This window comes from Methyloceanibacter sp., from assembly GCF_058506495.1.
This window is the reverse complement of sequence record NZ_JBZMXT010000004.1, coordinates 1-56,117: the sequence shown is the minus strand read 5'-3', so window position 1 is coordinate 56,117 and position 56,117 is coordinate 1. Positions and strand designations below refer to the sequence as shown.

The window sequence follows — 56,117 nt, the reverse complement described above, 5'->3', positions numbered from 1 at the left end:
TCTCGGCTCGTAGTTTGTTGTCGCCCAAATATCGTAGGGCTCAAGCGGCGTATGCCCCAGCAATCTTCTCCAGGATAGAGCGATAGTTGTCGACACCTTGCGCGCCGACGACGAGATACTCTTCATCGAATATCATGGCCGGTACGCCCTCGATACCTCGGCTGATCCAAAACTGTTCGTCTTGCCGCACGGCCTGGGCATAACGACCATCAGCCAAGACCGCTAGCGCCTCGTCACCGTCCAAGCCGATACCTGCAGCCACCTCTGCGAGCACAGCAGGGTCATTCAAGTCGAGACGCTCGCCGAAAAATGTAGCGAAGAGTGCGATATGCAGGTCATGGCCGCGGCCGTGCTCTTCGGCCCATATCAACAGCTGATGCGCTCGGAACGTATTCACCATGCGCATATCGTCTGTGTAATTGAACGTGAATCCCAACTCGGCCCCCAGTTCGGTCAACCTCGCGCGAGCCTGCCGGCTGCCCTCGGGCGTCGTTCCGTACTTTGCGGCCAGGTGCTCGCGCAAATTCTCGCCTTCGTTCGCCATTTGAGGGTTGAGCTCAAAAGGATGCCAATGGATGTCTGCAGCGGTCTTTGTTTCTTGCAGCGCGCGCTCGAGCTGCTTGTAGCCGATTATGCACCAGGGGCAGACGACATCCGACACAATGTCGATGCGAATGGGGGTTGCTGCATTTGCCATCACATGTCCTTGGTCCAGAGACTGTCCTGATAGGCCTTCACATTCCCAACGAAATGCTCCGGAAACACGTTGCGGAACTTGTGGTTGTCCTGCGGAATGAGATCGACCATGAAGTCAATCATGGGCTGGGGATCGAGTTGCAACTCGTCTCCGGCAAACAGCTGCTGCACGTCGCGTATCGGACCTTCCGGTGTGAAGTGCTTTTCAGGGTCGTACCACTGGTCGAGCGTATCATACATGCGGTCATTGAAGCCGGTACGGAAGGGGCCGGGGTTGATCGTTGCGATCTGGACGCCGGTTCCCTCCATCTCATCGCGCATGAGCTGGACGATCGGCTCTAAGGCATGTTTCGAGGCTACGTAAGGCCCAAGGTACTTAAACGTTGAGAAGCCGGCGATTGATGAAGTGAAGACGATTTTGCCTCGGGCCTTCTGCGCGAAGAGTCTGGCAAAGGGTTGGGCGAACTCCAACGTGCTGAACACGTTCACCTCAAAAACGCGGCGAATTCGATCTACAGGCACCTCGGCGATGGGGCCGGTTTCGCCCGTCGCAGCGTTGTTGACCAGGATGTCGACGCTGTTGCCATATTTCCGAAAGACTGTTTCGCGATCGTCCTTGCTCAACAGGTCCAGTTTTGTGACCTCCAAGTCGACCCCGGCTTCCTTCGCAGTGGCAAGTAGCCCGCTCACTTGCGGCCAGTTCTCGACGGCGGCGATAACCTTATGCCCCTTTCGCGCGAGGCCGATCGCGGTCCCCTGACCAAGTCCGGATCCGGCGCCAGTAATAAGTATTGTCTTGCTCATGCCAAAGAGCTCCTAAGCTAGGGTTTGTTGGAGTGCGTCAGATAACCTTGTGACCCTTGTAGATGGTCGGTGCGCCATCAAGAATGTCGCGCATTTGCTCCAGCGCCTTCTTGAGGTGCGGCGTCTTCCAATGGGCTGCCTCTGCTTCGCCGCTTGTCCATCGCTCGTAGGATAGGACGGTCTCTGGCGTTTTGAGATCGCGAATGAAGCCGTACTCTTCTGCACCGTCCTCGTTGCGAGTCTCAGCGGCGAGTTCCTCAAGCGCCGAGATGAGCGCCTCTGCTTTACCCAGTTTCGCTTTAAGGACGGCAACGGTGTAGATTTTTTCAGTCATCTGTTCGTCTCCACGGTCACGCGGTCTTTACGTCCACTGCAAATCGCGCAGCATTCTCTTTGGAAAATGCATCCTCGCCACCACGGCCCCAGAACGCGGGCACGTGCTTCGGGATAGTGATCGCCCTTTGCACGGCGGGGCGCGCATCGATCCGATCGAACCAGGATTTGAGGTGATCAAGACCATCGATTGAGACCTTGGCCCAAGGGTAGGCGCGCGCCCAGGGGTAGGTGGCGATGTCCGCGATTGAGTAGTGGTCGCCAACAAGGAACTCTCGACCCTCGAGCCGGGAATCCAGGACCTCAAGAATGCGACGGCTCTCGTCGACATAGCGCCTTATGGAAAACGGTTCTTCGTGGCCGTTGGGCTTCGCGATGCGGTGGAAGTACATCGCCTGGCCCATCATGGGCCCGACGCCTGCCATCTGGAACATTAGCCACTGGAGTGTTTCCGATCTCAGATTGGGATCCGCTGGCAGGAACTGCCCATATCTTTCCGCCAGGTACCAAAGAATGGCGCCCGACTCGAAAATGGCAAAGTCATCATTGGACCGATCAACGATGGTCGGTATGCGCCCGTTCGGATTGAGCTTTACGTACTCCGGCTCTTTCTGTTCCCGCTTACCGAGATCGACATATGTCAAGTCATAGGGAACGCCTGCTTCCTCGAGAAAGATGACCGGCTTGTAGCCGTTCATTGTAGCGGCCGTATAAAGGTGGATATCGGGGCGGCTCATGATGCGGCTTCCTGGGGCACCGGAAAAACCTCGCGCAAATGATCGTCGAAACGCTTGAAGTCATTTTCGACATCGGGGTTCTTCATGACGTCGAACGCAGCGAAGGTTGGTAGCGGCGTCATGTCGAAGAATTTTGCGTTGAGATGAGCTGGGAGGAGTAGGTCGTCGACCGAGCGACCCTCGAAGAACTCTTGGTTCGGATCGTCGAACGCTTCGCGTGGGGCATTGAAAGTTACGGACAGCATGTACTTCTTGCCCGTGAGGCTACCGCCCGTACCGTAGTTTTCCTTCGGCGCTTCGGAGGTCCGTCCATCACCTTCCGTGAGCCGCCCATCCATACCGGCGGTATACACCTCGTCCATGTACTTCTTGAAAGACCAGGGCACGCCCATCCAGTTCACGGGGAACTGCATGATGACCACATCCGCCCATTGATGATTGCCGACCTCCTGCTCGACGTCATAGCCTTTCGCAACTTCCGTCGTCCGGATCTCGTGACCGGCAGCAACCAAATGCTCTCGTGCCCGCTGCGCCATTGCCGCGTTCAGCTCGCCCTTGGCAAATGGGTAAGGCTGATGACCGTTGATAATGAAAATCTTGCTCACTGAGTGCTCCCGCTGTCTGTTCCCGCCGCTTGTGTTGGCATGCATTTAGATGTTGCATAGGGAACGAAAGTCAACCAGTATACTTTCGGTAACCTAGAATTATGAGGAGCAGATGAAGGCGCGAGTTCGAAAGGATGAGCGGGGGCGGAAAGACGTCGTGGAGGCGTGCGAGGGACCGTGCCCGATTGAGCGCGGCATGCGAATCCTAGGCGGCAAGTGGACGGGCTCTATTCTCTGGCATCTCAAGGATGAGCCAGTGCGCTTCAACGACCTTGCGCGCATGGTCGGCGGTGCGAGCAAGAAAATGATCACTGAACGGCTGCGTCAGCTTGAGGCGCAAGGGCTCGTCCAACGTCGCGTGGTTGATACGGCCCCAATCGCCGTTGAGTACTCTCTAACGCCATTTGGCGTTACGGCACTCGACTGTCTCGACCAGCTGCGCCTTTGGTCTGAGACCTTGCCTCAAGCGCTGCAGTCGGAGGCCGCATAGCTGCGTGATGTCTCTTAAGGGTGCCGTGTTGTGCCGGTGCACTACCAAACGCGACTGCTCCATCGGGCTCAACTGCCATCACGTGTTCGACCCAAGCCTTCCCTTCGGGGGTTAAAAGCGTCTGGCTGGGGGTGCGAAACGGGGCAGAGGCTTCGTAGAACTACCCGGAGACCAAAGCGGTCACCATGGCTCTGTAGCCACTTAGAGCAAAATGCGGCGGACCAAAATTACCCGTCGGACCCCCTTCACGTGTAGGCTTTAGATAGCCTCTTCGGGGGTAAGCGATCTAATGGCCCCCCGCTCATAGAATCGGGTATCGCCCGAGCGTGATTTGTTGCAATGATGTGCTGGGGCTAGTGTCGAGAGCGGGGGTAAACGACCATCATGTTCGAATTGGCTTTGGCGAACTTGACGTCGCCGATGATCCTGTTCTTCGTGCTGGGGTTATTAGCAGCTTTGAGCCGGTCAGACTTGGCTATCCCTGAGGCTATCGCCAAGGGCCTCGCCATCTATCTCATGCTGGCGATCGGTTTCAAAGGCGGTGCCGGTGTAGCCGACCATGGCGTCGACACAACGCTTGTGATTGCGCTGCTGGCAGGCATCGTACTAAGTGCATTGCTTCCGCTTATCGCATTTCCGCTCTTAAGGTCGACGACAAAGTTGTCGCGAGTGGACGCGGCCGCAATCGCCGCGTGTTACGGCTCCATTTCGATTGTGACTTTCCTCGCCGCCGCCCAAGCCCTGGAGACCGCGGGCATCGCCTATGAGGGGTACATGGTCGCGATCGCCGCTGCCATGGAAACGCCGCCGATCATGGTCGCGCTGTGGCTTACCCGGGACTCGGCAAATGGATCGACACTTGATCGCACCGTTCTGCGCGAAGTCTTTCTCAATGGATCGATTGTCGTACTCGTCGGCTCTTTCGTCATCGGTTGGGTCACCGGCACCGATGGGCTTGAGTCAATCTCTGCGTTCGTAGTCGATCCCTTCAAGGGAATCTTGTGCTTATTTTTGTTGGACATGGGTTTGATCGCCGGACGCGGTATGCGCGAGGGTAAGAACCTGTCGACACCCGTAGTGCTCTTCGGGATCTACATGCCGCTGATCGGTGCAGCACTCGGATTCCTTGTCGCCCAATTGATCGGTCTCTCGCCGGGTGGCGTTGCTTTGATGACAACGCTAGCGGCAAGTGGATCCTATATCGCTGTGCCGGCTGCGATGCGCGTGGCGTTGCCCGATGCAAAACCGTCAATTTACCTACCACTTTCGCTAGGCGTGACCTTTCCGTTCAACCTCGCCGTCGGCATTCCCATTTATATTTATGCCGCGTCATCATTCCAGTAGGTCGCCATGGAAACCTTCCCGAAGAAACGCATCGAAATCATGGTTGAAACGCCGCTCATGGGTCGGGTCATCGACATTCTCGACGACCTTGGCGTATCTGGCTACACGGTGATGCCGGCGATTGCCGGTCGGGGGCAAGACGGACCGTGGCATCGGGACGGCCAGGTGGGCCGCGTCGGTTCTGTCGTCCAAATTTTGTGCATTGTGGACGAGAGCAAGGAAAACGACGTTTTGGATCCGCTCTTTCGCCTGGTGTCACGTCAGATTGGCATCGTGACCGTCAGCGATGTCCGCGTTGTTCGCGCGGAATATTTCTAGGGCGTCGGGCGCTTCAAGGCTGAGGTGATCGCCAAGGCCATCTGCGCGGAGCGCGGATCCACACTGCTGGGAAAAGAGCCGACAAGCTTTCCGTCGCGTCCAATAACGTATTTGTGGAAGTTCCATTTCGGCTGTGTGCCCGACTGCTCCGCGGCCCATTGGTAGAACGGGTGTGCGTTGGGGCCCACGACGGCTGTCCGCTCCGTCAGGGGGAAGGAAACGCCATACTTGCCTTTGCAGTGATTGAGCAGGGCTTTGCCCGTCCGAGGCTCCTGGCCGCCGAAGTCATTCGACGAGACGCCCACGATAACCAAGCCATCATTTTTGCGATCCCGCCAAACCTCTTCGAGGTGTTTGAACTGGTAGCTAAAACCGCAAGCGGTGGCGGTATTGACGACCAGAATTGCCTTACCGCGGTACTGATCGAGCGCCAACGGCTCGCCATCCACGCCTTTAAAGGAAAAACCGAACCCGGTGGCGGCATGTACAGATCCGGATATCCCAAAGACTGCAACAATCAGAAGGGCAAGAGTTTTGATCATGGCTTAGTTCCGCGAATTGAGTGACGTTCGTATCGTTTCAACCGATTGATCGGAGTGTCTGGACCGCTCGCGCGTCTAGCGGCTGAGCAGCTTCGCTGAGGCTCCGTCGGCGTAAGGTGTTGGACTCCAAATCCGCACCAGATCCTGCGCTTCACTGATCTCGTCGGGTGTCATCTTCGATGCAACGCCTTGCCGGTTCTGGCGGGCGCGCTCCAGGTTCATCTCTTCGAATTCGAGGTAGTACTTGGAAGCGAGGCTGAACCAGAAATATGCCTGTACGTTATCTTGCTTCACGCCTCGGCCGTGCTTGTACATGACGCCAAGATTGTTCTGCGCGAAAGGCTGACCCGCCTCGGCTGAACGCCGGTACCACTTCGCGGCCTCACCGTGATCCTTCTGAACGCCCTGTCCTTCCTGGTACATGCGACCCAGCTTAAACTGTGCTTCAGGGTCGCCGTCTTCCGCATACGGCCTTATCAACTCAACCGCCAGCTCATAGTCGCCACGCTCATAGGCGGCCCAACCTTGTTCCATTGGGCTTCGGGCGCCGGCCGCCGCTGCGGTTGCGATGAGCGCCACCGCAAAGAGCGACGCTAGTGTGTGTCTAACGATACTGCCCATCAACATTTTCCCTGTTACTACGCGGATGCCCAGCGGTCGCTTCGCGCTGGACTGGCCGCAAATAGGTCTACGCAGCATTCGGATGAATGGATCACGGCGGTATTTGACAGTAGGGTGCACCGTTTTTTCTGAGGTAGCGCCCCATGTTCGAGGTAGCGTAGTGAGTGACGAAGGCGACAAACAGCTTGTTTTGATCCTGGGCGATCAGCTTTCGCCCAAGTTGGCAGGGCTGCGCGCGGCCGATGCCCAAAAGGATGTGGTCCTGATCGCTGAAGTCAACCAGGAGGCCACTTACGTCAATCACCACAAAAAGAAGATCGCGTTCCTGTTCTCGGCCATGCGCCACTTCGCGGAGGAGCTTAAGGACGCGGGATGGAGCGTGGACTACGTAAAGCTCGACAGCGATGGCAACGCCGGCTCAATCCAAGGAGAGGTTGAGCGGGCGGTCGCAGAACATGATTGCGCGCGTGCGGTGGTCACCAAGCCGGGAGAGTGGCGGCTTTTTGATGCGCTCAAATCATTAGGAGAGGAACGGGGCATCCCAATCGACATCCTTGATGACGACCGCTTTCTGTGTTCCGGGCAGGACTTTAGGCAGTGGGCAAGCGGACGTAAACAACTCCGTATGGAGAATTTCTATCGCGAGATGCGGCGAAACACCGGCCTTCTTATGGAAGAGAGCGGCGAACCCGTTGGCGGTCGCTGGAACTTCGATGCGGAGAACAGAAAGCCACCGAAGAAGGGACTTACGCTGCCAACCCCCAAAGGCTATTCGCCTGACAAGACGACGCGGGAGATAATAGACCTGGTCGCCGACAAGTTCCCTGACAATTTCGGCGTGCTGGAACCGTTTTGGTTCGGCGTGACGCGCGCCCAGGCGGAGTCCGCGTTCGAACAGTTCGTGGAGACGTCGCTTCCAAGTTTTGGTGACTATCAGGACGCAATGCTGAAGGGTGAACCCTTCATGTACCATGCAGTTATTGCTTTGTATCTGAATGCGGGGCTGCTCGATCCGATGTCGGTGTGTCGCCGGGTCGATGCGGCGCACCGGGAAGGCACCGTGGGCATCAATGCGGCCGAAGGCTTTATACGCCAAGTCCTTGGTTGGCGCGAATACGTTCGGGGCATCTATTGGTTGCGCATGCCTGGGTATGAGACTGAAAACTTTTTCGGCCACAACGATCCGCTTCCAGCCTTCTATTGGACGGCCGAGACGGACATGGCTTGTGTGCGCGCTTGCGTCGAGCAGACTCGAGACGAGGCCTATGCGCATCACATTCAGCGGCTAATGGTCACCGGAAACTTTGCGATGCTAGCGGGTATCGATCCGCAGGAAGTGCATGAGTGGTATCTCGCCGTTTACGCCGATGCCTATGAGTGGGTCGAACTGCCGAACACACTTGGTATGAGCCAATTTGCGGATGGAGGGCTGCTCGCCTCGAAGCCGTATGCCGCCAGCGGCAATTACATCAATAAGATGTCGAACTACTGTTCGAGTTGCGGCTACGACGTCAAAGCAAGAGTGGGCGAGGGCGCGTGCCCCTTCAACTATTTGTATTGGGACTTTCTCGATCGCCACCGCGATAAGCTGGGCGAAAATCCACGGTTGGCCTTTCCCTATCGGAATCTCGATAAGATGAAGGACGCGCAGATCGACGCGTTTCGACGTGATGCCGCAGCCTTTAGACGGCAGCTCAAGGCGTAAGTCGTTTCAAATAGTCTCTCGAAGGTGATCGTCAGATCTCGCCCTTTGCAGAGGAAAACTTTGACGTACGCGTGACGTACAGCCCTCGTGCAGATTTCACGGACATGAGGCTCGCGGCTTCACAATGCGCGTGGCGGCGTTATATTTGCGGCAAATCGCGCCAAAATAGGCGCGAGCCGGAAACCTGGGAAACGCCGGGGCGGCGATCTAGGGCGGAAAAGATGTCATCACGCTATCATACGGTTGTGATCGGTGGCGGCTGTTTGGGCTGTGCGTCGGCGGTTTCCGTGCGACGCCGGCTGCAACGCAGCGGCGAGACCAATAATGCGGTCTGCGTCATTGAGAAGAGCCTCGTCGGATCTGGCTTGACCGCTCGGCACTCTGGTATCGTGCGTTCGGCAAACGCCGTTCCCATCGCTGCAGAGTTGGCCAAGATTGCTGCCGGTCAATGGCATTCGCTTGACGAGCTATGGGGGGTCCCCGCAGCCTTCGATGCGTGCGGCGCGATTTGGATCGCGCGCGACAATGGTTCCGGCGGCAACCCGAAGTGGGACTCCCTCGAGCAGCGCATGAAAGAAGTCGGCATCGACTTTCGGAAGGTGAACTCGCGCGAGGCGCGAGACATGCTTCCCGGCTTCGTCAAGCTCTATGACAATGAGGTCTACTACTTGGAACCGGGCGCACTACAGTTCGACCCCTCCGCCTTCCGAAATGTGCTGTACAAAGCTCTCGACAAAAATACAGTCGACGTACGTGAAAAGTCGGAGGTCGTTGGGTTCGAGCGTGCTGATGACGGCTCCATTGTTGCCGTGCGGACGGCCGATGGTGAGCGCTTAGAATGTGCACACGTCGTGAATGCCGCTGGACCTTGGAGTCCTGCCATCTTTGCTGCACTCGGAATTTCGGTTCCAGTGAGCGTCGAGCCGGTTAGTGTCGTCAATTGGCTCACAAGTTATAGTGAAATCGAGGGCTTCTTTCCGATCATCGCGGACTACATAAACCTCGCTTACTTCCGGCTTTGGCGGGACAATGAGATCCATATGCACCAGCCGCGGAAGCGCGTTGCCCGCGAAACCGCGCGAGCTTTCGCTGAAAGCCCATTGGGCGTAATCGGGGCCGACTTGGTAAGTGACCCAACAAACCAGGGGCTCGGTTATTCGCAAATCCGAATCTATGAAGAGATTGCGCGACATCGCTTCAAAAATATCGACCAATCGATCTATGGCTCGGGTTACAAGTCGTACTTCGATATCACGCCCGACCTGAAGTTCATCCTCGGTCCGGACTATCGCGTATCGAATTTGGTGCATTGCTTGGGGGCGGGGCAGGCCTTCAAGTACACCCCGGTGTTTGGCGAAATTATCGCCGACTTCGTCTGTGGCGGCAGCGACTATGCGCCGCTCGCAGCAGAGTTTTCGATTTCACGCTTCGATGAGCAGTACATGATCGATTTCTGGGGGCGTGTTTCCGGTATCGACAATTCTCTCGAAGCCGAGTCGAGCGCCCTTTAGGCAAGGCGTCAACGGTCTCTCACTTTTCCACAGTGGCAGCTAGCGTTTTTGTGATGGCGCGTCGCTTGACGGCAGCGGCTTACACCGGATCCTTAGCATCTGGGCGCCGAGGGCTAGTCATATCTCTGGCATCGGTTTCACGGATACTGAATCACCACCTCGGGCGACATCGCCCGTTTCTTTGCGAGTACTGCTCTAAATGGACACTTTGGATGCAATTTACGGTCGTCGGGCCGTCAAGCACTTCGATCCCGATCACGAGATGACCGACGAGGAGAAGACCAAGCTCCTCGAGGCCGCGATCCAGGCGCCCACCAGCTTTAACATCCAGCACTGGCGCTTTGTGGTGGTCGACGATCCCGAACTCCGCAAGCAGATCCGCGAAGTCGGTAACGATCAGGCGCAAATCACTGACGCGAGCATGCTCATCATCATGACGGCTGATGTCAGGGCTTGGCAGAAGGAGCCGGAGCGCTACTGGGCCAATGCGCCGGAGGAGGTCGCCGATTTGCTCGTCAATTGGATGGGTCCATTCCACGACGGACGCGAACAGCTACAGCGTGATGAGGCGATGCGCTCTATCGGCATGGCGATGCAAACGCTGATGCTGGCGGCTAAATCCATGGGCTACGAGTCTTGTCCCATGATTGGATATGACTTCGATAAAGTCGCGGAGATGATCAACCTGCCCGACGATCACTGTATCGGGCCGCTCGTGGTTGTCGGCAAGGGCGTCAAAGAGCCGTGGCCCAAGCCGGGGCAGCTTCCGCTCGACGAGGTCGTGATCCACAACAAGTATGCCTAGCCGATCGCGCCGCGGCATTGACCTGAGTAGCGGCCTACTTTCGTCGTGCTCCAGGTCGAGCGAAGGGCAATATTGATCCGGTTCCCTACCTCTGGAATGGAGCTTTGTAGGCAACGGCCGTTGGAAAAAGACAGACTGAGAAAGCACCGGGCCTCGCGGCCCCTTTGGTTGGTCCTTGGCACGGCGTCGCTTGGCTGCGGGATTGCCGGACTTGTGCTACCGCTCGTGCCGACAACACCATTCGTGTTGCTCTCGGCCTTCTCCTTCGCACGCTCTTCCCCTCGCCTGCACCGTTGGCTCGTCCGCCATCAAAAATTCGGTCCGCTCATCGAGAATTGGCGGCGTCACGGGGCCATTGATCGGCGGAGCAAGATTGTGGCCGTCACGGTGATGGTTCTGACACCCGTGATCACATGGATGATCGGCGTTCCGACCTGGGTGCTGCTCGTGCAGATCGTCGTACTCTCGGTCGGTCTCTTGTTTATCTTGTCACGGCCTGAGGGCGGCGGGAGCCTAACGTAGCAAGCTCGGCGATGTACGCTCGATCAGTGCATCCACGTCGAGGCCGGGAGCCACAACCCCATAATCGCCATCAATGAGCAGCGATGCGGCACCGTGGACAAATGTCCATAGGCGAACCGCGATTTCATCTGGGTTACCGGATACGCCATTCCGGTCGCAGTAGATGGCGACTTGCTCTATCACTTTTGAGAAACAGCCCAAGCCTTCGCCCATCACGACCTCATCAGTCTTCAGGACAGGGTGCTGCCCGAACATGAGGCGGAATAGGTTCTCGTTTTCGACAGCGAAACGCACATAGGCTTGGCCCATGGCGACAATCCCGGCCAACGTACCGACGCCGGCGGCCTCAACAGCCCGCATCGATTGTTCGGACATCTGATGGAAGCCGCGGGTCACAATGAGGCCGAGGACCTCGTCGCGGTCCCTGAAGTGCTTGTACGGCGCAGCAGTCGACACGCCTGACAGCCGGCAGGCCTGCGCAAGCGTAAAATTCTCGGCGCCATGCATAGCGACGAGATCGTGGGAGGCATGCAACAGCGCATCACGGAGGTCTCCGTGATGATATTTGGACTTGGCCCGGACAGGATCTGGTTTGAGTGCGTGTTCCATGGCGGTCTGGATTTGGTCTAACACATCTGCCTTCACAAAAGAGTTAGCAGCACTAACTTTTTGCTTGAAAGTTAGCTCAACTAACATAAGTTAGGGGCGCTAACTTATCAAGCGTCAGTGTTGGCGCGAAACCGGGAGTGGCCGCGATGCCCAGCCAAGATACTGAAGACAGTACGAAAAAATCCGCCTCTGGGTCGTCCTTGAAGCGTTTCATACGCTCAGCCGCCACAGCGGTTGTCGCTGCTGGCTTCCTGGGACTGGCCGTTGCCGGGGTCGCCGCGCTACATGCCCGCAGTGCCGCCGAGTCGCTTCCAGGCGCTCATCCACCGGTTGCGGTGAAAACTCTGCGACTCGAAATCCAGCCCAATTACAGCGAAACCGTTCGATATGTTGGCCGCTTGGAAGCCGCCCGTCAGACGGCGCTTGCCTTCGAGCGCCCGGGCCTTGTTACCAAGGTGCGCAAGGACGAGGGCGATCGGGTCGTGGCCGGAGACGTTGTTGCGACGCTCGACACGTCGCAGCTCGAAGCGAGCCGAAGGCAGCTTGAAGCACAGATCCGGGAGCTTGAGGCGCGCATGGAGCTAGCTCGGCTCACCCTCGAACGCCAATCGAAGCTGCGCAAAAACGGTTGGAGCCCCGAGCAGCGCCTGGATGAAGCGGCCGCCGCTCTCCATGAACTCAGCGCGGCAATTGATCGGGTCAAGGCGCAAATTGACGCCATCGATATCGACATTGAAAAGTCCCAGCTCAAGGCGCCCTTCGACGGTGTGATTGCGGCGCGGTCAATCGATGAAGGTGCGGTGATTGCGGCGGGCACGCCGATCCTGACCGTACTCGAAGCCGGTCACCGTCAACTCCGGGTTGGACTCCCGCCTTACGTGGCTGCCGCGCTGGAAAATACCGAGACCTATCAAGTCGAGACGCGGGCGGGACCGGTCGTGGCGCGTCTCTATGCCAGTAGGCCCGATCTGCAAAGTGCGACACGGACGGTTACGGCGTTGTTCGATGTGAAGACCGGAGACGCGACGCCGTTCGGGGAGATCGTCACGCTGATGATTGAGCGCAAGATCGACGAGCGGGGTGCATGGGTCCCGCTTGTCGCGCTTCAAGAAGGCGATCGCGGTCTGTGGAGTCTGCTGACTGTGGACGAGGAGGATGGGAAGCCGATCGTGCGGCGCGAAGCCGCCGAGGTTCTACACGTCGATGGCGCGCACGCATATGTGCGCGGCACTTTCAAACCCGGTGCGAGCGTGATTGCGAACGGCACAAACCGTGTCGTTCCAGGACAGCGCGTGGCGCTTTTAGGAAGCTAGTCGGAGCTTACACATGTACACGCTTTTTTATCGAGACGCGCGACTCTTTGCTCTGGCGATCCTTCTGATCGTTGCTGCCGGCGCCTCCGCTCTGATGACGATCGGACGTCAGGAAGATCCAACCATTACCAACCTCTTTGCAACGATCGTTACGCCGTTCCCTGGCGCGGACCCTGCGCGCGTGGAGGCACAGGTCACGGAGAAGATTGAAGAGGAACTCCGTGAGATCCCAGAGATCGATGAGATCACCTCCGTGTCGCGCTCGGGCATTTCCGTCATCACGGTAGAACTGTCCGAGTTCATTTCGGACACCGCAATCGAACAAGCCTGGTCGGAGATCCGCGATGCGTTGGACGACGCGGCAGTCAATCTACCACCCGGTGTACCGGCGCCTGATTTCGACGACGACAGAACGGGAGCGTTCACCGCGATTGTCGCGCTACAGCCACGTACCGATCTTGAGACGAACCCCGCAATACTCGCGCGCTACGCCGACATGCTGCAGGATCGCTTGCGCGCCGTCCCGGGCACCAAGCTTGTTGAGTTGTATGGCGCGCAGGAGGAGGAAGTCAGCGTCACGCTAGATCGGACGCAACTCGAGTCCCTGGGGCTCACGGCTGAGACTGTCTCACAAGCCATCGCAGGTGCGGACGCCAAGGTGCGGGCAGGGGTCGTGCGCGGCGACCAGACCGATTTGCTCATCGAGATCGAAGGAGAGATCAAAGCGCTCGACCGGTTGCGCGCGATACCCGTTCGCCAGGGTGCGGACGGACGGATCGTTCGTCTGGGCGATATTGCCACCGTGAAGCGCGACGTGCGCCAGCCACCCTCAAGTCTCGCTCTCATCGGTGGCGAGGAAGGCGTATTGATCGCAGCACGGATGGAGGACGATCTCCAAGTTGATGCGTGGGCTGCGCGCATCACCACGGCTCTGGATAGTTTCGAGGCGGACATGCCAGCGGGCATAGCGCTTCATCGACTTTTCGATCAGTCGACCTACACCAGTGAGCGGCTCTTCGGTGTGCTCTCCAATATGCTGATCGGCATGGGCCTGGTGGTCTCGGTTCTGCTTCTCACCCTAGGTTGGCGTTCGGCCCTAATCGTGGCGACGGTCATTCCTTTGGCGGGCCTTATGTCCATCTTCGGGTTGAAGTTCGTCGGTATCCCGATCCATCAGATGTCCGTGACCGGTCTCATCGTGGCGCTCGGCCTTCTCGTCGATGCCGCGATTGTTATGACCGACGAAATTCGCAAGAAGCTTGCCGCAGGGCTGTCGCGTCTGAACGCCGTCGACTATGCGGTCCGTCGCCTCTTCGCGCCCTTGATCGCATCAACCGTCACGACAGTCCTTGCCTTCATGCCCATGGTCTTGCTTCCGGGTCCCGCCGGAGACTTTGTAGGAGCGATCGCCATAGCTGTGATTATCATGCTGCTCTCATCTCTCTTGCTGGCGGTCACAATCACGCCGGCCCTAGCCGGTCTTATTCTCAAGATTCCTGAGAAGGACGCGAAGGCAGGCTGGCTGACGGGCGGCGTGTCGTTCGAGAGGCTCGGCTCGGCTTTTCATGGGAGCTTACGTCTTGCGCTGGCCCATCCCTGGCTCTCTATCCTGTTCGCGCTGATTCTACCGATCATAGGCTTTGGCGCATTCCCCACGCTCAAGCCGCAGTTCTTTCCCGGTGTCGACCGCAATCAGTTCTACGTACAGGTCAAGCTGCCGGACGGGACAGCAATTCGTGAATCCGAACGCGTTGCGCGTCGGGTCGACACCGTCCTCAAAGCCGAATCGGATGTAACGGATGTCAATTGGGTGATCGGCGAAAGCGCGCCGGCTTTCTACTACAACATGCTTGCGAACCAAGATGGTGAGCCAAGCTTTGCCGAGGCGCTCGTCACCACACGTTCCGCCCAAGCAACCGAAGCGCTGCTCGACCGGTTGCAGCGCTCGCTTGATAATTCGGTGCCGGAAGCGCGGGTTATTGTCAGAGGACTGGTTCAAGGACCCCCGGTTGATGCGCCTGTGGAGATTCGTGTCGTCGGCAGTAGCCTCGCAACCTTGCGCGAGATCGGCGATGAAATCCGGCAGCGCATGCTGGCTGTTCCTGGGGTCACGCTGGCTCGGACCGAGATTGCCTCCGGTGCGCCGAAGCTCAGCGTCGCGCTCTCCGAAGAGCGAGCGCGGCTAGCAGGCCTCAATCTGGGCAATATCGCGGGTCAGCTCGAAGGGCGGCTTGAGGGCGCGGTCGGAGGATCCTTGATTGAAGGCAGTGAAGAGCTGCCAGTCCGCGTTCGCTTGAGAGACGAAGCGCGCAGCACAGTGGACGCGGTGCTCGGCTTAGATCTTGTCGCGGCGTCAGCAGCAGGCGCAGACGGTTACCGCGGTGTGCCCCTCACGGCGCTCGGCGAGGTAAACGTCGTACCGGCGGAAACGCCAATTCATAGGCGCAATGGCGAACGCATCAATACGGTCCAGGGATTTGTTGAGCGCAATGTCTTGCCTGAGGTCGCCTTGGCGCAGGTTCAGCAACGCATTGCCGAGAGTGGATTAGAGCTGCCCCCGGGTTACCGGTTGGAAGTTGGCGGGGACGCCGACGCGCGGGACGAGGTTATTCGCAACCTGCTGGGAGCCATGGGTCTAATCGTAGTGCTGACGATCGCCAGTATCGTAATGACCTTCGGCTCCTATCGTCTCTCGGCGATCACGTTCGTCGTGGCCATTCTTTCCATGGGTCTAAGTCTCCTGGCCCTGGCGCTATTCCGCTATCCGTTCGGCATCCAGGCTGTGATTGGCGTGATCGGTTCCATTGGAGTATCTATCAACGCCGCGATCATAATCATTACAGCGCTCCAAGCTGACGCCCGCGCGCTTCGAGGCGACGCGGAGCGGATTGCCGAGCTTGTGATGGCTCAAGGCCGCCATATTGTCTCAACCACGATGACGACGTTTGGCGGTTTCGTCCCGTTGATCTTGGCCGGAGGCGGCTTTTGGCCACCCTTTGCGATGTCAATTGCGGGCGGCGTGTTGTTGTCGACTGTTGTGTCGTTCTATTTTGTGCCCCCGGCGTTCGCGCTTCTGGCGCGGCGGGGCACACTACCTGCGCGGGACGTTTCGACACCGGATGCTGATCCTGGCGCGATCAGCGCCACCGCTTCGTAAACGCCTTCGTTTGCTCTGCGACAACGGTCGCACTAGGGAAGTTCTGCATCGTCTCTGTCTGGATCCCAGTTGAAGGTGAACTCGCCTGAAGTGGTCTCGAATGCGACCTCAGTGAAATCGCACGGGCGCCCCTCGTCGCGGCAGAGCCACATAACTCGAGTTCCAAGCTTCATATTATCCAATGATCGGTAAGCCTTGCAGCGACACTTGCCCTGATTCACCACAACATTCGTCATGGTCAGGCCAGGAGTTTTGGTCACGCACATCAACACGTAGTCACGGCGTGCTGCCAAGCTCATTGGATTGGGGACTTCCTTCACACAAAACAGGTGTTCATTTTCGGATGACGCAAGCGCTTGCCCCGAGAAAGAACAGATGCCGCCCAGTAGTCCAACGATAATGGCTTTCTTCATTTCTGAGCTCCTGTCAGACGCGTTTCTGGGCCACCACGCTTAAATCGTGTTGCAATTGGGATTGAAGGCCGGCGGGCGATGATTCGTTGCTGTGCCACACTATACGTGAGCTCCGCCATTGCAGATCATGGTCAGTCGCAAGCGCGGAGCCTGATCTTGCAACGCCGGGATGGTCAAAACCGCCTGAAACCGTTACGATTCCTCGCAGAGGTCGGTTCAGCGATTGTGCTTAGTCCGAAGAGAGTGGAGCGCGCTGCTGCGATTTGGCGTGCCCGTAGATGCCAGTGGGGGTCCTGGTGCGAAAGGGTCATGACGTTGCGGTGATTGGCGCGGGGCCCGTAGGGTGCGCCGCAGCAATCGCGTTTGTGCAGCGTGGAGCCAGGGTATTGCTGCTGGAGGCCAACCCGCGAGCATCCGAGCGCTTTGCGGGCGAGTGGATTCATCCGTCCGGTGTCAAGGTTCTTGAGCAGTTGGGCTTAGCCGACCTTGAAGCGTTTACGGAAAACGGTCCGAGACAAGGGTTTGTTGTTCATCCAGACGATGGATCGGATCCCATTGTCCTGCCCTATCCGAACGGCTTCACAGGCCTGAGCTTCGACCATAGCAAGCTGGTCAGCGAACTGCGCCAAAGGGCAGTTGCAATGTCTGACATAGACTATGTGGCGCCAGCGAAGCTGATCAGGCTTAAGCCCGAAGCGGCCTATCTTGATGGGAGCACGGGGTCGGAGGTCAAAATTCACGCCAAGCGCATCATCGCGGCCGATGGGCGTCGTTCGGGAACGCGTCGTATGCTCGGTCTTTCTGACGGGTCAGTCGGAGTCTCTTTTATGGCTGGGCTCGTGCTCAACGACGTGACGTTACCGCTCGAGGGCTATGGTCATGTGATGAACGGCGCCGCCGGTCCGATCATGGCCTACCGGATTGGACCCAACAAAGTGCGACTATGTCTCGACGTTCCTGCCTCAGCAGCGTCGCTACGGCGCGACACGGACGCCTTATACAATGCCGTCGAGTCCGCGCTTCCCACGCGATTGGCCGAAGCCCTTGCAGTTGCGCTGCGTGATCGCAAACCTGCCTGGATGGAGACCCGCTTCCAGACGCGGGCAGCCTATGGACGAAAAGATGTTGCGTTGGTTGGCGACGCGGTTGGCTGTACGCATCCGCTTACGGCAGTCGGCATCTCACTAGGACTGAAAGACGTACAGGCTGTGGTGGAAAGCTCCGACGCTGAGGCTTACGCGCGCCGGCAGAAGGCTCGCTCGCGCGTCCCAGAGATGTTGTCGAATGCCCTTTATCAGGTCTTCACCGATCCCCGCAAGGACGCCGTCGCCATCCGGCGGTCAATGTTCCATATGTGGAGAACAAGCGCGGAAGAGCGTTGCCGGACGATGGGGCTACTTGCTGCGACGGACGTTCGCGGGAGAACATTCGCGGCCTCGTTTTTCCGAATCGGCTTTCGGGCGGCGCGGAAAACTGTGGGTGCGGATTTGCGCGAGAGACGTTGGGGGCACGCGCGTCAATCAGTCGGACGGTTTGCTTCATGGAGCGGCTGGCCGATTGCCGGTCTTCTCCCCGGATACCGGAAGATACCGGACCACCTTAAGGCCTCGGGGCATTGAACCACTGGGTGGCGCAGTCGGATATCTCACAGGCCGTTGATCTGGCGCTTCGGCACCTTCGGGAAACGCAAGCGCCGGACGGTAGCTGGCACGGCGACTATGGCGGGCCTGTGTTCTTGCTCCCGACGCTGATCGCTGCGACGCATATCATTGACCAGCCCTTCGACCGCAAAACCGAGCAGGACTTCATCCGGTTCTTCAAGCACTACCAGAATGCCGATGGCGGCTGGCCACTCCACATTCATGGGCAGAGCTACGTCTACACCACTGCTTTGTCCTATGTAGCGCAGCGATTGATGGGCGTGCCTGCAGACGACCCCGACTTGCAGCGTGGCAGGATGTGGCTCCTCGATAGGGGGGGCGCCGTCAACGTCGCGCCGTGGGGCAAGTTCCTCTTCGCGCTGCTCAATCTTTACGATTACGAAGGCGTGCTTCCCGTACCGCCTGAGCTTTGGCTTTTGCCGCGGGCATTCCCCGCTCATCCCTCCCGCTTCTGGTGCCATAGCCGGATGGTCTATCTGCCCATGAGCTATCTCTATGGCATCAGAGCGCAAGCCCCAGCTACGCCCATCGAGAGATCGCTTCGTAGTGAGATATTCTGCGAACCATATGATTCACTGGATTTCGGCACGACCCAGACTCGCTGCGCACCGTGCGATGTTTACGTGCCGGTGTCGCGCAGTTTTCGTGTGTTGAGCGGGTTGCTGAACGGGTACGAAACCGTCGCGAGCAAGAAGCTTCGGGATCGCGCGAACGCCTTTGTGCTGGATCAGGTTCGGCAGGAGGACGACAACACCAACAACATCTGTATTGGACCGATCAACAAGGTTCTCAACATGCTGTGCTGGCACTTTGCAGAGCCTGGTGGCGAACGGGTCACCGCCCATCGGCGGCAACTCCCCGAATATCTTTGGAAGGGCACGCACGGCACTCATATGCAGGGCTACAATTCCTCGCGGCTCTGGGACACCGCTTTTGCTGCCCAAGCCATTTGCGCGAGTGGGCGCGTTGAGGAGGCGCGTGACACGGTTGAGCGCGCTCATGGCTATATCGATCGGAACCAGGTGCTGGAAGACACACCGGATCGCACACGCTATTTCCGTGATTCTTCAAAAGGCGGCTGGCCATTTTCTGATCGCAAACATGGCTGGCCGATTTCCGATTGCACGGCGGAGGGTTTGAAATGCGCATTAGCTTTGAAGCATTATGTGGACGCGCCTCTCTCTAAAGAGCGCCTCGAAGATGCTGTGGAGTTGATTTTGGGCTGGCAAAACGCGGACGGCGGCTGGCCCACTTACGAACGGTCGCGGACGGCGCCTTGGATGGAAGCGCTCAATCCTTCTCTCGTTTTCGGGGACATTATTGTCGACCACTCCTATGTGGAGTGCACGTCGGCCTGCCTGCAGGCACTGATTCGATATCGTGAAGAGGGTATCGATCACGCGCTTGAACATCGTATCGAAAAGGCAATAGAGCGCGGGCGCCAATTCTTGCTTAACCGGCAGCGTGCCGATGGATCATGGATGGGTGCGTGGGGAATTTGCTTTACGTACGGTACTTGGTTTGCGGTCTCCGGTTTGCGGACGGCCGGGCTTGCCGCGGAGAGTGTGCCGGTCCGGCGTGCTGCGGCATTTCTCGCCTCTCATCAGCTTCCCGATGGCGGATGGGGCGAAACGATCGAGAGCTGCCGGCGCGGTGAGTATGCGAGCTGCACTTCAGGGCAGGTCGTAATGACGTCCTGGGCTGTGCTGAGTCTGCTACAGAGCGAGATGGCCGATAGCGAACAAGTCCGTGCTGGCTTGCGCTTTCTGCAAGATCGGCAAGAGGTGGATGGTAGTTGGCCTGACGAGACGATCGCTGGGGTTTTCAACAAGACGTGCGCCATCACCTATGACAACTATCGCAAGATCTTCGGTTTATGGGCCTTGGCGGCTGCGGAAGCGCGGCTAAAGTCGGCGGCTAAAGACGAGGGGATGGCCTGATGACGGCCGGTTTCGGGTTGGAAAAGCTGGGGCTCCTGGCTCAGCGCTTTCCACGTTTGACCCTGCTGGTTGTTTTGGTGCTGGCCATCCCGCTTGCCTTGGCCGCAGCCAAGGTCCAGTTCTCGAGCGACATCCGTGAAATCTTTCGTTCGGGGACCAAGGAGTATCGCGATCTGCAAATGGTGGAGCGTCAGTACCCGCAGACCGGCGAAGACGTGCTGCTGCTGGTGCAATCTCCTGACTTGTTCAAACGCGAGAATCTCGAACGCCTACGCGACCTGCATTTGAATCTGCATTTTGCCGAGGGTGTGAAGCATGTCACTTCGATGTTCTCTGCGCATGACGCGCCGGATGCCACCGGTAATGCCGAGGCTGTGTTCCCGATGGACCTAGACGGCATTGACCTATCTGCACTGCGCGAAACGCTCCTTGGCCATCCGTTTGTTTCCGACAAGCTCTTGTCAGCAGACGCAAATAGAGCGCTGTTCGTCGTTGCGATCGAGCCTCGCCCCAAGATCGATGACCTTCGCATAGTCGCCGATGATCTGCGTCGCGTTACTGACGAGGCCTTGGCGGGCACTGACTTGGTTGCTGAACTGAGCGGTGTGGCGTTCTTCCGCCTTGAGATTGTTGGCGCTCTGATCCGCGATCAACGCCTCTTGATCGGGGCTGGATTCACAGTGTCCCTGATCATCTGTTTGTTGTTCTTTCGCAGTCCGATCTATGCGCTGCTTGCGGGCGTCCCGGCCGGAGTCGCTGTTCTGTGGACGCTGGGTATCACCGAGTTGCGTGGACAAGAAATGACTGTCCTGACTGGGGTCGTACCAGGTCTGGTCACGGTGCTTGTCTTCGCAAGCTCGCTGCATTTGATGTTCGGAATCAAACGCAGGCTTGTCGCGGGAGAGGGCCCCCACGAAGCAATTAGATCTTCGGTGCAGAACATCGGTCCCGCCTGCGTGCTCGCCGCCATGACAACGGCGATTGCATTGCTTTCCCTCACGCTTGTGCCTCACACGCTTGTCTCGGGCTTTGGGCTTACGGCTGCGATCGGCACGGCTGTTGCTTTTGTGGTGACGATTACGGTTCTGCCTGCGCTCGCCGAGCTGTTGTTGGGTTGGGCTGGTAAGAAAAAAGACGCAGACGCAACTGTCGACCGGATTTTCGGGGCCACGAGTACTGTCTGCGACCGCTTGGGCCGTAGTGTCCTCAAGCGACCCGGCGCAGTTCTTGCCGCTGGCCTCGTTGTGGCGATTGCTGCAGGCATTCTCTACGCCACGATTAGTCCAAGCTATCAGTATAGGGACTATTTGCCGGCGAATAGCCAATCCTCACGAGTGATGGACGTGGTAGATGAGGACTTCGGTGGCACCGAAGCAATACTACTGCACGTTCAATGGCCGAAAGATCAGTCGTTGGATCCGTCTGAGGTGCTTTCGATCGTAGGTAAGGCGCATGAGATCCTGGAGAAGCTGCCACTCGTGACAAGGGTCGTATCCTTGCACGGCATCGAAACGTGGATGGCGGAGGGTGGGCTTGGGCGTGCCGAAATCCTAGAGTTCTTGAAAGAGGCAAAGTCGCCCCTCATCGAGCGGATGGTCTCCTTAGATGACAACTCAGCCCTTGTATCCGGTTATTTCCCTGCCGTGGACGCATCCGAGCTGGTTCCGGTGCTCGACGCGCTAGAGACGGAATTGGAGCCCCTGCGGGCGGCTCATCCGGGGGTGGGTTTCATAGCGACTGGGATCGCACCGCACTCAGCACGGGCCAGTTACGAAATGATCATCGAGCTCAACCGTAGCCTGCTGATCGCCATCGGTCTCAACGTTCTGCTGATAGGCCTCGTCTTCTGGTCGCTGAGGGCAGGGCTCTACAGCATGTTGACCAATGTACTACCCATCGCGGTCGCAGGCGCGATCCTGCACCTCACAGGTGCAGGACTACAGTTTACCTGCGTTGTGGCCTTCACGATCGGCTTTGGTATCGCCGTCGACAATGCTATTCACATTCTGAACTACTATCGCTTGATGCGGTCCAAAGGCGAGGCTGTGAAGCCAGCTCTTGAGCAGACCATAGCGACCATTGGTCCCGCCCTCGCGGTTGGCTGTCTGGTGCTAATTGTCGGCTTCGGGGGCACAGTCCTAAGCGAGCTTCCGAGCCTGCGCCTTTTTGGACAAGTGGTCATAATGCTCTTAGCGACAGCGCTGTTTGCAAACCTTTTGGTGCTTCCGGCGTTGATTGCTTTCATTGAGGGCCGCGGTTTGCGAATCGGAGCCCAGCGGCAAACAGTCAAAGGCAGCTAGGCATTCGCTGCCAGGGAGGATCGGATGAGACGCCTGTTTTTCCTGTTCCTGATTATGTTCATCGCTACGGCTTCGCCGTTGCATGCGGAGCCGGTGTCCCTTGAAGGAACGTGGAGCGGCAGCGGGACAATGCAGGCCGTGGACAGGCCGCCCCAAAAGTTGACCTGCAAGATCAATTACAAGCGCGAGACCGACAAGGTTTTCAGGCTTGCAGCGAAATGCGTGACCGTATCGACCTCAATCAACCAGACGGCGCAGCTGCTGAAGGTCAATCCCGGCGTCTACACCGGGAAATTCGAAATCGCGTCCTACGATATTTCCGGGCGGGTGCGGGTCGTCGTCAACGGAAATGCTCAGACCATGTCGTTTCAGAGCTCTCGAGCCAACGGCACCGTGAATTTGAAGAAGTCTTGACGCGGTAACAGACACGGTGTGCTACGATGCCCTCAAGCAGCCTCAACTTGCAGGTGCTTTTTGAGGGATTTAACAACCGGCATCTTTGACGACAGTGCCAGGCAATTGGCACGGGCTTTCGGTGGCCAGATTTGGTAATTGCCATGATCGGCCAGGGATTGACGCCCGGAACACGGGTTGACGTCCACGATACGAGGCAGCAATCCTGGATTGACTCAAAGGGGCCATCGACTCGCGGCCCAGCGTGGCGAAAACGGGGGGTGGGGGCAAACCGAAGTGGACAAGGCAGTCGGCAACATAAATTCTCCGTTGCTGCTGGTTCCCCGGCTGTCGCGGACATTCGCGCTGACGATTCCAAAATTGCCCCTCGATCTGCAGCGGACCGTGGGCACGGCCTACCTGCTGTGCCGCGCCGCCGACACGATCGAAGATTCGGGCTTTTCAGACCGAGACCGAAAGATTGAGCAACTCGACATTTTTCTCGCCGGGGTCGAGCGGAGAGCGACCTGGGAAGACGTTTCGCGGAAACTCTTCGCGGCCCTGTCTGGGAAGGTCGCGCCTGAGGAACTCGACCTCATCAATCACTTGCCTGATCTGATCGAGTATCTTGAGGCATGCCCCCAAAGACAGCAGGCCGCCGTGCGCACATGTCTTACGAAGATGGCGTCGGGAATGAAGTCATTCGTCAATCGTCCTTCAGGGCTGGCCGACATGGTGGAACTGGACGACTACTGCTACGTCGTGGCGGGCGTTGTCGGCGAGATGCTCACCGAACTCTTCTGCGACCATGCCTCGGACGTCGACCAACAAAGGGAGAAGCTGAGCAAGCTCGCCGCCAGTTTCGGTCAAGGGCTGCAGATGACGAACATTTTGAAGGATATTTGGGATGATCGGCGGCAGGGCCGCTGCTACTTGCCGCAAAGCCTCTTTTGTTCGGCAAGCCTCGACTTGCGCGATCTCGATCGGGCGGCCCAAAAGCCTGCCTTTCGGCCAACAATCCATCGTCTTGCGGCGGTTGCTCTCGACCATCTGGGCAATGCAGTCGATTACACTTTGACGATCCCGCGCCAGCACACCGGGATCCGACAATTCTGTTTGCTCGCAATTGGAATGGCCTATGCCACTCTCAACCGTGTCGTTCAGGTCTCGAACTTTTCCCCGGACTATCACCCAAAAATTTCGCGTTCGACCGTAAAGAGCGTCATGCTCGCCGCCCCCGTCATCTGCCGAAGCGATTCGCTAACGCGGTGGGCTATGTCTGGGATGGCGAGCAGATGTCAGGCGAACGCCGTTCAACACTCCTGATCGCTGCAGTACCGGCACTGGTCCCTTAGGACCGAGATTCTGAGTCGTTGCCGCGCGAGCAGGCCATCAGTGTCTGTTGTGTATCCTATGTCGGCCCCTTGACAGTGTTCTTCCGATTCAAGAGGTTGGCGCGATGGAGACTTTAGAAAAAGTCATTCTCGTCGACGATCATGATCGGGAGATTGGTACCGGCGAGAAGCACGAGGTCCATAGGCAAGGTTCTCTGCATCGCGCATTCTCGGTCATCATCTGGGACAGCGCTGAGAGAATCCTGCTCCAGCAGCGCAGCGGCAGCAAATATCATTCTGGTGGACTCTGGACAAACGCCTGCTGCGGGCATCCGCGCCCAGGTGAAGAATGTGCGGCGGCCGCTCAAAGACGGCTGCAACAAGAAATGGGTTTCGATTGCCCGCTTGTTGGGCTCGGCACAATCCGCTATCGCGCGGAACTCGACCACGACATGATCGAGCACGAGATTGTGCACGTTTTTCAGGGCTTTCATGACGGTGCCATCGCGCCGGACCCCGAAGAGGCGCAGGCCTATCGTTGGGCGACCCCTCAGGATGTGCAGGCTGACGCGGTGGCTTCGCCCGAGAGATATACGGCTTGGTTCCGCAAGTATCTCAGAGCCAAGTGGCCCGTCATGCGTGCGGTGCCTGAGAATTCCAGCTGACTTGCTTTGCATCCCCACAGGTTGTTCATCGGGCAGCCACGCAGAGGTGTAAGCCTCGACGAAAGGGAAAATACCGATGCGGAAGATCCTGGCAATCTTGTTTCTTATCGCGGGTGTCATCGCGTTGTGCGGATACGGCGCGAAGCATCATGCCCGGCACATGGAACAAATTGTTGCGGACGGCGCCAGCGGGGCCGTTGCTGCCTCTGTGCATGGCCTCAAGACGACCGTTGGCGGGCGTGACATCGAGGTGAGCGGACTTGCCGATAGCGCGGCCGAACGTGATCGAATTCTGGAGACGCTCGATACCGTAGAGGGGCGGCGCGTCGTTCGGGATAGGATGATCGTTCTGGCGTCTGCCTCGCCTTACACGTTCTCGGCGGAGAAAACAGACAAGGGTGTCACCGTCTCCGGCTATATGCCGACCGACATTGCGCGCGAGGGGATTGCCGTGATTCTCGACCGCGATGTGCCGGAACTTGAGCTTGCATCCGGCGCACCCGGGGGCTGGACGATTGTTGCGCAGGATGGGCTCAGCGCTCTTGGCAAGCTGAACAACGGTCAGCTGAGCATGTCGGATACGACGCTCTCGATCTCGGGGGAGGCCACGACGCCCGCTGACGGGGAGGCTGCTTTGGCAGAGCTCAAAGACGTGCCGCCGGGTTACGCGGTCACGACATCCCTCGACTACTTGGACGACGGCGAGCCCATCGACTTTCAGATCGTCTATTCCGCCTCGGACGGCGCGTCCGTAAACGGCAAGCTGCCCGCCGGATTGACTCCCGAAAATGTGGCTGACGCACTCGGTCTGGCTTCCATTTCCGGCGACCCGTCTATCGCGATCTCGGGTGATCCCAGCTCTCTCCTGGCGGCTCTGAAGATACTCTCATCATGGCTCGCGGAATTCGAAACGTTGAAGCTAATGCTTGGGAGCGACAACGGTTTCGGTCTGACCGCGAACGCCTCTCCGGGAGCGGACGTAGAACTCTTAAACAGCGCCCTCTCAGAATCGTTGGACGGTGCAGATGCGGTGACAATTGAGGCTGCCAGCGATTTACCACCCGAGGGCACGAGCCGCGTGAACGCTGCGACAGGGGAGACGGAGGTGCTGACGGCGGGCTATTGGCTGCCCCAGATGGACTTCGTGGTTGGTTACGGACAATGCCGCGACAAGGCCAATGCGCTCTTGGCCGCGCGCAACGTAAACTTTGTGACCGGCTCTGCGCGGCTCGACGCCCGGTCATTGAGAGTCATCAACGCGATTACTTCGCTCGTTATGAAGTGTGTTCAGTCCGGCGACCTGCGCGTCGAGGTTGGCGGACATACGGATAGTCAAGGGGACAGCGCCTCCAACATGCAGCTAAGCCAGGACCGGGCCGAAGCGGTTGTTGAAGCTCTCATTCGACGAGGCGTACCGGTGGAAGCTATCGCCGCAGCGGGCTACGGCGATACCAAACCTATGGCCGACAACGACACAGAAGACGGGCGGGCAGCGAACAGACGCGTGACTTTGGCGTTCACTCAATAGCGGGCCGAGAGCTACACAAAGGGGATTTCTTATGTTCAAGAACTGGGGCTTTCTGCTCGGAGAAATATGGTTCCTGATTGTGCTCGCGGTTTTTCTGGGTCTGTTCGCGGGTTGGCTCCTTTGGAGCGGACGCCGGAGCACTGCCTCAGAGAGTTCCAGCGCCGAGGTCGACGCGTTGCGATCCCAACTCGAACAATGTCGGACGACATCAAAAGAGAAAGACGAGTTGATCGGTCGTCTCGAAGCGCGGCTGGAAGGCCGCGGGGTCAATCCAGAGACGGTGCCGGCCTCGTCTCAGAGTACGGCTACGACACCCGCCAGACTCGTGGCCACGGGAAAGACGACCAGCGCAGACGCCGACCATGGCGCCGCCAACAGAGGCAGCAAACCCAAGACACTGGAAACGCCCCTCGACGGGAAGGCGGACGACCTCAAGAAGATCAAAGGCGTCGGACCTAAGCTAGAGCAGCTTTGCAACCGCTTGGGTTTTTGGCATTTCGACCAGATTGCCAACTGGACGGACGATGAAGTGGCCTGGGTCGACGCCAATTTGGAGGGCTTCAAGGGCCGCGTCACGCGCGATAGCTGGGTGGAGCAGGCTAAATTGCTCGCGGAAGGCCGCGCAACCGAGTTCTCCAAGCGCGTCGAGGCCGGAGAAGTCTACGATCAAAGCAAGAGTTGAACCGTTTCGTTTTTGCGACTTGACGCTGCGCTCGAGTCGTCCGAGAGTCGGAACGCCTTTGGTGTTTGGGCGCAATCGCGCGTCCGGATGAAACGGGAATAGGTAGGGCCCAACCAGCCCCGAAACCTAGCCGCCCCCGCGACTGTATGCGGTGAGCCGTCTTTCACTGACGTCACTGACCCTCAAGCCATTAGGCACAGGTTGGGAAGACGAAAGCCGGCAGTGATCCGCGAGCCAGGAGACCGGCCAATTGGCAAACGGGCCAACCCAAGCGCCGTCGGGTGAGACGGCAACGGAGGGATACAATGCATATTGAACCTGGCCTTGTGGCCGAGGGTAAGATTTGGTTGAGCGTTGCCACTGCCGCGGGCGCCGGCGCCTGCGGCTTTAAGCTTGCTTGGGAAGACGTCAAGGAGCATGGCACTGTTTCGCTTGCGGCGCGCGCCGCAATCGCGACAGCACTCGTCTTCGGTTTCTTCGAAGTGTTACCGCACTACCCGGTTGGCGTTTCCGAAGTACACTTCATCTTCGGTACGACGCTGTTTCTGCTCTTCGGATCGGCAGCTGCGGCCATAGGATTGGCCTTGGGGCTTCTGTGTCAGGGGCTGTTCTTTGCGCCGGCCGACTTGCCGCAGTACTTCATGAATGTCACGACGCTGTTGGTGCCGTTGTTCGGCATACGATATCTCGCTGAGAAGATTATTGATCCCGGCACATGCTATGTGGACTTGAAGTACAGCCAGGTGCTTGCGCTCTCGGCCACGTATCAGGCGGGTATCGTCGCGTGGGTAGGATTTTGGACGCTCTATGGTCAGGGCTTCGGTGCGGAAAATCTGCAATCCTTGGCGATGTTCGGCGGTGCTTATCTGCTGGTCATCATCGTGGAGCCGTTGGCGGATCTTGCCGTGCTTGCGGGCGCGAAGGCGCTCCGCTTCTTGCGGGGAAGTCCGTTCGTCGTGCAACGGCTCTTCCACACAGCCTAAGACGGCATAACTCTTAAAGTATTGGGGCGGCGGTGCGTATATAGGCGCCGCCGCCAAGACGGCGAAGCTGACAGCTGCGGCGATGGCATCTCCCGTGGACGGCGCCGACAGTGTCGGTCTCACGCAACAAGTCCGTGCCTGCTCCAATTTGACATCCAGGTATGATCCGTGTCCAAAGCGGGCGCTAACGACTTCAGCCAAGGCCGGAAATACATTCGCGGCTTCGAAGCAAGAGGCGGTCGCGAAGCATGCTTGAGCCGGATGAAAGCGGGGCGGGCCGCAAAACGCATCAACTGATTGGCCTTGGCATCGGCCCCTTGGTGTTTGTTGCCTGTTTGCTCAGCCCCGCGCCAGACGGCATGTCGCCACTGGCCTGGTCCGTCGCCGCGTTGGCGTTGTGGATGGCTGTTTGGTGGTCAACGGAGGCGGTCCCGCTTTTTGTAACAGCGCTTCTGCCGCTCGCAGTATTGCCGCTTCTCGGCGTTGATAGCATTCGGGGCGCGGCTGCGCCGTTCGCCCACCCCGTGGTGTTCCTGCTGCTTGGCGGCTTTCTTATCGGGCTCGCTCTTGAGAAGTGGCATCTGCATCGGCGGATCGCCTTCCACATCATCCTGGCGGTCGGTAATCAGCCCCTAAATCTCATCGCGGGCAAGATGCTCGCGACCGCGTTTTTGAGTATGTGGATCACGAACACGGCTACGACGATCATGGTCTTGCCAATCGCCATGTCACTCATCGCCGTCATTACCCCGAACGGAAAAGTGAGTCATGGCGAGGCCGCAAATTTCGGCACAGCAATGATGCTTGCCATCGCGTATTCGGCTTCCATCGGCGGGATGGCGTCTCTTGTGGGCTCGCCCACCAATCTGCTGGCCGCGAGCTATCTGGAGGAAGTGTTTCAGATCGAAATCACGTTCGCCGAGTGGATGCTGTTCGCGCTGCCGATCTCTGCACTTCTTTTGGGATGCGCGTATCTCGTCCTGACCCGGATTGCATTCCCCGTGACCAACAGACTGGGTGCGGTAGACCCAAGCCTCGTTCAAGGGATGCTGCGGGAGATGGGGCCAATGTCGGTTCCTGAAAAACGCGTCTGCGCCGTGTTCGTGACCGTGGCTCTTTGCTGGATATTCTCGCCCTTGGTGGAGGACTGGCTTGACTTTGACATCTCCGATACTGGCATCGCTCTGATCGGCGCTATTGCACTATTTGCCATTCCTGCAAATTGGTCTGAACGGACCTTTTTGTTGGACAGCACTGCTGTGCGCCGGGTGCCTTGGGAGGTCTTGATTCTGTTCGGTGGGGGGCTCAGCCTTGCCAAGGCCATCGACACAACGGGGCTTGCGGTCTGGATTGGCGACAGCCTGTCTTTCTTGGAGGCGATGCCGCTCCTGGTGCTGATCTTTGGCCTAACACTGCTTGTGGTTCTGCTGACCGAACTCATGAGCAATACGGCAACCGTCGCCGCCTTTTTACCCATAGCCGGTAGCCTCGCGCTGGGAACAGATGTCGCGCCGTTTCTGTTTGTCATGCCGATTGCGCTCGCGGCCTCCGCAGCCTTTATGCTGCCCGTCGCGACACCGCCCAACACGCTCGTGTTCGGGACGGGGTATGTGACCCTGCCGCAAATGATGCGCGCTGGTATTCTGTTGAACGTGTTGGGAGCCGCCATCATCGCGGTGGCCATAACGGCCGCCGCGCGGTTTATTTAGGCGTTGAGGCTCAAAGTGGCCCGGCCAGGAGCCCATTCCTGTCCGGGCCGAAACGCCTATTTTTGTTAACTTCCCGTTCGGTTTTGAGCCCTACGACGCTAGACCCGCAGTTGTTAACGAGGTGTTAACGCGGACCGTCCGTCCCAAGGTTTCATACTGCGCTCTTCCGGCGATGTCTGACGAAAGCCAGTCTGCAAACCGGCTTTCCGGACTTACGGCATTGGGTTACGCTCGGCGCCGTTAAACGAAGGCAATTTCCCCCGTCATGCGTCACAAATCGCTTAGTCGATTGATTCTCCGCATCCTCTTCATCTGCGTCGTTGCCCTCGCTATTCCTGTGGCGGGTCTCTTGCTGATCTCGGCCGGACCGTTCGAAGAGGTGCGGCGCAACGCAGCTGAGCATTTCCTTAGCGCAGCCCTCGACGTGCCGGTCGAGGTCAAAGGGCCTGTCGAAATCGGCTTCGCCTTAGAGCCCAAAGTTACGGTGCAAGACATCGTTGCCGTCGAGAGCCGTTTGCCGACGGATATGACCGACTTTTCGATCAAGGCCATCGACGTGGAGGTTCCGCTATTGCCCATGCTGACGGGACATGTGGACCTGAGCGGCCTAAACGTCGACACCCTCAAGGTAGCCATTGATATTCCTCCGGGTCGGAACACGGAACTCCAGGGCGTGGAGGCGATAGCGGCGTTCGTCAAGAATATCGTGCACTCGGCCGTGTCGAGTAATTTCGAGCTCCACGATACGATTTTGGACCTCACGGATCAGGAAAGCGGCTTCACGCTCCGGTATGGCTTCGACGCGATCGTAAGCAAGGCTAAGGATGACGGATCGATCCGAGTCGATGCGAACGGGCACCTGAACGACGAACCTTGGAAGGTTGCCGGGGACGTAAAGCCACTAGTGGCTGGCAAGAAACGGACGTTCGATTTTTCGATCGACCATCCGGGCATAATGGCCGAATTTGCTGGCGACTACACGTTTGGATCGGTGGGTGATGTGGTCGACTTCACCGCGAAAGCGAAGTCGCCAACACTGGAGAACATCCTCAAGATCTATGAGATCAAGGGCCAGCTGGATGGCACCGGCGATCTTTCCGCGCGGGTCTCCGGTCCACTCGAGGCACTCAAGCTATCCGATCTTATGCTTAAGCTCTCGTTCGAGTCCGGCGATGTCTACACCGTGTCTGGCGGCATCGACGATCTTTCCGCACTAACGGGCCTCGAGCTGGCGTTCGACGGCAAGCTCAAGCCGCAGGAGAATCCCGACAGCGAAGTTTGGCCTTTCCTGCGGATCGCGATCACAGGGTTTTCCGGAAAGCTGAGGGGCTCTAGCGACGGCGTCTTGGTGCGTGACTTCACCATCGATACGACTGCGCTCGACACGACATTGAGTACCTTGGGTCCGATCACGGCAGAGCGCTTATTCAAGGACAAGGAGGGCCGGCTCGGGATTTACGACGTATTGATCTTGGCAGGCGACTCGTCGCGTCCAGGGCTCCGCATTACCGGAGACATTAAGGACATTATCGACTTCAAGGGTATCGACTTGAAGGGCGTCGTCGATATTCCGACGACGGAGTTTCTCGATCTCACAGTCAAGAAGGAAGTCCAGGGACTCGGCCGCTTCACAGGAGACTTTGCCGTATCCGATACCGATGGCTCGCTCGGCTTGGAAATGCTCTCGGCGAAAGTGACGGATAGCAAGCTATTGGCGCTCTCACTTGATCTCTCCTTTGACGATGTGAAAACCGGAGACGACTTCAAGCTCTCTACTAAGCTCGACGTTCCGGATTTCGAGGCGCTGGCCAAGGCGCTCGGCTCCAATGTGAGCGATGTCGGACAGGTTAAGTTTGACGGCACCGTATCGGGCGGCACGAACAGAATTGACTTGGCGGGGACCGCCTTGGCTGGCGAGACAACAATCAAGGGCGCTCTCAGCGGTGCGGTTTCGGACGGAAAACCGTCTTTGTCGGGGAGCCTCTCGTCTCCGTTGTTGCACTTGTCCGATATGAAGAAGCTGCATGCGGTCGCCACGACTTATTTGAAGAACGTCAACGAGAAAGATCTGGATGTCGTCGATTACAGAGACATGTGGGACGACCTCCCCGTCGACTTGGAGATCGATGTTGCAAGAATCGCCGGGGGAGGGACGGACGCCAGCCACATCAAGGGGCGTGTAACCTATCTGGCGGGTTTGATCGGGCTCGAACCACTATCACTCACCTATCTCGGTGGGCGTGCCACCGCGTCGGGGAAGATCGACACGCGTAAGAAGCCGACCAGCTTCGCGCTTAAGGGACGCGTCGATCGACTCCGGATCGGCACGATCCTTAGGGAGATGAAGGAGAGCTTGCCCGTCCGCGGAACGCTTAATGTGGACTATGACTTGTCGGGATCGGGCGATAGCGTGGCGGAGATTCCGCGCACGTTGAACGGTTCTGTGACGTCATCGTTACGCGATGGTTGGGTCGGAACGGATCTCATCAATTTAACGGGCATGAGCCTGCCTGCTTGGCTTCTGTCGCGCGGGCAGGGCGGGGGTGCCGAGTTGGTGTGCGTGGTTGCGCCGTTTGCGTTCCGAGAGGGGCGGGGAACCACCCACGGCCTCGTCTTCGAGACACGCGAGGTGCAGATCGTAGGCGTAGGGTATGTGAATCTGCGGCGGCAGACGATCGATATGCGCTTCAAGCCTCAGCCTTTGCGGCGGGAACTAATTAAGGTCACGCAGCCTTTCGCGATTCAGGGCAACCTCGATCATCCTAAATTGCATCTAGAAGGCGCGCCCGTGCTGAACGCGCTCGCCGGCTCGATTGCGTTTCCATTTAACGCGCTTGATCATATTATTCAGCCGAAGATGGGCGAAGTCCGCCACCGGCCGTGCCACGTAATCCACACACGCGCGAGTGAACAACGTGGCGTGAGAGGGCGCGAGACGGAACGCCGGTCCCGCGGACCGCTTGGCCTCGGTATCCTTGGAGGCGAACCGGACCGGGCGCGCGAACGCCGGCGTTAGAATTAAGCTTTGCGACGGTAATGAGCCGTCACGAACTGAAACTACTGACCGTCCTCGCCACGCATACGCGACTTTAGCGTCCAGTGTTCGTCGCTCTCGATTTCGATCAGATCCTGGTACGGGGCCAAGGATCCCTCGTCCGAAAAGCCTGGCCCTTCCGTATCGAGCGTCAATACTTTCCCAACCTCGTACAGCGTACCCTCATAAATCCAATGGTTTGTCATGCAGCTGGCGACGAAGCTGCCGACAAACGGTGCCTTCTGAGGATCGTAGCCCAGCGTGATTACGCTGTTCACCGGTACGCCGTCCGGCGCATCGCCCGTGCCCTCGCAGAGAATCCACAAACCGTTAAGCGACCGAACCTTCGCGTCGCCTGTGCTCTTCGTCGGGGGCTCACTCGTGTCCATGATGCACTCGCCTTCGAAGCTCCAGTCGCCGATCAGCCGATGCAGCCAGTCATGGTCCATCTGAGGCTCGGGTTTCGCGTTCGCATCGTCAGGCTCTTTTTCGGGTGCTGCCGCCGCGGTCATGGCCTCGATCCGCGCTAAGAGTGGGACCACCCACTATGCCGAATGGGCGCGCCGCTGTCAGCACCCGTTGGGTGCAAGCGCTACGACCAGTCGCCGGGTTTCTCGCAATTGACCATCCAACGTGTGCCGAAGCGATCGGTAAGCATGCCAAATTTGTGCGCCCAGAACGTTTCCTCGAGTGGCATCAATGAGTTTCCGCCTTGGAGCAACGCGTTGTAGGCGGCCTCCGCCTTCTCCGGCTCTGGAATGTTGAGCGTGATCGAGGTGCCTTGCATGGGGGCGTAGGGCCCCTGCGCATGTGACGCCATCAGTATGGACTCGCCGATCTTGAGCCGCGCATGCGCGATCTTCTTCGCCATTTCGGGCGGAAAACCCTGGTCGCCCGGCATTTCGTCAAAGCGCATCAACGTGAGGATCTAGCCACCGAGAATTTTGGCGTAAGTCTCCATCGCGTCTTGGCACGTTCCGTCGAAGTTCAAATAGGGATTCAGCTTCATCGCGAGCTCCTGTGTTCTACGCGGCAACATGGTCGGCGAGCGCGTCCAGGCAGGCGGTCCATCCCTTGTTGTGATTGTCCCGCGCTGTCTCGTCAAAGAACTGCTCGTGAGTCAGGGTAAACAAGGTCCCGTCGCCATCCGGTTTGATCAGGATCGTCACGAGCGACTCGCGTTCGGGCGTAGATCGCCATGCCCACGTAAAGACGAGCTCCTGGTTTGGGACGACCTTCCGATACACCCCGCTCACGTCATGTTCTTCTCCGTCCTTGTCGCGCATAAAGATGCGATAGCGTCCGCCTTCGCGCGGGTCCGCGTGGGCTTCGACGTAGTCAATAGACGGTGGACCAAACCACCGCGCTATCTGCGTGGAGTCCGTCCAAGCGGCGTAGACCCTTTCCGGCGCGGCATTGAATCGCCGCTTGAGGGAGAGGCTTGGTTTGGTTGCGAGGGTCGCGTGGGCGGACATTGGTCTTCCTCCACAAAGGTTGCGAGACTGTCGAGCCGTTCGGTCCAGAAATGTTGATAGCGATCGAGCCAGTCCATGGCTTCCGCCATGGGCGCAGCATTGAGCCGGCAGGTAACCGTGCGGCCCTGCTTGGAGCGGCTGACGAGGCCAGCATCGGAAAGAACTTTGAGATGCTTGAGTATGCCCGGGAGCGACATTGAGAAGGGACTGGCCAATGCGCTTACGGGCATGCCTTCGGTTTCCGTCTCGAGGCGGGCAAGCAAGGCACGCCTCGTCGGATCCGCGAGGGCCGCAAACGTGCGATCGAGGTCTTCTTCAGAACACTTAACCATTAGGTTAAGTGTATGGCTTGGCCATCATGGCGTCAAGCCGTCCGAGGAGGAGTTCTCGCCCGCGGCTCGTGTTGACAGACTGTTTTCGGCTTTTTATGGTCCGCCAACTTCGCGGGCGGCCTTTGCACAAGGGCCGCCTTGTTATTTATGAGCCGTAATGGATGGCGTGAGATGAAAATCAAGAACTCGCTGAAAGCGCTGGTGAAACGCCATCGGGATAACCGGGTCGTTCGCCGCCGTGGCCGGCTTTATGTGATCAACAAGACCAATCGCCGCTTCAAGGCGCGCCAGGGCTAAGACCTGGCGGCGTTTGTCCGTGCCCCTTGTTCTTAAGAGGGTGCGTATTGTCGCGGAAAAGCTTTGACGGGGCCCTCTTGGGCCTCGTACGGTTTTGGGCATGAAACTCCATCGCAGAATTGGTTTGTTAGTGTTGGGCGCGGCGTTGATGGCGCCAGCGCCTGCTCTTGCCGGGATGCCAACGGTGCTCGCTCAATTCTTCGAGAACCTCGGGGAAGAGCCCGCGGCTCCACCGAGGGAAGAACTTCCTCCGACTCAGGATCCCGAGCTTGAAGGCCTCGATCTCGACGGACTTGAGAATGGCGAGCTTGGCGATACGCCAGATCGCGGGCCCGGCTGGGCTTTCGGCGATGCGCCTGGGACAGGCGAGGAGGAATTCGCCGGTGAAATGCCGCCCTCATTCGATCCTGCAGAGCGTGCCGAATTACTCGAGGGGCTCTACGATCGCCTTTCGCAAGCCAAAAGCCCCAACGAGGCAGCGCCAATCACTGAGGCGATCGAGCAGCTATGGGCGATGTCGGGCAGCGACACGGTTGACCTACTCATGAGCCGGGCGACGCAATTCGCAAACGAGGCCGATATCGATCTATCGCTTGCCGTCCTCGATGCCGTTGTCGATATCGCGCCGGACGAGGCTGAGGTTTGGTACTTACGGGCCAAAGTCAATGTACTTGCCGGCAAACCAGAGCGGGCGCTGATCGACCTACGTCGTGCACTGAATGTGGATGCCAAGCACTACCGTGCGATCACTGATCTCGGTCTTGTGCTTGAGCAGCTTGGCGCAAAGAAAGAGGCATTGAAAGCCTACCGGCAAGCATTGGAGGTCAATCCTTACATGGAGGATGCCAAGGCCGGCGCCGATGCGCTCTCACGTGAAGTCGAAGGCCAGGACATCTAGCCGACCAATCGCGATTTAAAGCGATCCGCCAATGCCTAAGGGAGGTCGACGTCCTCGCTTGGATCGACCTCGGCGATGCGTAGCAGGTTTGTAGAACCGGATTTTCCGAGCGGCACGCCAGCAGTCACGATCACTTGCTCTCCCGCTTTGGCGAATCCTTCCTGGTAGGCGATGCGACAGGCCTTAGCCACCATGTCGTCCAGGCTGAACGGGTCGTCGGCCAGCACGCAGTGTTGCCCCCAAACGATGGTCAGCTTTCGAGCGGTCCTTGGTATCGGCGTAAGAGCCAAGATCGGTTGCTGCGGCCGTTCGCGTGCGGCCCTCAATGCCGTCGAACCCGTGGCCGTGTAACAGACGATCGCGGCAAGATCGAGCGTCTCCGCTACGGTACGCGCAGCCGCTGAAATAGCGTCAGAGACGGTTGCCTTGGGGTCGATGCGCTGTGCATGAATGATCGCAGCGTGGAGGGGGTCTTGTTCGACCTCGATGGCGATGCGATTCATGGTCGCCACAGCGTCAATCGGGTATTTGCCTACAGCGGACTCTGCCGACAACATTACAGCGTCGGCCCCTTCAAACACAGCGGTGGCGACATCCGAGACTTCAGCGCGCGTTGGAACAGGCGCGTAGATCATCGACTCCAGCATCTGCGTGGCGACGACGACCGGCTTGCCCGCATTTCGCGCGGCCCTGCTGATTTGCTTCTGAAGCCCAGGGACCTTTTCGACGGGCATCTCCACGCCGAGATCACCGCGCGCGACCATAATGCCGTCAGCGAGCTCGACGATGTCCTTCAGGTAGTGAATAGCCGTGGGCTTTTCGATCTTCGCCATAATGGCGGTGCGATTGAGGCTCAGCTCGCGCGCTTCTTCAATATCCTCGGGACGTTGCACAAACGACAGCGCGAGCCACGGAATGCCAATGGCATTGGCGGCTTCGATGTCTGCGCGGTCCTTGTCCGTCAGAGCGCCGAAAGGCAGAACCGTATCGGGAAGGCTTATGCCCTTACGGCTGCCGAGAAGGCCCGAATTCATCACTTCAGCGTCGATCCGCACATCCGACGCTTCGACCACATGGAGCTTGAGCTTCCCGTCGTCGAGCAGCATCGTATGTCCTGCTTCGACGGACTCGAAAATCTCCGGATGGGGTAGATGAATGCGGCCCAAGCCGCCCACGTCTTCGCGCCGGACGAAGCTCACTATGTCGCCCTTGGTTAGGCGTATCGTCCCGGACTCAATCTTACCGATGCGCAGCTTCGGTCCTTGTAGATCGACCAAGATTCCGATCGGCCGCGAAAACTCGGACTCAAGCTTGCGGACAATCCCATGAACTTCGCGCAACCCGTCGTGGGTCGCATGGCTCATGTTTACGCGAAAGACATCAGCGCCTGCATCGAACAGACGCCGCATCGTTTCTTCACTGGTGGAGGCAGGACCGAGCGTGGCAACGATCTTGACTCGGCGGGTTCGCCTCATGGGTTCTTTGCTTCGCCTTCTGGGTCTGTGAGGCGCACGGTCCAGTCCCTCTCTTCACCCGTATCAACTTCGAAGAAACCCGTACGCTTGTGCCCGCGCTTCTCGCAGTCGTCCGTGCCGCGGATGGTGAACGACTTGTCGTCCGTACACATATAAAGATTGCCCGCCCATTCGCCGCCGCGGTCATAATCCACGGCGTGGATATAGTAGTAGCGGCCTATCAGTACACCCTTAAGAAGTGTTTCGCAGGTGTGGGAAGCAATGTTCCACCAGCCTTCGCTGGCCCAGCCCTCGGTGTCCTTATAGCCAATCGCGACACCAACGCGGCTGGCGGTCGTGTTGCACAGCTTCAGATCGGCGTTCGCAGGTGAAATGCCGGGCCCCAATAGGATTCCGAGCACCGTGAAGCCCAGCGCCGCTATCGTGGCGGTTGACCAGCGGCGTAGGGTGGACCGCACATGCGTGGCATTTCTGGAGGCGTTACAAGCAAACATCACAATCTCGGGGTCTGAAGTGGCCCATAGCCAACTCCAAACAGTAGCGTCGAATAGGTTGCATTTCTCTGACTGGCAGGGCTCGATTATAAAGCGGAGCAAATGTCTATAAAACACCGCCCAACTTTGAGGTAAATGTGTCGCGGTCCGATTGTCGTGTTGTCGGGCCCCACCGCTTGAGGAGCTTAGGCTGGATACTTTGTTACAAGAAGATTTGACCAAGCCATACCGGACCATTGACGGGGATGTAAAGCTCGGCCTTTTGCTCCTTTGCGATCATGCGCAGAACCGGGTTCCCGAGGATTTCCATACACTTGGCATGCGATCGGAGGATCTGCACCGGCATATTGCATTCGATCTCGGCGCCGAGGGCGTGACCCAGTCCCTTGCCGAAATGTTGGGCGCACCTGCAGTCATCAGCCAGTTCTCGCGACTTCTCATCGACCCAAATCGCGGCCTTGATGATCCGACGCTCATTATGGAGGTCGCCGACGGGCTCGTAATTCCCGGCAATGTCAGGCTCAGCGTCGAACAGCGGGAGGAACGTCTCGATCGCTTCTACCGTCCTTACGACGCGGCCGTTCGCAGGGCAATCGACACGGCAATCGACGCGGGCAAGCCGCCGGTGATCTTGTCGATCCACAGTTTCACTCAAGCTTGGAAAGGGCATCCGAGGCCCTGGCATGCGTCTGTTCTTTGGGACAAAGACCCTCGCGCTCCCAAGCCTCTACTGGAGAAGCTCGCCACGATCCCAGATGCGGTCATTGGCGACAACGTGCCCTATTCGGGTCAGCTCAAGGGTGACACGCTTTACCGACATGCCACGTCTCGCGGTCTCGCACACGCGTTGATCGAGGTCCGTCAGGACTTGATCCTGGGGAAGGAAGGCCAAACAGAATGGGCGGCGCACCTTGCGCGCGTCGTTTCCGACGTGCTCCAGTCGGTGGACGGATTGCATCGGATCGAGAATCACGGATCCCATGTGAGCAGTTGAGAAGCAGGTGTGCGATGGACGAAAAGACAAAGACAGAACTCGAGGCTGCGGCGTTCCGGCACCTCGTAGAGCATTTGCAAGAGCGGACCGATGTCCAAAACATCGATCTCATGGAACTTGCCGGCTTTTGCCGGAACTGTCTGTCTCGTTGGTATTTAGAAGCGGCCGATGAGCGAAACATCACGCTCAGCAAGGACGAGGCTCGAAGAATCGTCTACGGCATGCCCTACGACGAGTGGAAAGCAAAGTTCCAAACCGATCGCTCGTAGCCGCACCAGCCGAGCTCGCCCTATCTCGCTTGAGAAACGAGGAGATCTCCCCTTGTAAGAGCGGGCCTTCATCGGCGGGCCATGATGAGACCCTTCCTGGGGCTTTGGATAAGCGGGAAAAGCTGGGTCTTGCGCCTTGCCGCTCGTTCCGATTCGGCCCCAAGCTCGCGTCTTCATTAAACCATCACAATCGCCTCGAGGAAATCAACGTGCAGCTTCAGACATCCGCTAAAGATCAGCTTCGTGCCTTCGTATCGCGTATCGAGCGGCTGGAGGAAGAGAAGGCAGCGCTCTCTGCGGATCTAAAAGAGGTCTATGCAGAGGCCAAAGGCAACGGATTCGACGTCAAGGCGCTTCGCAAGCTCATCAGCCTGAGAAAACAGGACGACAACAAGCGCCGGGAGGAAGAAATGGTCCTCGCGACCTATCTCCACGCGCTTGGTATGGATGTAGAAGCGTCGGAAGCCGCTTGATCGAGTCTGCGGCCTACCAACCGGCTGTCAGCCAAATAGATGTCTGAGATGATATGCCCTAGTTGGCGCTGGCCAGCTGCACAGGCCCCTTCTTGCGCGTGCTGGCATAGACACGTGGCACCGCAGGACCTGTCAACGTCTGAATGCTGGCTAGGCCGAGATAATCAGACGTCGGGCGAAGCGTGAAGTGTGCCGGCCCATCCATGTCACGGAACATATAGTCGACATTGCCCTGCTCAGGTGCCGACAAGCTCGCAATCTCACGGTCATGAGCGATCGACGGAATCGACATCAGCTTGGCGGTCTCAACAGGCACGTAGGTCAACTCGTCGGGATGCTCCTCGTCGAATGCGGGCGCATTGACTGGCTTCGCTTTTTGGTAAGCAGGCGTCTGGGCTTCGGGTGAGGCGAGGGCTTCGACTTGCGGCGAACCTTGAGGCTGGCTGGGCGCTGCAGTCCGCGTCGGCCGGAGTGTCTCACGGGCCCAGGCGAGGGACCCCCCGAGGCTAGCGAGCGCGAAGCGGTCAGATGGCTTCTCCGGCTCCGGTATTTCGGCATTGGCAGGTGCGAGCGCCATTGGCTTGAACTCAGTATCAGCGGCGGACGCGACCACCGGCATTACGGCGGGCGGTTCTGGAAGCTGTGCAATCGCCCGAACCGGGTTTGGCGTAGGCGGTGGTGTCAGGCTAGCAACCATAGTCGGTGCGATGCCTTGCGCCTGAGCGATCAGGACATGGTCAACCATGCCTTTGGCTTCGGCGCGCTCATAGTCTTTCTTGGTGATGCGCCGTCCGTCGCTTGGCACATACGCTGTCTTCCCTTCTGGGAATAGTGCTGCGAGTTCGAGCCTTGGCATGCGCGGCCAAGTGCGCACATTGCCGACATCGACATGCACGAACGGGATGCCCGACCGCGGGTAGTACCCCACGCCGCCAATCTCTTGGATTAAGGCGGAGGCACGTAGTTTCTTGACCGGAACGTCCGGGAAATGAATGTCGGCGGCCTTACCTAGCGTATGCTGGCTGCGCCGTGCCTGGCCGCCACCGGCGCGGCGGAGCCGATCGTTCGTTCTCTTGCTGCGATAGGCCGAAATCAGGTGGATCGGTTCCTGTGAGCCGAGCCGAGTGTGCAATGTCCAGATGAGATCGATCAGCTCCCGGTCCATTTTAATGGACTCGTCGACGCGCCAATCGCGCATAAAGTGGTTGATCTCCTCCAGCCCTTCTTCATCCCACACGCCATCACGCTTGTAGGTGACGTTGATCGTCTCCTTGGTGTGGATCATGTACATGGAGAGCGTTCGGTCTTCGGCGTGGGCAAGAGTTGCCAAACCGATGACGCCAGTAGCGCCCATCGCCGCGATTGCAGCGCGCAGCATGGTGCGGCCTAAGTGACTCCCCCGAAAGCGCATCCCCGTCTTTCCGTCTTCCCTCGTCGGCGCTTGCAGCCGACTTTACCCAATGACACCAAGCCTTTGCGGCCATTCTGTGCCACGGTCGCGGTTCCCCAGTGCGACCAATAAGCAACAGTATCGAGATAGAATGGGCGAAAAACAAGGCAAAGCCCTTAACCGCCCACGCGCTCTTCGGAGCGTAGTTAACCATTTCTAACCAGCGAAAGGCGAGTGCTCTCAGTGGCTTGCGTGCTCGCGAGCGCACGGCGTCGCGAAGCAGATGCGACGAGCTCCGTTAACCGTAGGGGAACGACGGCACTATTTGGCGGCTGGAGGTCACGCAGTCCGCTGCGGGCTAACCCCAGAGTGCTTGTGATGCGGCACGGCTCAGGTGCGCCTTGCCGTCAGTAGAGGCGGCAAGAGCTTTCGCTGCGCCGGGCGCTCAGCTAGTTCGGTCGCGCTTCGAGCCCAATCTCACGCATTTTTCGGTAGAGCGTGGACCGACCGATGCCAAGTCTCTTGGCAATCTCCGTCATCCGGCCGCGATAGCGTCCAAACGCCAGCCTGATCATGTCCGCTTCCACAGCTTCTAGCGATCGAATATCGCCATTGGCACTGAGGGCAGGGATGCCGACGGAGTCTTTGCCCGAACGTGTCGCGAGGCTAATTGTCTTGGGCGTGTCGGGGGACTGGCCGAGCATGACCGGTCCATCGATTTGGGGCATGGGATCCTTCGGCGCCGGCGCGGGCGGCACGGTCACCGCGTATCCGTCGACATGCGCAGCGATCTGCGGGAATTCACTGACCGTCAGTGTCTGTCGGTCGGCGAGCACAACGGCGCGGAACACGGTGTTCTCGAGCTGGCGGATATTGCCCGGCCAGCTATAGCGCTTGAGCATCGCTTCGGCATCCGCCTCAACTCCATCGATGCGTTTGCCTTCTTCCGCAGCGAAGCGCGCGGCGAAGTAGCGGACAAGCTCTAGAATATCGGCAAGCCGCTCGCGTAAGGGTGGAACCCAAATCGGGAAGACGTTTAGGCGGTAGTACAGATCTTCGCGAAAGCGGCCTTGTTGCACTAGCTTGATAAGATCTTGGTTCGTGGCGGAGATCAGCCGGATATCGACCTTCACCGGTTGTTTGCCACCGACAGGATCAATCTCGCCGTCCTGCAAGGCACGAAGCAGTTTAACCTGTGCATCGAGCGGCAATTCACCGATCTCGTCGAGAAACAACGTTCCACCGTCTGCTTCAACAAATTTGCCGACGCGCTTTTCAGTTGCGCCGGTGAATGAGCCGCGCTCGTGGCCGAAAAGTATGCTCTCCACGAGATTCGCAGGGATAGCACCGCAGTTCACCGTCACGAAGGGCTTGGCCTTTCGGGCACTTTCTCCTTGGATGGCCCGAGCAATAAGTTCTTTTCCGGTTCCGGACTCGCCTTCGATAAGGACAGGGATATTCGACGAGGCTGCGCGCTGACCGATCTCGATGACGCGTTCCATCGTATCGCTGGCGGTGATCAGATCGGAGAAGCCAAGCTTGCCCTTAGCGGTCGCCTTCATGCGGCTGATCTCACCTGCAAGCGCTTCAATTCTAAGCGCGTTCTTGATCGAGACTTCCAGTCGTTCCGGGCTGACCGGCTTGACGACGAAATCAACGGCCCCCGCCCGCATGGCGCCAATGGCGGCGTCAATGCTGCCGTTGGCGGTTTGCACGATAACCGGCGGTCTCTTGGAGAGAGAGCGCATAGCGGCGAGAACGGCCATGCCGTCGGTGCCGGGCATCACGAGGTCAAGAAGAACGAGGGCAATCTCTCCGGCGTTTCCGGCCTGCAGCGCTGCGAGCGCGGCGTCGCCGCTGTCGGCCGACCGAACCTCGTAGCCGAACCGGCGCGTAGTCTCTTCAAGAGTTCGGCGATGAGTAGGATCGTCGTCGACGATCAAGACGCACTTGGGCATGACGCAAAACTCACTGGTTACGCAAACAAACACAGAAGCAGGTGTCGCGAAGGCCGATACTTTTGAGCCGGCGCAAGTCCTGCTGTGCCAAAACAGTGCGCTCGAAGGGTAAACATGTCCTTTATTGGAGTTCGATTTTGGGGAAACTGTTGCGAATAAGTAATTTTGCGTGCCACAACAAAGCGATCTTCAGCCCTTGCGGGGAGGGCCTGCTCCAACCAATCTATTCGAGAGGAAATCTCGTAATTCGAGAGTTGGCGGATCCATTCAGCGACGATTCGCACCCCACCATGGAGGACTATCGCGTCTCATGTTGCCCCACCGTTTTGCTCCCGCTCCGCTTTCTTTGTCACCAGCAGCCTATTCGAACGCGGCGCTCGAAAAGGCCGGCGCCAAATCGGCACAGGGCGCCGCGCTCGGCGACCTTCCGGAATGGAATCTCGGCGATCTATACGACGCTCCCGAAGCGCCCGCTCTCAAGGCCGATCTGGAAAAGGCGAGGCAGGATGCGGAGGCGATGCATGAACGGTATGCTGGCAAGCTGGAGGAGCTGTTAGATAGCGGCGCAGGTGGCGAGGCTCTCGCCGAGGCGGTGCGCAGCTTCGAGGCGTTGAGTGACGTGCTCGGGCGTGTCGCCTCTTATGCAAGCCTGCTCTACGCGGCGAATACCACAGACCCGCGCCGACAGAAATTCTACGGAGACATTCAGGAGACGATTACGGCGATCTCCTCGAAGCTTCTCTTCTTCCCGCTCGAATTGAATCGGCTCGACGACGCTGCCATCGAGGCGGCATTTGCCACGCCGGCGTTCGGGCACTACCGCCCTTGGGTCGAGGATCTTCGGAAAGAGAAACCTTATCAACTCGAGGACAAGCTGGAGCAGCTCTTCCATGAAAAGGCCGTTACCGGACGAGGGGCCTGGGATCGTCTCTTCAATGAGACGATAGCCAATCTGCGTTTCAACGTGGATGGTGAAGAGCTGACCCTGGAGCCGACCTTAAACCTCCTCCTCGATCCGAGCGAGAAGCGTCGGAAACATGCAGCCAAAGCGCTCGCGAAAGTCTTCAAAGACAATAGCCGTCTCTTCACGCTGATTACGAACACGCTGGCCAAAGACAAGGAAATCTCGGATCGCTGGCGTGGCTTTGAAGACGTAGCCGACAGCCGGCATCTCGCTAACCGCGTCGAGCGGGACGTCGTCGATGCGCTGGTTGCCGCCGTGCGCGATGCCTATCCCAAGCTGTCGCACCGCTACTATGCGATGAAGGCGCGGTGGCTCGGAATGGATGCCTTAAAGTACTGGGATCGGAACGCGCCCCTGCCCGACGAGCCAAAGCAGGTTATCGACTGGGACGAGGCACGTGACACGGTCCTCACCGCCTACGGCGACTTTTCTCCTCGCATGTCTAAAATCGCCGAACGCTTCTTCACGGACGGCTGGATCGACGCGCCGGTGCGTGAAGGCAAACAGCAGGGCGCCTTTTCGCATCCCACCGTACCGAGTGCACACCCATACGTCCTTCTCAACTATCAGGGCAAGCCGCGAGACGTGATGACGCTTGCCCATGAGCTTGGCCATGGGGTGCATCAAGTACTTGCAGGCAAACAAGGTGCGCTTATGGCACCAACGCCGCTCACATTGGCGGAGACGGCAAGCGTTTTCGGGGAGATGCTGACGTTTCGGAAGCTACTCGATCAGGCGCCGAGCCCACGTGAACGCAAGGCACTCCTGGCGGCCAAAGTTGAGGATATGCTCAACACGGTCGTTCGACAGATCGCCTTTTATTGCTTTGAGCGGCAAGTCCATATCGAGCGGCGTGATGGAGAACTGACGAGCGATCGGCTTGGCGAAATTTGGATGGACGTTCAGCGCGAGAGCTTGGGCCCCGCCATCGAATTGAAGCCGGAATATGAGACCTTCTGGTCCTACATCCCTCACTTCATTCACGCGCCCTTCTACGTTTACGCGTATGCGTTCGGTGACTGTCTCGTCAATTCACTCTACGCTGTCTACGAAAACGCCGATGCTGGTTTCGCCGAGCGATATCTGGAGATGCTGTCCGCAGGCGGAACGAAGCACCATGGGGAACTTTTGAAGCCGTTCGGTCTTGATGCATCGGAGCCTCATTTCTGGTCCATGGGCCTGAAGATGATCGAGGGCTTCATCGATGAGCTCGAAGAGATGGATCGGGCGGCAGATACGGAGGCCTAGGAGGTATGAGTCAGGTTGCGCTGATCCCACTGGTTGCATGGGTTGCAGCGCTGACCTGTTGGGGAATCGCACTTGCCCGCGGTCCGCGTCCCCTGCCACGCGCGTTCATTCTTCATCGGGCCTTGCGCTACATCTTTATCTTTCCGCTGGGGCTGCTGGGACTCTGGGCCTTTTTCGGCCATGTGCTGTTTCCCGTTCGGGCGGCGGAAGCCATCGGCTGGCCCCCGAGTCCGTTTCAGTTCGAAGTGGGCTACGCCAATCTCGGAATTGGCCTCGCGAGTTTCTATGCGGCCTTTACAACATTCTACGCGAGGGTTGCGGTGGCGATCGCAGCCTCTTGTTTTTTGGTTGGCGCAGGTATCGGTCATGTCCACGACATCATGGCTTATGACAACCTTACGCCCGGCAATGCAGGTCCCATCCTCTTAACTGACTTTCTGACGCCGGTGGTTGTGCTGACGCTGTTGATTGCGTCGTCGCGGCGTTCCAAACCGCAGCCAAGATCCCCCGACTCAGATGCGCTTGATGCCGAGATCGAAGTTGCCCGTGATGCTATGCGCTCCTATCGCGAAGCGCTGGACCGGTTCGTCAAAGGCTAAGGCTAAACGCTCAGCGCTTTGGTGCCGCGCGCAGATCTCCGTACTGCCATCGTTTCACAAGTCACGGCGCTTGGATGCGCCTTCTGGCGAACCGTATGCTATTCGACCAACGCAATATCGGCGATCACAGGTAGATGATCGGACCCCAGCCTCGGACCAACCCGAAGATCGATTTTCGACAGGTGTTTTGAAACCAGGATGTTGTCAATCGGCAGGATTGGTAGGAGCTCCAGGTTCCGCCATTGTGCAGGCCAGCTTGGCTTGACGGTATTGAGCCTCTTCACGCCGGTGGTGGACAGGGGTGCGTGAAGCTTCTGCGTCCAAGGGGCGGCATTAAAGTCGCCCGCAACAATCACAGGCTCTGTCACGGTTGTCATGAAACGTCTGAGCTTGTCGAAGCCTGACTTCTGCAGGTTCGGGAAAAAGGGACGGCGCATATGGACCCCGACGATGTCAATCTTCCGACCGTCTACATCGACCCGCGCCCATTTTCCGGTCGGTGATAACCTGCAGAGTTCGTGTGAACCGTCGAGCCATCCCTTGTCCACGACCGGGTGTTTCGACAGGATACCGAGGCCTCCCTCGCCCGCCTGTTGCGGATACGCCCGACGCAGATGCACCAGGAGCTTCTCGTGCCGAGAGCCGACCTCTTCCGAGACTATGACATCGGCATTGATCTCCGCGAAAACGATTCGACCTCCTTAGCGCGGATATTGCCTTGATCCCAGACATTGAATGTCGCTACGCGCAAGAACCGCTCGGCATTCTCCGGGGCGCTTGAGGCGGCGCCAGCCAGGTTTGGGATTAGGACGGCCAGCCCTATCGCCAGAAGGCTTACAGTCGCAATGATCAGCATACGGTTGCGCAACGCGAGGCTCACCAACAAGAGAACTTTCAGTCCTATCGCTAGGAGGGGGAGACCATTGTTTACGATGTCGAGTGCCGGATGCTCCTCGGCCATAACGCCAGCAACAAGTGCCGCGGATGCGAACAGGCAGCCCAATATAGTGGCGGCGTGAAGCAGTTTTTTGCCTAGCGATGAAAATCGCGCTCTGGAAGAGAAGTTCTGAAGTTCAGCTATCGCGCGCCCGGATTCGCGTCCTATATGTGAGATGTCTTACCTGCACGTGAAAAGCAAGGAAGTCCATGAACGACTTGTCCAACGGGCCCAGTGCTGCCCCAAAGGGTCATTCCGAGACGACTGATCGCGAGAAAAACCGTTTCAGCGCTCGTGCGATGCGCTACAGCAAGGTGAGTGCCAATGTTGGCGGTGTTGCAGCTCGCATAGCCGGGCGACGCTTGTTCGGACTTGATTCCGAGACCGAAAAAGAGGCCGCGGCGCTCGCGATGGCTCTGGGCGGCCTAAAGGGCCCGATTATGAAGGTGGCCCAGTTGCTCGCGACAATCCCAGACGCGCTGCCGCCCGAATACGCCGAGGCGCTTGGTAAACTGCAGACCCACGCGCCGCCCATGGGCCGTGGCTTTGTCAGGCGCCGTATGGCGGCGGAGCTAGGACCAGACTGGGAAAGCAAGTTCGCGAGTTTCGACTACGAAGCCGCAGCGTCGGCCTCCCTGGGGCAGGTCCATCGGGCGATTGCCCATGACGGCAGAGACCTTGCGGTCAAGTTGCAGTACCCGGATATGCGCTCTGCGGTGGAAGCCGATCTGGTGCAACTCGGCATGCTCTTCTCGGTGCATCGGCGCATGCGACCCGCAGTCGAGACCTCGGAGGTGCTGAAAGAACTCTCGGCGCGATTACGTGAGGAGCTTGATTACCAGCGCGAGGCTGGCATGACGCGCCTCTACGGTGAGATTTTCTCAGACGATGCGTATGTGCGAGTTCCCGATGTCTTGTCGGGGCTTTCGACCGATCGTGTACTTACGATGACCTGGCTCGATGGACGAAAACTCCTCGAGTACAAGGGGCGGCCACTTAATGAGCGCAATGAGATTGCGCGCGCCATGTTCCGGGCTTGGTGGCATCCCTTCAGTCACTATGGGGTCATCCATGGCGATCCGCATTTGGGTAACTACACGGTGTTTGAGGACGATGCGGGGAAAGCCGCCGGCATCAACCTGCTTGACTATGGATGCATGCGCGCCTTCCCGCCCAAATTCATTCAAGGCGTCATCGATCTCTACAATGGTCTTCTGCGCGACGACCGGGATCTGGTTGTTCATGCCTACGAGACGTGGGGCTTTGTAGGTTTGTCCGACGAACTGATCGATGTTCTAAACATCTGGGCGCGATTCATTTACGGTCCCATGCTCGATGATCGCGTGCGCACGATCGCAGATGACATTGATCCCGGCATGTATGGGCGTAAAGAAGCCTTTCAGGTCCATAAGGCCCTCCGCGAAAAGGGGCCTGTCACGATCCCACGCGAGTTCGTCTTTATGGACCGCGCGGCGATCGGGCTTGGTGGTGTATTCTTGCATCTTGGTGCGGAGCTAAACTTCCACAACCTGTTCGACGAGGCTCTCGGCGGCGTTGATGTCGCCGTTGTTGCCAGGCGCCAGCAAGATGCCTTCGCGCGCGCGGGCGTGCCGATCCCCGACGCGGGTGAAGTCGAGGCAAGCTCCTAACAAACAAATCCTCTAGCAGGGTTGTGATCTCCCCCTTCTTGCACGAGGCTTCGCAAGCGACGCCGTTTAGCTTCATCGACAAGATCATCAATCATGAGGCGGCAGTAAAGCAGGCGTCCTCAAGTTGGCTCCCGGGTGGTACTGCGCTCCTTTATCCGGCCATGGCAGTCGAGCTGCTAATGCCGCCGATGATCGTTGTCGGGTTCTATGATGGCATGGCGGCATTCGTTCTGGCCGGCTACTGCGCCGTTTCGGCGTTATTGTTCCATAACTTCTGGGCCTCTCCGCGCTTCTGGTCGTCCGACAGCGAGGGCTATCCCCATGTCTGGGACTTGTTTAAGGATTTCGGGCTCGTCGGTGGCTTGATGTTCGTGATGCTTGCCAGCGGTATATTTCAAACAGCCGAGAAAGAGATCGAGAAGTCGACGACGCTTGGACAAACTGCGCCGTTATATGCAGGCCTTGATCGGGAGTGAGCGTAATGGATTTAAACGGCAACAAGGTTTCGTTGGACGGCAGCGGCCCCCCGTAACTGTCCTATTGGCATGTCTGGGCGGACGACGAGGGTGTCACGCATCAACCCCGGTCCGGCTTCTCCAGCTTCAAGAAGCAGAGTGTTGGAGGCAAGGCAGCGCCGGAGTGGATTGCGACGTTGCTGAGCGCCAAGGCCAATGTCGTCTTCTTCGTCTAACCGGTCGGCTGGCACAGCGTTCGTGTCACACGGTCTCGTTGCTCTTGGGAACGGTGCGAACGGCGCAGTCATCCGGGATCCCGACGGGCACATGGTTGTACTATTGGACTAGGGCGCCGACCACTCGAGCCAATTGAGGAATTATTGCGGCAGGCCCCGTAGTCTGCTATTTCCCGAGACTGCGACGCGATCGCGAAGTGGCGGGTCGTAACCGCCATGCAACAATAGGTTTGAGGGGGAGGGCGTAATGCAGATTGATCCCAAAGAAGGGCACCCGGACATGGACTACGCCGAGCATGTCGGCACCTACAAGCTCTTCTGTGGGCTGTTTCTGTGGGGCACGGTTGTCTGTCTGGTGATCGTTGCCGGCATGGCTCTCTTCCTTACGTAAGTTCAGGCAGACGGCTTTGGGGGGACGCCTGACCTCCCGCCTTCTAGAACCCGAAAGCGTTTGGCGGATCATCTCTCTCGGATCGGTACGCTCGCAGCAAAGGGACCCGAGATGATTGCTATTGGCGTACCCGCGGAGGGCTCTGATGAGCCTCGGATCGGCATTACCCCCGAGACCGTGAAGAAGCTGGTGAAAGCTGGCGCCAAGGTCTCCGTGCGGTCTGGTGCGGGCCTTCGATCTCACTTTACCGACAACGATTACACGGAAGCAGGCGCCTCGATCGCAAAGAGCGATGCGGACGCCGTTGCGAATGCGGACGTGGTTTTCACCGTCCGGCGTCCAAGCCTTGAGCTCGCCAAGGGCATGAAAAAGGGCGCGGCCTTAATCGGCATGCTGGACCCATTTTCTGACGTACCCGGACTTGAAGCGCTTGCTAAGACCGGGGTCTCGCTGTTCGCCATGGAGCTGATGCCGCGGATTACGCGTGCGCAAAGCATGGATGTGCTTTCCTCGCAGTCGAACCTCGCGGGCTATAAAGCGGTGGTCGACGCTTCAGCGGCGTTCGAGCGGGCTTTGCCGATGATGATGACCGCGGCGGGCACGGTCCCTGCCGCCCGCGTCTTCGTAATGGGAGCCGGCGTCGCCGGGCTACAGGCTATCGCTACCGCCCGGCGCCTCGGCGCGATCGTGTCCGCAACGGATGTGCGGCCCGCCGCAAAAGAACAAGTCGAGTCGCTCGGCGCGAAGTTCATCGCCGTGGAGGACGAGGAGTTCAAGCAGGCTGAGACCTCCGGCGGGTATGCCAAAGAAATGTCCGACGAGTACAAGAAGAAACAGGCGGATCTTGTCGCGGATCACGTCAAGAATCAGGACATTGTCATCACGACTGCCCTTATTCCGGGCCGGCCGGCGCCGAAGCTGATTTCCACCGCGATGATCGAAAGTATGCGGCCTGGATCCATCATCGTCGATCTCGCCGCGGAGCGGGGAGGGAACGCAGAATTGACCAGGCCTGGCGAAGTTGCCGAGCACCAAGGCGTGCGCATTTTCGGTCAGTTGAACCTACCTGGTCAGGTGCCTGTAAACGCCTCGAGCCTGTATGCGCGCAATCTTCAGGCATTCATCGAGCCGTTCATCGACAAAGAAACCAAAGAGCTTGCCATCGATTGGGAAGACGAACTGGCCGTCGGTACGGCGATCGCCCGTGATGGTGCGATCGTGAACGAGAGCGTCGCCGGAGGGAAAACATCATGACGAAACGTACCCTTCTCATAGGGATCATCGTTGCCGCAATGGCCCTTGCTAACGACGCACTTTGGATGGGTTCCGCGTATGCCGCGGGAGGCTCGGAAGAGGGCGGCCATGACTTCATGTCCCACTTCTCGATTTTCGTGCTGGCGGTCTTCGTCGGCTACTACGTCGTCTGGAGCGTGACACCGGCGCTGCATACGCCTCTCATGTCGGTGACCAACGCAGTCTCCTCGGTGATTGTGGTCGGCGCGCTGCTCGCGGTGGCAGTCGAGGCGGGAGATGCCGTTGCATCCTCAGGCAATTGGATAGCGAAAATCCTGGGCTTCGTGGCTCTGGTCCTCGCCTCGGTCAATATCTTCGGCGGTTTCTTGGTGACGCAACGCATGCTCGCCATGTACCGGCGTAAAGACCGCTAGGGGGATCGTAGACCATGTCCTCCGAACTCGTCGCACTGCTCTATCTTGTCTCGGGCGTCCTCTTCATCCTTGCGCTGCGCGGACTGTCTTCGCCCGAGACCTCGCGCCAAGGCAACTACATGGGCATGGCCGGTATGGCCATTGCCGTGGCGACGACGCTGGCTGTGGCACGTCCTGACTCCGGCCTGTCCTGGCTCATGATCGTCGGCGGCATTGCCATCGGCGGGACCATCGGCGCCGTCATCGCGCGCCGGATCCCCATGACTGCGATGCCTGAATTGGTCGCCGCCTTCCACTCGCTAGTCGGTATGGCGGCGGTGCTGGTTGCCGCTGCGGCCTATTACGCCCCCGCGGCATTCGATATTGGCGTACCCGGCGACATTCGCGTCGCCAGCCTTGTGGAGATGTCCCTCGGCGCGGCCATTGGCGCCATAACGTTTACCGGGTCGGTAATTGCCTTTGCCAAGCTGTCGGGCCGCATGTCTGGTGCTCCCATCACGCTGCCCGCGCGGCATCTCATCAACATTGGCCTGGGTGTCGCTCTGGTTGTCTGCATCGTTTTGTTCTGCCAACAGCAGACGCCGTTCTTCTTCTGGGCCATTGTCGCAATATCGCTTCTTCTGGGCGTGCTGATCATCATTCCCATTGGTGGCGCCGATATGCCGGTCGTGATCTCCATGCTCAACTCATATTCGGGCTGGGCGGCCGCAGGCATCGGCTTCACGCTTGGCAACACAGCGCTGATCATCACAGGTGCCCTTGTTGGCTCTTCAGGCGCGATCCTGTCCTACATCATGTGTAAGGGCATGAACCGGTCCTTCATCAGCGTCATTCTGGGCGGCTTTGGTGGCGAGACCGCGGGCCCGGCTGGCGATGGCGAACAGAAGCCTGTGAAGTTGGGCTCCGCCGAAGACGCGGCCTTCCTCATGAAGAACGCTGAGAAGGTCATCATCGTGCCGGGCTACGGCATGGCCGTTGCTCAAGCGCAGCACGCGTTGCGGGAGATGGCCGATGGGCTGAAAGAAGCGGGTGTGGAAGTCAAATACGCTATCCACCCGGTGGCAGGCCGCATGCCCGGACACATGAACGTGCTTCTTGCCGAAGCCAACGTGCCCTATGACGAAGTGTTCGAGCTTGAAGACATCAATTCGGAGTTCGCTCAGACCGACGTGGTTTACATCATTGGCGCGAACGACGTGGTGAACCCTGCGGCGGAAGACGATCCGTCGTCCCCCATTTACGGCATGCCCGTGCTGCAAGTCTGGAAATCGGGGACCGTTCTCTTCAACAAGCGCTCGTTGGCCTCGGGCTATGCCGGCATCGACAATCCTGTCTTCTACAAAGACAACACGATGATGGTGCTGGGCGACGCAAAGAAGATGACCGAAGAAATCGCTAAGGCGCTCTAGCAGCCTCTCCCGAGCCCACTCAGCGGATTTGCCTCTCGTGTCTGCCTCGCCAGGCGCGCAGGCGCCATCCGGCCTCTGTGCCAAGCCCTTCCTGCGCCTTAACCGTCTCAATTGGAACGAAAAATTGTCAGGCTCGGGACTGGATTCGCCCACTTTGCGGCTTCAATCGTCCTTTACTCCGCTGCTTCTTGCCGCGGACGTCGTGCGCTTCATGACCGTCACCCATTGACTCTCGCAAAGCCCGAACCATCCAGCCGGGGTCAACTTATTTCCGGTTGTGAATGTTAATTTGAGGTTGCGAGAGCTTAGATCGTCATTAGGCAGGTATAAACCCTGAGATTGAGAAACAGCCTCAGTGTTTGGTCAATTGAGTGGTCTGTCCAGGCGCCATTCATACATGGTCTATATTTCTTTGGATCCTAAAACAACAAATATAAAAGAGGCGCAGGCGAGCTCATGCTCAACATTATTCTCGCTCTATTTATAATATTCGCGCTTTTTTGCATCGCTGCGCGGCTGCTTCATCGGTACTTCCTCTATGTGCCAGACCGTAGGCGGGTCGATCCTCGCGAGGCGGGGATTGCTGGTGTCGAAGAAATTGTCTTCAAGTCGACAGACGGCAAAAAGCTGGTCGCTTGGTATCGCCCGGCTGAAAAGGGCAAGCAGACGCTTCTGTACTTCCCTGGCAATAGTGGCAGCGTGGCTGATCGCGCGGGCAAGCTCAAAGCCATTACCGCAGATGGCTATGGCGTTTTCATCGTCAACTATCGAGGCTATGGCGGCTCGGCGAGCCGGCCTAGGGAAAAGCGTCTCGTGAGAGACGCTGTGAGCGCATACGATACGCTGCGCGGCTTTGGCGTGCGGCCCCGCGATATCGTCCTTTATGGCGAGTCGCTTGGTACCGGTGTGGCAACACAGCTTTGCCAGCAGCGCGAAGCTGCGGCGCTCGTTCTCGAATCGCCGTTCACGTCGGTCGTCGATGTGGGCAAGCTGGCCTGGCCGCTGCTGCCACTAAAGCAGATCATGGTCGACCAATACCGCACGATTGATCGGATCGATGTCGTCAGCTTGCCTCTCTTTATTGTCCATGGCGGTCGCGATGCGGTTATTCCTCTGGATATGGCACGTCACGTGTTTCACGCGGCCAAAGAGCCGAAAACGCTGACGGTCGTGCCGCGGGCGGGGCACAACGATCTTTTCGAACACGGTGCGTGGTCGCGTGTGCACGAATTCCTGGTTCGCCTCGATACGGACGCCGTGCCGACAACCGAGCGCCAGCGTGTGCCAGGCGCTGGGCGTTTCATGGAAGTCCCGGCAGCGGCAGCGGCGGAGCGTTAGTCGCGTTCCTGATTAGTGCCGGATCCGACTAGACCGGTCGAATAGCGGGACAAAAGGCACGACAAAGCCGGGAAGGGTCTTCCCGGCTCGTGGCAAGCGTAGCACTTCTAAGAGGTAGGGCTTAGCTAAGAGGTAGGGCTTAGCGGCGGCCGCGTGGGCGTCCGCCTACGCCAGACTCGCGCTGGGCTTTCTTGCGGGCGAGTTTCCGTGCGCGCCGGATGGCCTCAGCCTTTTCGCGGGCACGCTTCTCGGAGGGCTTCTCGTAATAGTTACGGAGCTTCATCTCGCGGAAGATGCCTTCGCGCTGCATTTTCTTTTTCAGTGCCCGAAGGGCCTGATCGACATTGTTATCGCGGACGACGACTTGCACGCGTCTCAAACTCCAATTCAGCGTTGGTTTTGGGATTGGCGCGCAAATTTGGTGACCATTTGCGGAACACCAGATCCACGCATCCGAGCGTGCTCTAGCAAACATGCAGCTGGTTGTCCAGAGCGCGAACAGGCTCTTGATGCCTAGGTTTTAGGGGAAACCCTATTGATGTGGCCCATCTTGCGTCCCGGTCGCGCTTCGGCTTTGCCGTATAGATGCACGGCAGTTCCAGGTTCGGCCGCGTACTTGCGCCAATCTTCAACATCACTGCCGATCAGGTTGGTCATCACGGCGTCGCTGTGGCGGCTCACATCGCCAAGTTCCCAGCCACAAATGGCCCGGATGTGGTTCTCGAACTGGCTGATGAGACAGGCATCGAGGGTCCAGTGGCCAGAGTTGTGGACCCGCGGAGCGATCTCGTTCACAGCAAGAGCAGGTTCAGCGCCGCCGGTTTGAAACATCTCGACGGTGACGACGCCCACGTGCCCCAGCGCCCCGGCGATCTTGCCGGCGATCGCTCGTGCCTCCGCCCCGAGTGCGGTCGTCACGTTCGCGGGGACCTGGCTCGTGTCGAGAATTCCGTCTTTGTGAACGTTTTCGACGACGTCATAGAAGCGCACGGTACCGTCTCGACCGCGCACCGTTACGACGGAGATCTCGCGTTCGAAAGTGACCATGCCCTCAAGGATCGCGGGCGCTTCACCAATCGCTTCCCAGGCGCTCTCGGCGCTGCATAGCGTGAGTATTCGGGTCTGTCCTTTGCCGTCATACCCGAACCTGCGCGTCTTCAGGAGGGCAGGTGGTGGTATGCGTAGGATGGATTCCTTGAGATCGGCGAGAGTCTCGATGTTTGCGTAGGGCGCGACGGGAATACCGAGGCCGCTGACAAAATCTTTTTCGTTGAGCCGGTCCTGTGCAATTTCAAAGGACTTCACGGGCGGGAAGACGGGCGCTGCCGCGCCGGCAGCCTCGAGCGTTGCGGCGGGGACGTTCTCGAATTCACACGTCACGACGTCCACTTGCTCGGCGAAGCGCGCGACGGCGTCGAGATCGTCATAGTCCCCCACGCTGGTCCTTGCGGCTACCTGAAAGGCCGGCGCATCGGGAGTGTCGTTGAAGACATGGCTCTTGAGCCCGAGCCGGCTCGCCGCGACCGACAACATGCGACCGAGCTGACCGCCGCCCAAGATGCCGATCATGCTGCCGGGAGGCAGCGGTGCGTCAGTCATCCTCTTCGACGGTCTCGGCGACCGCATCGGTCTGCGCGCTGCGCCATGCCTCCAAACGCGATGCCAAGGCGGCATCGGAAACCGACAGGATACTCGCGGCAAGCAGCCCGGCGTTCGTGGCGCCCGCTTTACCTATAGCGAGGGTGCCGACTGGGACGCCGCCCGGCATTTGCGCAATCGAGAGCAGGCTGTCGAGCCCCTTCAAGGATTTGCTTTCGACCGGCACGCCGAGCACTGGCAGCGTTGTCATCGAGGCGGCCATGCCAGGCAAATGTGCAGCGCCGCCAGCGCCCGCAATGATCACCTTGAGTCCACGACCACGCGCACCCGTCGCATACTCGTAAAGCCGTTGCGGTGTGCGGTGCGCCGAGACGACCTTTGTCTCGTAGGGCACATCGAGTGTATCTAGGATTTTCGTGGCAGCTTTCAGGGTGGCCCAATCGGACCGGCTTCCCATGATCACGCCAACCGAGGGTTTTTCCTCGCTCATGCTTTCGCCAATCAAAAAACCGCCCGAAGGTGGATGCGGAAAGCGCGCGATTATAGGCAGGCCCGGTGTGATGGCAAGGCGGCTTCTAGCGTAGATTGATTCGAAGCGTGGTCATGACGGTCTGACAAGTCGCCGCCACAGGAATAAACAAGCCAACAGACCCGATACGCTTCATGATACTAGACAGCAAGCCTATAAGTCCCGGCGAATATCAAAGTGAGCCCGATGAACGAACCCGTTATGACGCGCAAGGCCAACAAGCTGATGCGGCTCTTCCTCCTCAGCGTTGCCCTTTTTATTGTGCCGATCGCACTCAATTACGGGCT

General features: G+C 58.6%; 56 protein-coding genes and 1 riboswitch. Of the genes, 34 read left to right on the top strand and 22 right to left on the bottom strand.

The features are described from left to right. Positions 1-40 precede the first annotated feature (40 nt). The 5 genes from AC33YF_RS02015 to AC33YF_RS01995 are packed head-to-tail and all read right to left on the bottom strand — an operon-like array spanning position 41 to position 3,175. Complete coding sequence (locus AC33YF_RS02015; RefSeq protein WP_491775520.1) at positions 41-697, bottom strand: DsbA family oxidoreductase; 657 nt, start codon at positions 695-697, stop codon at positions 41-43. Then, positions 697-1,500, bottom strand: coding sequence for an SDR family oxidoreductase (locus AC33YF_RS02010; protein ID WP_491775519.1), 804 nt, complete (start codon positions 1,498-1,500; stop codon positions 697-699). Before AC33YF_RS02010 ends, AC33YF_RS02015 begins: the two co-directional genes overlap by 1 nt. 37 nt (positions 1,501-1,537) lie before the next feature. Then, positions 1,538-1,834 (bottom strand): putative quinol monooxygenase, encoded by a 297-nt coding sequence (locus tag AC33YF_RS02005; protein WP_491775518.1) that lies wholly within the window; start codon positions 1,832-1,834, stop codon positions 1,538-1,540. A gap of 16 nt (positions 1,835-1,850) precedes the next feature. After that, positions 1,851-2,570, bottom strand: coding sequence for a glutathione S-transferase family protein (locus tag AC33YF_RS02000; protein WP_491775517.1), 720 nt, complete (start codon positions 2,568-2,570; stop codon positions 1,851-1,853). Then, positions 2,567-3,175: an NAD(P)H-dependent oxidoreductase gene (locus tag AC33YF_RS01995; RefSeq protein ID WP_491775516.1), complete on the bottom strand. Its 609-nt coding sequence runs from the start codon at positions 3,173-3,175 to the stop codon at positions 2,567-2,569. The genes AC33YF_RS02000 and AC33YF_RS01995 overlap by 4 nt, the downstream gene beginning before the upstream one ends. A 112-nt stretch (positions 3,176-3,287) precedes the next feature. On the opposite strand from AC33YF_RS01995, the gene AC33YF_RS01990 reads away from it, so the two are divergent. The 3 genes from AC33YF_RS01990 (at position 3,288) to AC33YF_RS01980 (ending at position 5,327) form a co-directional block, all read left to right on the top strand. Beyond that, positions 3,288-3,665, top strand: a complete 378-nt coding sequence (locus AC33YF_RS01990; RefSeq protein WP_491775515.1) for a winged helix-turn-helix transcriptional regulator — start codon at positions 3,288-3,290, stop codon at positions 3,663-3,665. A 384-nt stretch (positions 3,666-4,049) separates the two neighbouring features. Beyond that, positions 4,050-5,009 (top strand): sodium-dependent bicarbonate transport family permease, encoded by a 960-nt coding sequence (locus tag AC33YF_RS01985; RefSeq protein ID WP_491775514.1) that lies wholly within the window; start codon positions 4,050-4,052, stop codon positions 5,007-5,009. A gap of 6 nt (positions 5,010-5,015) precedes the next feature. Continuing rightward, a complete protein-coding gene (locus tag AC33YF_RS01980; RefSeq protein ID WP_491775513.1) occupies positions 5,016-5,327 on the top strand; it encodes a DUF190 domain-containing protein in 312 nt (103 codons plus the stop codon). Here the strand turns inward: AC33YF_RS01980 and AC33YF_RS01975 are convergent. Together AC33YF_RS01975 and AC33YF_RS01970 are read right to left on the bottom strand one after the other, a co-directional pair. After that, positions 5,324-5,869 carry a glutathione peroxidase gene (locus AC33YF_RS01975; protein WP_491775512.1) on the bottom strand — a complete coding sequence of 182 codons (546 nt, stop codon included), beginning with the start codon at positions 5,867-5,869 and terminating at the stop codon, positions 5,324-5,326. The two genes, AC33YF_RS01980 and AC33YF_RS01975, sit on opposite strands and share 4 nt — an antisense overlap. A 75-nt stretch (positions 5,870-5,944) precedes the next feature. After that, entirely contained in the window at positions 5,945-6,490 is a 546-nt protein-coding gene (locus AC33YF_RS01970) for a tetratricopeptide repeat protein (protein WP_491775511.1), read from the bottom strand. 160 nt (positions 6,491-6,650) lie between these two features. Between AC33YF_RS01970 and AC33YF_RS01965 the strand changes: the two genes are divergently transcribed. The 4 genes from AC33YF_RS01965 (at position 6,651) to AC33YF_RS01950 (ending at position 11,033) form a co-directional block, all read left to right on the top strand. Continuing rightward, a complete protein-coding gene (locus tag AC33YF_RS01965; protein ID WP_491775510.1) occupies positions 6,651-8,195 on the top strand; it encodes a cryptochrome/photolyase family protein in 1,545 nt (514 codons plus the stop codon). A gap of 221 nt (positions 8,196-8,416) precedes the next feature. After that, positions 8,417-9,706 (top strand): NAD(P)/FAD-dependent oxidoreductase, encoded by a 1,290-nt coding sequence (locus AC33YF_RS01960; protein WP_491775509.1) that lies wholly within the window; start codon positions 8,417-8,419, stop codon positions 9,704-9,706. A 199-nt stretch (positions 9,707-9,905) separates the two neighbouring features. After that, entirely contained in the window at positions 9,906-10,511 is a 606-nt protein-coding gene (locus tag AC33YF_RS01955) for a nitroreductase family protein (RefSeq protein WP_491775508.1), read from the top strand. Between the two features lie 120 nt (positions 10,512-10,631). After that, positions 10,632-11,033 carry a YbaN family protein gene (locus AC33YF_RS01950; RefSeq protein WP_491775507.1) on the top strand — a complete coding sequence of 134 codons (402 nt, stop codon included), beginning with the start codon at positions 10,632-10,634 and terminating at the stop codon, positions 11,031-11,033. Here AC33YF_RS01950 and AC33YF_RS01945 read toward each other — a convergent pair. Next, positions 11,025-11,642: a TetR/AcrR family transcriptional regulator gene (locus tag AC33YF_RS01945; RefSeq protein ID WP_491775506.1), complete on the bottom strand. Its 618-nt coding sequence runs from the start codon at positions 11,640-11,642 to the stop codon at positions 11,025-11,027. The genes AC33YF_RS01950 and AC33YF_RS01945 overlap by 9 nt on opposite strands. A 146-nt stretch (positions 11,643-11,788) precedes the next feature. Here AC33YF_RS01945 and AC33YF_RS01940 point away from each other — a divergent pair, with 146 nt between their 5' ends. Together AC33YF_RS01940 and AC33YF_RS01935 are read left to right on the top strand one after the other, a co-directional pair. Then, positions 11,789-12,955: an efflux RND transporter periplasmic adaptor subunit gene (locus AC33YF_RS01940; protein ID WP_491775505.1), complete on the top strand. Its 1,167-nt coding sequence runs from the start codon at positions 11,789-11,791 to the stop codon at positions 12,953-12,955. Between the two features lie 13 nt (positions 12,956-12,968). Then, complete coding sequence (locus tag AC33YF_RS01935; RefSeq protein WP_491775504.1) at positions 12,969-16,112, top strand: efflux RND transporter permease subunit; 3,144 nt, start codon at positions 12,969-12,971, stop codon at positions 16,110-16,112. Between the two features lie 32 nt (positions 16,113-16,144). Here the strand turns inward: AC33YF_RS01935 and AC33YF_RS01930 are convergent, their stop codons facing one another. Further along, positions 16,145-16,525: a hypothetical protein gene (locus tag AC33YF_RS01930; RefSeq protein ID WP_491775503.1), complete on the bottom strand. Its 381-nt coding sequence runs from the start codon at positions 16,523-16,525 to the stop codon at positions 16,145-16,147. Between the two features lie 296 nt (positions 16,526-16,821). Between AC33YF_RS01930 and AC33YF_RS01925 the strand changes: the two genes are divergently transcribed. From AC33YF_RS01925 to AC33YF_RS01875, 11 genes are all read left to right on the top strand, one after another. Then, complete coding sequence (locus AC33YF_RS01925) at positions 16,822-18,144, top strand: FAD-dependent oxidoreductase (RefSeq protein ID WP_491775502.1); 1,323 nt, start codon at positions 16,822-16,824, stop codon at positions 18,142-18,144. Beyond that, positions 18,141-20,126 carry a terpene cyclase/mutase family protein gene (locus AC33YF_RS01920; RefSeq protein ID WP_491775501.1) on the top strand — a complete coding sequence of 662 codons (1,986 nt, stop codon included), beginning with the start codon at positions 18,141-18,143 and terminating at the stop codon, positions 20,124-20,126. The genes AC33YF_RS01925 and AC33YF_RS01920 overlap by 4 nt, the downstream gene beginning before the upstream one ends. Beyond that, the gene (locus AC33YF_RS01915) at positions 20,126-22,426 is read left to right on the top strand and encodes an efflux RND transporter permease subunit (RefSeq protein WP_491775500.1); all 2,301 of its coding nucleotides are present in this window, start codon (positions 20,126-20,128) and stop codon (positions 22,424-22,426) included. Before AC33YF_RS01920 ends, AC33YF_RS01915 begins: the two co-directional genes overlap by 1 nt. A 24-nt stretch (positions 22,427-22,450) precedes the next feature. Beyond that, positions 22,451-22,840: a hypothetical protein gene (locus AC33YF_RS01910; protein ID WP_491775499.1), complete on the top strand. Its 390-nt coding sequence runs from the start codon at positions 22,451-22,453 to the stop codon at positions 22,838-22,840. A 276-nt stretch (positions 22,841-23,116) separates the two neighbouring features. Beyond that, entirely contained in the window at positions 23,117-24,145 is a 1,029-nt protein-coding gene (locus tag AC33YF_RS01905) for a phytoene/squalene synthase family protein (RefSeq protein ID WP_491775498.1), read from the top strand. A 133-nt stretch (positions 24,146-24,278) separates the two neighbouring features. Further along, positions 24,279-24,818 carry an isopentenyl-diphosphate Delta-isomerase gene (gene idi, locus AC33YF_RS01900; RefSeq protein ID WP_491775497.1) on the top strand — a complete coding sequence of 180 codons (540 nt, stop codon included), beginning with the start codon at positions 24,279-24,281 and terminating at the stop codon, positions 24,816-24,818. A 76-nt stretch (positions 24,819-24,894) separates the two neighbouring features. Next, positions 24,895-26,346: an OmpA family protein gene (locus tag AC33YF_RS01895; RefSeq protein WP_491775496.1), complete on the top strand. Its 1,452-nt coding sequence runs from the start codon at positions 24,895-24,897 to the stop codon at positions 26,344-26,346. Positions 26,347-26,377: 31 nt separating this feature from the next. Then, positions 26,378-27,028, top strand: a complete 651-nt coding sequence (locus AC33YF_RS01890; RefSeq protein ID WP_491775495.1) for a helix-hairpin-helix domain-containing protein — start codon at positions 26,378-26,380, stop codon at positions 27,026-27,028. Between the two features lie 42 nt (positions 27,029-27,070). Beyond that, a riboswitch (cobalamin riboswitch) is annotated at positions 27,071-27,293 on the top strand. A 40-nt stretch (positions 27,294-27,333) separates the two neighbouring features. Next, positions 27,334-28,011 carry an energy-coupling factor ABC transporter permease gene (locus AC33YF_RS01885; RefSeq protein WP_491775494.1) on the top strand — a complete coding sequence of 226 codons (678 nt, stop codon included), beginning with the start codon at positions 27,334-27,336 and terminating at the stop codon, positions 28,009-28,011. A gap of 248 nt (positions 28,012-28,259) precedes the next feature. Then, complete coding sequence (locus AC33YF_RS01880) at positions 28,260-29,720, top strand: SLC13 family permease (RefSeq protein ID WP_491775493.1); 1,461 nt, start codon at positions 28,260-28,262, stop codon at positions 29,718-29,720. A 265-nt stretch (positions 29,721-29,985) separates the two neighbouring features. Then, complete coding sequence (locus AC33YF_RS01875; protein ID WP_491775492.1) at positions 29,986-32,736, top strand: AsmA family protein; 2,751 nt, start codon at positions 29,986-29,988, stop codon at positions 32,734-32,736. Between the two features lie 41 nt (positions 32,737-32,777). Here AC33YF_RS01875 and AC33YF_RS01870 read toward each other — a convergent pair whose 3' ends face one another. The 4 genes from AC33YF_RS01870 to AC33YF_RS01855 form a co-directional block, all read right to left on the bottom strand. Further along, entirely contained in the window at positions 32,778-33,266 is a 489-nt protein-coding gene (locus AC33YF_RS01870; protein ID WP_491775491.1) for a DUF1579 domain-containing protein, read from the bottom strand. Positions 33,267-33,346: 80 nt separating this feature from the next. After that, positions 33,347-33,670: a VOC family protein gene (locus AC33YF_RS01865; protein ID WP_491775490.1), complete on the bottom strand. Its 324-nt coding sequence runs from the start codon at positions 33,668-33,670 to the stop codon at positions 33,347-33,349. Between the two features lie 109 nt (positions 33,671-33,779). Then, positions 33,780-34,229, bottom strand: coding sequence for an SRPBCC family protein (locus tag AC33YF_RS01860; protein ID WP_491775489.1), 450 nt, complete (start codon positions 34,227-34,229; stop codon positions 33,780-33,782). Next, positions 34,121-34,561, bottom strand: a complete 441-nt coding sequence (locus AC33YF_RS01855) for an ArsR/SmtB family transcription factor (protein WP_491775488.1) — start codon at positions 34,559-34,561, stop codon at positions 34,121-34,123. Before AC33YF_RS01855 ends, AC33YF_RS01860 begins: the two co-directional genes overlap by 109 nt. 171 nt (positions 34,562-34,732) lie before the next feature. Here AC33YF_RS01855 and ykgO point away from each other — a divergent pair, with 171 nt between their 5' ends. Then, positions 34,733-34,858 (top strand): type B 50S ribosomal protein L36, encoded by a 126-nt coding sequence (ykgO, locus tag AC33YF_RS01850; protein WP_045368701.1) that lies wholly within the window; start codon positions 34,733-34,735, stop codon positions 34,856-34,858. A 148-nt stretch (positions 34,859-35,006) separates the two neighbouring features. Next, a complete protein-coding gene (locus AC33YF_RS01845) occupies positions 35,007-35,756 on the top strand; it encodes a tetratricopeptide repeat protein (RefSeq protein WP_491775487.1) in 750 nt (249 codons plus the stop codon). 35 nt (positions 35,757-35,791) lie between these two features. Here AC33YF_RS01845 and pyk read toward each other — a convergent pair whose 3' ends face one another. Further along, positions 35,792-37,231, bottom strand: coding sequence for a pyruvate kinase (gene pyk, locus AC33YF_RS01840; RefSeq protein WP_491775486.1), 1,440 nt, complete (start codon positions 37,229-37,231; stop codon positions 35,792-35,794). Continuing rightward, the gene (locus AC33YF_RS01835) at positions 37,228-37,725 is read right to left on the bottom strand and encodes a DUF1036 domain-containing protein (protein WP_491775546.1); all 498 of its coding nucleotides are present in this window, start codon (positions 37,723-37,725) and stop codon (positions 37,228-37,230) included. The genes pyk and AC33YF_RS01835 overlap by 4 nt, the downstream gene beginning before the upstream one ends. Before the next feature lie 214 nt (positions 37,726-37,939). Here AC33YF_RS01835 and AC33YF_RS01830 point away from each other — a divergent pair, with 214 nt between their 5' ends. The 3 genes from AC33YF_RS01830 (at position 37,940) to AC33YF_RS01820 (ending at position 39,461) form a co-directional block, all read left to right on the top strand. Continuing rightward, a complete protein-coding gene (locus tag AC33YF_RS01830; protein ID WP_491775485.1) occupies positions 37,940-38,719 on the top strand; it encodes an N-formylglutamate amidohydrolase in 780 nt (259 codons plus the stop codon). A gap of 14 nt (positions 38,720-38,733) precedes the next feature. After that, positions 38,734-38,988: a DUF1244 domain-containing protein gene (locus AC33YF_RS01825; protein WP_491775484.1), complete on the top strand. Its 255-nt coding sequence runs from the start codon at positions 38,734-38,736 to the stop codon at positions 38,986-38,988. Positions 38,989-39,197: 209 nt separating this feature from the next. Further along, complete coding sequence (locus AC33YF_RS01820) at positions 39,198-39,461, top strand: DUF2312 domain-containing protein (protein WP_491775483.1); 264 nt, start codon at positions 39,198-39,200, stop codon at positions 39,459-39,461. Positions 39,462-39,519: 58 nt separating this feature from the next. Here the strand turns inward: AC33YF_RS01820 and AC33YF_RS01815 are convergent, their stop codons facing one another. Then, entirely contained in the window at positions 39,520-40,872 is a 1,353-nt protein-coding gene (locus AC33YF_RS01815; RefSeq protein WP_491775482.1) for a peptidoglycan L,D-endopeptidase MepK, read from the bottom strand. 428 nt (positions 40,873-41,300) lie between these two features. Beyond that, positions 41,301-42,809, bottom strand: a complete 1,509-nt coding sequence (locus AC33YF_RS01810; protein WP_491775481.1) for a sigma-54-dependent transcriptional regulator — start codon at positions 42,807-42,809, stop codon at positions 41,301-41,303. Between the two features lie 310 nt (positions 42,810-43,119). Here AC33YF_RS01810 and AC33YF_RS01805 point away from each other — a divergent pair, with 310 nt between their 5' ends. Together AC33YF_RS01805 and AC33YF_RS01800 are read left to right on the top strand one after the other, a co-directional pair. Beyond that, entirely contained in the window at positions 43,120-45,021 is a 1,902-nt protein-coding gene (locus AC33YF_RS01805) for a M3 family oligoendopeptidase (RefSeq protein ID WP_491775480.1), read from the top strand. Between the two features lie 5 nt (positions 45,022-45,026). Next, the gene (locus AC33YF_RS01800) at positions 45,027-45,620 is read left to right on the top strand and encodes a DUF6790 family protein (RefSeq protein WP_491775479.1); all 594 of its coding nucleotides are present in this window, start codon (positions 45,027-45,029) and stop codon (positions 45,618-45,620) included. 98 nt (positions 45,621-45,718) lie between these two features. Here the strand turns inward: AC33YF_RS01800 and AC33YF_RS01795 are convergent, their stop codons facing one another. After that, a complete protein-coding gene (locus AC33YF_RS01795) occupies positions 45,719-46,243 on the bottom strand; it encodes an endonuclease/exonuclease/phosphatase family protein (protein WP_491775545.1) in 525 nt (174 codons plus the stop codon). Positions 46,244-46,278: 35 nt separating this feature from the next. Then, positions 46,279-46,623, bottom strand: coding sequence for a hypothetical protein (locus tag AC33YF_RS01790; RefSeq protein WP_491775478.1), 345 nt, complete (start codon positions 46,621-46,623; stop codon positions 46,279-46,281). A 143-nt stretch (positions 46,624-46,766) separates the two neighbouring features. Here AC33YF_RS01790 and AC33YF_RS01785 point away from each other — a divergent pair, with 143 nt between their 5' ends. From AC33YF_RS01785 to AC33YF_RS01755, 7 genes are all read left to right on the top strand, one after another. Further along, the gene (locus AC33YF_RS01785) at positions 46,767-48,206 is read left to right on the top strand and encodes an ABC1 kinase family protein (RefSeq protein ID WP_491775477.1); all 1,440 of its coding nucleotides are present in this window, start codon (positions 46,767-46,769) and stop codon (positions 48,204-48,206) included. A gap of 23 nt (positions 48,207-48,229) precedes the next feature. Next, entirely contained in the window at positions 48,230-48,682 is a 453-nt protein-coding gene (locus tag AC33YF_RS01780; protein ID WP_491775476.1) for a DoxX family protein, read from the top strand. A 462-nt stretch (positions 48,683-49,144) separates the two neighbouring features. Continuing rightward, complete coding sequence (locus tag AC33YF_RS01775) at positions 49,145-49,288, top strand: aa3-type cytochrome c oxidase subunit IV (RefSeq protein ID WP_491775475.1); 144 nt, start codon at positions 49,145-49,147, stop codon at positions 49,286-49,288. A 111-nt stretch (positions 49,289-49,399) separates the two neighbouring features. Continuing rightward, positions 49,400-50,542, top strand: coding sequence for a Re/Si-specific NAD(P)(+) transhydrogenase subunit alpha (locus AC33YF_RS01770; RefSeq protein ID WP_491775544.1), 1,143 nt, complete (start codon positions 49,400-49,402; stop codon positions 50,540-50,542). Then, positions 50,539-50,955 carry a proton-translocating transhydrogenase family protein gene (locus AC33YF_RS01765; RefSeq protein WP_491775474.1) on the top strand — a complete coding sequence of 139 codons (417 nt, stop codon included), beginning with the start codon at positions 50,539-50,541 and terminating at the stop codon, positions 50,953-50,955. Before AC33YF_RS01770 ends, AC33YF_RS01765 begins: the two co-directional genes overlap by 4 nt. 14 nt (positions 50,956-50,969) lie before the next feature. Then, positions 50,970-52,364 (top strand): NAD(P)(+) transhydrogenase (Re/Si-specific) subunit beta, encoded by a 1,395-nt coding sequence (locus AC33YF_RS01760; protein ID WP_491775473.1) that lies wholly within the window; start codon positions 50,970-50,972, stop codon positions 52,362-52,364. A gap of 456 nt (positions 52,365-52,820) precedes the next feature. Next, a complete protein-coding gene (locus AC33YF_RS01755) occupies positions 52,821-53,702 on the top strand; it encodes an alpha/beta hydrolase (RefSeq protein ID WP_491775472.1) in 882 nt (293 codons plus the stop codon). Positions 53,703-53,841: 139 nt separating this feature from the next. Here AC33YF_RS01755 and rpsU read toward each other — a convergent pair whose 3' ends face one another. The 3 genes from rpsU to purE all read right to left on the bottom strand — a co-directional run bounded on the left by rpsU (position 53,842) and on the right by purE (position 55,791). Next, complete coding sequence (gene rpsU / locus AC33YF_RS01750; protein ID WP_045368671.1) at positions 53,842-54,072, bottom strand: 30S ribosomal protein S21; 231 nt, start codon at positions 54,070-54,072, stop codon at positions 53,842-53,844. A 143-nt stretch (positions 54,073-54,215) separates the two neighbouring features. Beyond that, a complete protein-coding gene (locus AC33YF_RS01745; protein ID WP_491775471.1) occupies positions 54,216-55,301 on the bottom strand; it encodes a 5-(carboxyamino)imidazole ribonucleotide synthase in 1,086 nt (361 codons plus the stop codon). Next, positions 55,294-55,791, bottom strand: coding sequence for a 5-(carboxyamino)imidazole ribonucleotide mutase (gene purE / locus AC33YF_RS01740; RefSeq protein ID WP_491775470.1), 498 nt, complete (start codon positions 55,789-55,791; stop codon positions 55,294-55,296). Before purE ends, AC33YF_RS01745 begins: the two co-directional genes overlap by 8 nt. Between the last annotated feature and the right edge of the window lie 326 nt (positions 55,792-56,117).

Coding starts and splice junctions, on each gene's coding strand:
- AC33YF_RS01910 (WP_491775499.1), top strand. CDS start 22,451: ATGAGACGCCTGTTTTTCCTGTTCCTGATTATGTTCATCGCTACGGCT.
- AC33YF_RS01960 (WP_491775509.1), top strand. CDS start 8,417: ATGTCATCACGCTATCATACGGTTGTGATCGGTGGCGGCTGTTTGGGC.
- AC33YF_RS01975 (WP_491775512.1), bottom strand. CDS start 5,869: ATGATCAAAACTCTTGCCCTTCTGATTGTTGCAGTCTTTGGGATATCC.
- AC33YF_RS01990 (WP_491775515.1), top strand. CDS start 3,288: ATGAAGGCGCGAGTTCGAAAGGATGAGCGGGGGCGGAAAGACGTCGTG.
- AC33YF_RS01945 (WP_491775506.1), bottom strand. CDS start 11,642: ATGGAACACGCACTCAAACCAGATCCTGTCCGGGCCAAGTCCAAATAT.
- AC33YF_RS01985 (WP_491775514.1), top strand. CDS start 4,050: ATGTTCGAATTGGCTTTGGCGAACTTGACGTCGCCGATGATCCTGTTC.
- AC33YF_RS01980 (WP_491775513.1), top strand. CDS start 5,016: ATGGAAACCTTCCCGAAGAAACGCATCGAAATCATGGTTGAAACGCCG.
- AC33YF_RS01785 (WP_491775477.1), top strand. CDS start 46,767: ATGAACGACTTGTCCAACGGGCCCAGTGCTGCCCCAAAGGGTCATTCC.
- AC33YF_RS01890 (WP_491775495.1), top strand. CDS start 26,378: ATGTTCAAGAACTGGGGCTTTCTGCTCGGAGAAATATGGTTCCTGATT.
- AC33YF_RS01970 (WP_491775511.1), bottom strand. CDS start 6,490: ATGGGCAGTATCGTTAGACACACACTAGCGTCGCTCTTTGCGGTGGCG.
- ykgO (WP_045368701.1), top strand. CDS start 34,733: ATGAAAATCAAGAACTCGCTGAAAGCGCTGGTGAAACGCCATCGGGAT.
- AC33YF_RS01855 (WP_491775488.1), bottom strand. CDS start 34,561: ATGGTTAAGTGTTCTGAAGAAGACCTCGATCGCACGTTTGCGGCCCTC.
- AC33YF_RS01860 (WP_491775489.1), bottom strand. CDS start 34,229: ATGTCCGCCCACGCGACCCTCGCAACCAAACCAAGCCTCTCCCTCAAG.
- AC33YF_RS01870 (WP_491775491.1), bottom strand. CDS start 33,266: ATGACCGCGGCGGCAGCACCCGAAAAAGAGCCTGACGATGCGAACGCG.
- AC33YF_RS01895 (WP_491775496.1), top strand. CDS start 24,895: ATGCGGAAGATCCTGGCAATCTTGTTTCTTATCGCGGGTGTCATCGCG.
- AC33YF_RS01810 (WP_491775481.1), bottom strand. CDS start 42,809: ATGCCCAAGTGCGTCTTGATCGTCGACGACGATCCTACTCATCGCCGA.
- AC33YF_RS01935 (WP_491775504.1), top strand. CDS start 12,969: ATGTACACGCTTTTTTATCGAGACGCGCGACTCTTTGCTCTGGCGATC.
- AC33YF_RS01845 (WP_491775487.1), top strand. CDS start 35,007: ATGGCGCCAGCGCCTGCTCTTGCCGGGATGCCAACGGTGCTCGCTCAA.
- AC33YF_RS02000 (WP_491775517.1), bottom strand. CDS start 2,570: ATGAGCCGCCCCGATATCCACCTTTATACGGCCGCTACAATGAACGGC.
- AC33YF_RS01915 (WP_491775500.1), top strand. CDS start 20,126: ATGACGGCCGGTTTCGGGTTGGAAAAGCTGGGGCTCCTGGCTCAGCGC.
- purE (WP_491775470.1), bottom strand. CDS start 55,791: ATGAGCGAGGAAAAACCCTCGGTTGGCGTGATCATGGGAAGCCGGTCC.
- AC33YF_RS01825 (WP_491775484.1), top strand. CDS start 38,734: ATGGACGAAAAGACAAAGACAGAACTCGAGGCTGCGGCGTTCCGGCAC.
- AC33YF_RS01760 (WP_491775473.1), top strand. CDS start 50,970: ATGTCCTCCGAACTCGTCGCACTGCTCTATCTTGTCTCGGGCGTCCTC.
- AC33YF_RS01835 (WP_491775546.1), bottom strand. CDS start 37,725: ATGTTTGCTTGTAACGCCTCCAGAAATGCCACGCATGTGCGGTCCACC.
- AC33YF_RS02010 (WP_491775519.1), bottom strand. CDS start 1,500: ATGAGCAAGACAATACTTATTACTGGCGCCGGATCCGGACTTGGTCAG.
- AC33YF_RS01930 (WP_491775503.1), bottom strand. CDS start 16,525: ATGAAGAAAGCCATTATCGTTGGACTACTGGGCGGCATCTGTTCTTTC.
- AC33YF_RS01880 (WP_491775493.1), top strand. CDS start 28,260: ATGCTTGAGCCGGATGAAAGCGGGGCGGGCCGCAAAACGCATCAACTG.
- AC33YF_RS01955 (WP_491775508.1), top strand. CDS start 9,906: ATGGACACTTTGGATGCAATTTACGGTCGTCGGGCCGTCAAGCACTTC.
- AC33YF_RS01815 (WP_491775482.1), bottom strand. CDS start 40,872: ATGCGCTTTCGGGGGAGTCACTTAGGCCGCACCATGCTGCGCGCTGCA.
- AC33YF_RS01800 (WP_491775479.1), top strand. CDS start 45,027: ATGAGTCAGGTTGCGCTGATCCCACTGGTTGCATGGGTTGCAGCGCTG.
- AC33YF_RS01865 (WP_491775490.1), bottom strand. CDS start 33,670: ATGCGCTTTGACGAAATGCCGGGCGACCAGGGTTTTCCGCCCGAAATG.
- AC33YF_RS02005 (WP_491775518.1), bottom strand. CDS start 1,834: ATGACTGAAAAAATCTACACCGTTGCCGTCCTTAAAGCGAAACTGGGT.
- AC33YF_RS01770 (WP_491775544.1), top strand. CDS start 49,400: ATGATTGCTATTGGCGTACCCGCGGAGGGCTCTGATGAGCCTCGGATC.
- pyk (WP_491775486.1), bottom strand. CDS start 37,231: ATGAGGCGAACCCGCCGAGTCAAGATCGTTGCCACGCTCGGTCCTGCC.
- AC33YF_RS01775 (WP_491775475.1), top strand. CDS start 49,145: ATGCAGATTGATCCCAAAGAAGGGCACCCGGACATGGACTACGCCGAG.
- AC33YF_RS01745 (WP_491775471.1), bottom strand. CDS start 55,301: ATGACTGACGCACCGCTGCCTCCCGGCAGCATGATCGGCATCTTGGGC.
- AC33YF_RS01885 (WP_491775494.1), top strand. CDS start 27,334: ATGCATATTGAACCTGGCCTTGTGGCCGAGGGTAAGATTTGGTTGAGC.
- AC33YF_RS01765 (WP_491775474.1), top strand. CDS start 50,539: ATGACGAAACGTACCCTTCTCATAGGGATCATCGTTGCCGCAATGGCC.
- idi (WP_491775497.1), top strand. CDS start 24,279: ATGGAGACTTTAGAAAAAGTCATTCTCGTCGACGATCATGATCGGGAG.
- AC33YF_RS02015 (WP_491775520.1), bottom strand. CDS start 697: ATGGCAAATGCAGCAACCCCCATTCGCATCGACATTGTGTCGGATGTC.
- AC33YF_RS01805 (WP_491775480.1), top strand. CDS start 43,120: ATGTTGCCCCACCGTTTTGCTCCCGCTCCGCTTTCTTTGTCACCAGCA.
- AC33YF_RS01755 (WP_491775472.1), top strand. CDS start 52,821: ATGCTCAACATTATTCTCGCTCTATTTATAATATTCGCGCTTTTTTGC.
- AC33YF_RS01940 (WP_491775505.1), top strand. CDS start 11,789: ATGCCCAGCCAAGATACTGAAGACAGTACGAAAAAATCCGCCTCTGGG.
- AC33YF_RS01875 (WP_491775492.1), top strand. CDS start 29,986: ATGCGTCACAAATCGCTTAGTCGATTGATTCTCCGCATCCTCTTCATC.